The 57,671-nt window shown below is 52.1% G+C and carries 51 protein-coding genes and 3 pseudogenes (1 of these 54 running past the window's edge); 26 read left to right on the top strand and 28 right to left on the bottom strand.

Features of this window, described 5'->3' with window-relative positions; genetic code table 11:
- From FFS64_RS25990 to FFS64_RS25970, 5 genes and pseudogenes are all read right to left on the bottom strand, one after another.
- Positions 1 to 1,102, bottom strand: partial view of a hypothetical protein gene (locus FFS64_RS25990; RefSeq protein ID WP_057978013.1) — the 5' portion only. The gene continues 170 nt to the left of window position 1, outside the view; the window shows 1,102 of its 1,272 coding nt (coding positions 1-1,102); its start codon is at positions 1,100 to 1,102; the stop codon falls past the left edge of the window.
- Between the two features lie 192 nt (positions 1,103 to 1,294).
- A pseudogene (locus tag FFS64_RS25985) lies at positions 1,295 to 1,537 on the bottom strand (antirestriction protein ArdR); the annotation flags it as partial.
- 81 nt (positions 1,538 to 1,618) lie between these two features.
- Positions 1,619 to 1,915 carry a hypothetical protein gene (locus FFS64_RS25980; RefSeq protein ID WP_057978010.1) on the bottom strand — a complete coding sequence of 99 codons (297 nt, stop codon included), beginning with the start codon at positions 1,913 to 1,915 and terminating at the stop codon, positions 1,619 to 1,621.
- Positions 1,916 to 2,163: 248 nt separating this feature from the next.
- A complete protein-coding gene (gene ligD, locus FFS64_RS25975; protein WP_057978009.1) occupies positions 2,164 to 3,132 on the bottom strand; it encodes a non-homologous end-joining DNA ligase in 969 nt (322 codons plus the stop codon).
- Positions 3,133 to 3,231: 99 nt separating this feature from the next.
- Positions 3,232 to 3,525 carry a hypothetical protein gene (locus tag FFS64_RS25970; RefSeq protein WP_057978006.1) on the bottom strand — a complete coding sequence of 98 codons (294 nt, stop codon included), beginning with the start codon at positions 3,523 to 3,525 and terminating at the stop codon, positions 3,232 to 3,234.
- A gap of 170 nt (positions 3,526 to 3,695) precedes the next feature.
- Between FFS64_RS25970 and FFS64_RS31835 the strand changes: the two are divergent.
- Positions 3,696 to 4,319, top strand: a pseudogene (locus tag FFS64_RS31835) (restriction endonuclease); the annotation flags it as partial.
- A 133-nt stretch (positions 4,320 to 4,452) separates the two neighbouring features.
- Here FFS64_RS31835 and FFS64_RS25960 read toward each other — a convergent pair.
- From FFS64_RS25960 to FFS64_RS25915, 9 genes are all read right to left on the bottom strand, one after another.
- Positions 4,453 to 6,069: a DNA cytosine methyltransferase gene (locus FFS64_RS25960; protein ID WP_137807681.1), complete on the bottom strand. Its 1,617-nt coding sequence runs from the start codon at positions 6,067 to 6,069 to the stop codon at positions 4,453 to 4,455.
- A gap of 202 nt (positions 6,070 to 6,271) precedes the next feature.
- Positions 6,272 to 7,228: a signal peptide peptidase SppA gene (gene sppA / locus FFS64_RS25955; RefSeq protein ID WP_057977919.1), complete on the bottom strand. Its 957-nt coding sequence runs from the start codon at positions 7,226 to 7,228 to the stop codon at positions 6,272 to 6,274.
- A 169-nt stretch (positions 7,229 to 7,397) separates the two neighbouring features.
- On the bottom strand, positions 7,398 to 7,676 hold the full coding sequence (locus FFS64_RS25950; protein ID WP_057977917.1) for a hypothetical protein: 279 nt from the start codon (positions 7,674 to 7,676) through the stop codon (positions 7,398 to 7,400).
- A gap of 81 nt (positions 7,677 to 7,757) precedes the next feature.
- Complete coding sequence (locus tag FFS64_RS25945; protein WP_057977915.1) at positions 7,758 to 8,027, bottom strand: hypothetical protein; 270 nt, start codon at positions 8,025 to 8,027, stop codon at positions 7,758 to 7,760.
- A gap of 80 nt (positions 8,028 to 8,107) precedes the next feature.
- Complete coding sequence (locus tag FFS64_RS25940) at positions 8,108 to 11,476, bottom strand: hypothetical protein (RefSeq protein WP_057977913.1); 3,369 nt, start codon at positions 11,474 to 11,476, stop codon at positions 8,108 to 8,110.
- Between the two features lie 150 nt (positions 11,477 to 11,626).
- Positions 11,627 to 12,604: a tandem-95 repeat protein gene (locus tag FFS64_RS32315; protein ID WP_372242189.1), complete on the bottom strand. Its 978-nt coding sequence runs from the start codon at positions 12,602 to 12,604 to the stop codon at positions 11,627 to 11,629.
- Positions 12,605 to 13,008: 404 nt separating this feature from the next.
- On the bottom strand, positions 13,009 to 14,016 hold the full coding sequence (gene yejK / locus FFS64_RS25930; RefSeq protein WP_057977911.1) for a nucleoid-associated protein YejK: 1,008 nt from the start codon (positions 14,014 to 14,016) through the stop codon (positions 13,009 to 13,011).
- Between the two features lie 90 nt (positions 14,017 to 14,106).
- Positions 14,107 to 14,436 (bottom strand): hypothetical protein, encoded by a 330-nt coding sequence (locus tag FFS64_RS25925; protein WP_125919893.1) that lies wholly within the window; start codon positions 14,434 to 14,436, stop codon positions 14,107 to 14,109.
- 951 nt (positions 14,437 to 15,387) lie between these two features.
- The gene (locus tag FFS64_RS25915) at positions 15,388 to 15,639 is read right to left on the bottom strand and encodes a hypothetical protein (RefSeq protein ID WP_057977905.1); all 252 of its coding nucleotides are present in this window, start codon (positions 15,637 to 15,639) and stop codon (positions 15,388 to 15,390) included.
- A gap of 338 nt (positions 15,640 to 15,977) precedes the next feature.
- On the opposite strand from FFS64_RS25915, the gene FFS64_RS25910 reads away from it, so the two are divergent.
- The 8 genes from FFS64_RS25910 to FFS64_RS25870 all read left to right on the top strand — a co-directional run bounded on the left by FFS64_RS25910 (position 15,978) and on the right by FFS64_RS25870 (position 21,671).
- Entirely contained in the window at positions 15,978 to 16,592 is a 615-nt protein-coding gene (locus tag FFS64_RS25910) for a hypothetical protein (RefSeq protein ID WP_125919891.1), read from the top strand.
- A 144-nt stretch (positions 16,593 to 16,736) separates the two neighbouring features.
- Positions 16,737 to 17,144: a hypothetical protein gene (locus FFS64_RS25905; RefSeq protein ID WP_057977901.1), complete on the top strand. Its 408-nt coding sequence runs from the start codon at positions 16,737 to 16,739 to the stop codon at positions 17,142 to 17,144.
- Positions 17,145 to 17,363: 219 nt separating this feature from the next.
- Positions 17,364 to 18,845, top strand: coding sequence for an ATP-binding protein (locus FFS64_RS25900; protein WP_137807680.1), 1,482 nt, complete (start codon positions 17,364 to 17,366; stop codon positions 18,843 to 18,845).
- Between the two features lie 15 nt (positions 18,846 to 18,860).
- Positions 18,861 to 19,253: a hypothetical protein gene (locus FFS64_RS25895; protein ID WP_171017137.1), complete on the top strand. Its 393-nt coding sequence runs from the start codon at positions 18,861 to 18,863 to the stop codon at positions 19,251 to 19,253.
- Positions 19,250 to 19,438 carry a hypothetical protein gene (locus FFS64_RS25890; protein ID WP_057978950.1) on the top strand — a complete coding sequence of 63 codons (189 nt, stop codon included), beginning with the start codon at positions 19,250 to 19,252 and terminating at the stop codon, positions 19,436 to 19,438. The genes FFS64_RS25895 and FFS64_RS25890 overlap by 4 nt, the downstream gene beginning before the upstream one ends.
- Before the next feature lie 462 nt (positions 19,439 to 19,900).
- The gene (locus tag FFS64_RS25880; RefSeq protein ID WP_057978946.1) at positions 19,901 to 20,710 is read left to right on the top strand and encodes a hypothetical protein; all 810 of its coding nucleotides are present in this window, start codon (positions 19,901 to 19,903) and stop codon (positions 20,708 to 20,710) included.
- Between the two features lie 121 nt (positions 20,711 to 20,831).
- Complete coding sequence (locus FFS64_RS25875; RefSeq protein WP_057978944.1) at positions 20,832 to 21,263, top strand: hypothetical protein; 432 nt, start codon at positions 20,832 to 20,834, stop codon at positions 21,261 to 21,263.
- 51 nt (positions 21,264 to 21,314) lie between these two features.
- The gene (locus tag FFS64_RS25870) at positions 21,315 to 21,671 is read left to right on the top strand and encodes a hypothetical protein (protein ID WP_125919935.1); all 357 of its coding nucleotides are present in this window, start codon (positions 21,315 to 21,317) and stop codon (positions 21,669 to 21,671) included.
- 32 nt (positions 21,672 to 21,703) lie between these two features.
- On the opposite strand, the gene FFS64_RS25865 is transcribed toward FFS64_RS25870, so the two are convergent.
- Positions 21,704 to 22,513, bottom strand: a complete 810-nt coding sequence (locus tag FFS64_RS25865; protein ID WP_057978952.1) for a hypothetical protein — start codon at positions 22,511 to 22,513, stop codon at positions 21,704 to 21,706.
- Positions 22,514 to 22,661: 148 nt separating this feature from the next.
- Between FFS64_RS25865 and FFS64_RS25860 the strand changes: the two genes are divergently transcribed.
- From FFS64_RS25860 to FFS64_RS25840, 5 genes are all read left to right on the top strand, one after another.
- The gene (locus FFS64_RS25860) at positions 22,662 to 23,363 is read left to right on the top strand and encodes a hypothetical protein (RefSeq protein WP_125919934.1); all 702 of its coding nucleotides are present in this window, start codon (positions 22,662 to 22,664) and stop codon (positions 23,361 to 23,363) included.
- 160 nt (positions 23,364 to 23,523) lie between these two features.
- On the top strand, positions 23,524 to 24,588 hold the full coding sequence (locus tag FFS64_RS25855) for a helix-turn-helix domain-containing protein (protein ID WP_057978938.1): 1,065 nt from the start codon (positions 23,524 to 23,526) through the stop codon (positions 24,586 to 24,588).
- A 76-nt stretch (positions 24,589 to 24,664) separates the two neighbouring features.
- Positions 24,665 to 25,141, top strand: coding sequence for a hypothetical protein (locus FFS64_RS25850; RefSeq protein ID WP_057978788.1), 477 nt, complete (start codon positions 24,665 to 24,667; stop codon positions 25,139 to 25,141).
- Positions 25,142 to 25,260: 119 nt separating this feature from the next.
- Positions 25,261 to 26,745: a DUF5710 domain-containing protein gene (locus FFS64_RS25845; RefSeq protein ID WP_057978786.1), complete on the top strand. Its 1,485-nt coding sequence runs from the start codon at positions 25,261 to 25,263 to the stop codon at positions 26,743 to 26,745.
- A 416-nt stretch (positions 26,746 to 27,161) separates the two neighbouring features.
- The gene (locus FFS64_RS25840) at positions 27,162 to 27,557 is read left to right on the top strand and encodes a hypothetical protein (protein WP_057978782.1); all 396 of its coding nucleotides are present in this window, start codon (positions 27,162 to 27,164) and stop codon (positions 27,555 to 27,557) included.
- A 428-nt stretch (positions 27,558 to 27,985) separates the two neighbouring features.
- Here the strand turns inward: FFS64_RS25840 and FFS64_RS25835 are convergent, their stop codons facing one another.
- Positions 27,986 to 28,504, bottom strand: a complete 519-nt coding sequence (locus FFS64_RS25835; protein WP_057978779.1) for a hypothetical protein — start codon at positions 28,502 to 28,504, stop codon at positions 27,986 to 27,988.
- Between the two features lie 196 nt (positions 28,505 to 28,700).
- Between FFS64_RS25835 and FFS64_RS25830 the strand changes: the two genes are divergently transcribed.
- Positions 28,701 to 29,528 (top strand): hypothetical protein, encoded by an 828-nt coding sequence (locus tag FFS64_RS25830; protein WP_125919927.1) that lies wholly within the window; start codon positions 28,701 to 28,703, stop codon positions 29,526 to 29,528.
- A 69-nt stretch (positions 29,529 to 29,597) separates the two neighbouring features.
- Here FFS64_RS25830 and FFS64_RS25825 read toward each other — a convergent pair whose 3' ends face one another.
- Positions 29,598 to 31,082, bottom strand: a complete 1,485-nt coding sequence (locus tag FFS64_RS25825) for a hypothetical protein (protein WP_125919926.1) — start codon at positions 31,080 to 31,082, stop codon at positions 29,598 to 29,600.
- Between the two features lie 648 nt (positions 31,083 to 31,730).
- Positions 31,731 to 32,090, bottom strand: a complete 360-nt coding sequence (locus FFS64_RS25820) for a histone-like nucleoid-structuring protein, MvaT/MvaU family (RefSeq protein ID WP_057978773.1) — start codon at positions 32,088 to 32,090, stop codon at positions 31,731 to 31,733.
- Between the two features lie 222 nt (positions 32,091 to 32,312).
- On the opposite strand from FFS64_RS25820, the gene FFS64_RS25815 reads away from it, so the two are divergent.
- The 5 genes from FFS64_RS25815 (at position 32,313) to FFS64_RS25795 (ending at position 36,211) form a co-directional block, all read left to right on the top strand.
- Complete coding sequence (locus FFS64_RS25815; RefSeq protein ID WP_057978771.1) at positions 32,313 to 32,852, top strand: hypothetical protein; 540 nt, start codon at positions 32,313 to 32,315, stop codon at positions 32,850 to 32,852.
- Positions 32,842 to 33,351 carry a hypothetical protein gene (locus FFS64_RS25810; RefSeq protein WP_057978769.1) on the top strand — a complete coding sequence of 170 codons (510 nt, stop codon included), beginning with the start codon at positions 32,842 to 32,844 and terminating at the stop codon, positions 33,349 to 33,351. The genes FFS64_RS25815 and FFS64_RS25810 overlap by 11 nt, the downstream gene beginning before the upstream one ends.
- Before the next feature lie 750 nt (positions 33,352 to 34,101).
- Positions 34,102 to 34,515 carry a TraR/DksA C4-type zinc finger protein gene (locus FFS64_RS25805; RefSeq protein WP_010466510.1) on the top strand — a complete coding sequence of 138 codons (414 nt, stop codon included), beginning with the start codon at positions 34,102 to 34,104 and terminating at the stop codon, positions 34,513 to 34,515.
- A 78-nt stretch (positions 34,516 to 34,593) separates the two neighbouring features.
- A complete protein-coding gene (locus tag FFS64_RS25800; RefSeq protein WP_137807679.1) occupies positions 34,594 to 35,187 on the top strand; it encodes a hypothetical protein in 594 nt (197 codons plus the stop codon).
- 88 nt (positions 35,188 to 35,275) lie between these two features.
- Positions 35,276 to 36,211 (top strand): DsbA family protein, encoded by a 936-nt coding sequence (locus tag FFS64_RS25795; protein ID WP_057978759.1) that lies wholly within the window; start codon positions 35,276 to 35,278, stop codon positions 36,209 to 36,211.
- A 625-nt stretch (positions 36,212 to 36,836) separates the two neighbouring features.
- Here FFS64_RS25795 and FFS64_RS25790 read toward each other — a convergent pair.
- Complete coding sequence (locus FFS64_RS25790) at positions 36,837 to 38,306, bottom strand: 3'-5' exonuclease (RefSeq protein ID WP_057978755.1); 1,470 nt, start codon at positions 38,304 to 38,306, stop codon at positions 36,837 to 36,839.
- A 1,172-nt stretch (positions 38,307 to 39,478) separates the two neighbouring features.
- Here FFS64_RS25790 and FFS64_RS25785 point away from each other — a divergent pair.
- Both FFS64_RS25785 and FFS64_RS25780 read left to right on the top strand, forming a co-directional pair.
- Positions 39,479 to 40,021, top strand: a complete 543-nt coding sequence (locus FFS64_RS25785; RefSeq protein ID WP_137807678.1) for a hypothetical protein — start codon at positions 39,479 to 39,481, stop codon at positions 40,019 to 40,021.
- A gap of 1,099 nt (positions 40,022 to 41,120) precedes the next feature.
- A complete protein-coding gene (locus tag FFS64_RS25780) occupies positions 41,121 to 46,127 on the top strand; it encodes a hypothetical protein (RefSeq protein WP_137807677.1) in 5,007 nt (1,668 codons plus the stop codon).
- Here FFS64_RS25780 and FFS64_RS25775 read toward each other — a convergent pair.
- The 6 genes from FFS64_RS25775 to FFS64_RS25745 all read right to left on the bottom strand — a co-directional run bounded on the left by FFS64_RS25775 (position 46,113) and on the right by FFS64_RS25745 (position 50,831).
- On the bottom strand, positions 46,113 to 46,808 hold the full coding sequence (locus FFS64_RS25775) for a GNAT family N-acetyltransferase (protein ID WP_057978582.1): 696 nt from the start codon (positions 46,806 to 46,808) through the stop codon (positions 46,113 to 46,115). The two genes, FFS64_RS25780 and FFS64_RS25775, sit on opposite strands and share 15 nt — an antisense overlap.
- A gap of 98 nt (positions 46,809 to 46,906) precedes the next feature.
- Complete coding sequence (locus tag FFS64_RS25770; RefSeq protein WP_057978584.1) at positions 46,907 to 47,230, bottom strand: hypothetical protein; 324 nt, start codon at positions 47,228 to 47,230, stop codon at positions 46,907 to 46,909.
- Between the two features lie 150 nt (positions 47,231 to 47,380).
- On the bottom strand, positions 47,381 to 47,572 hold the full coding sequence (gene csrA / locus FFS64_RS25765) for a carbon storage regulator CsrA (RefSeq protein ID WP_010466533.1): 192 nt from the start codon (positions 47,570 to 47,572) through the stop codon (positions 47,381 to 47,383).
- Positions 47,573 to 47,856: 284 nt separating this feature from the next.
- Positions 47,857 to 48,321, bottom strand: coding sequence for a hypothetical protein (locus tag FFS64_RS25755; RefSeq protein WP_010466537.1), 465 nt, complete (start codon positions 48,319 to 48,321; stop codon positions 47,857 to 47,859).
- A 95-nt stretch (positions 48,322 to 48,416) separates the two neighbouring features.
- Positions 48,417 to 50,531, bottom strand: a complete 2,115-nt coding sequence (topA, locus tag FFS64_RS25750; protein ID WP_057978585.1) for a type I DNA topoisomerase — start codon at positions 50,529 to 50,531, stop codon at positions 48,417 to 48,419.
- A gap of 78 nt (positions 50,532 to 50,609) precedes the next feature.
- Positions 50,610 to 50,831 (bottom strand): hypothetical protein, encoded by a 222-nt coding sequence (locus tag FFS64_RS25745; protein ID WP_125919913.1) that lies wholly within the window; start codon positions 50,829 to 50,831, stop codon positions 50,610 to 50,612.
- 141 nt (positions 50,832 to 50,972) lie between these two features.
- Here FFS64_RS25745 and FFS64_RS25740 point away from each other — a divergent pair, with 141 nt between their 5' ends.
- The 3 genes from FFS64_RS25740 to dnaB (FFS64_RS25730) all read left to right on the top strand — a co-directional run bounded on the left by FFS64_RS25740 (position 50,973) and on the right by dnaB (FFS64_RS25730) (position 54,587).
- Positions 50,973 to 51,461: a hypothetical protein gene (locus tag FFS64_RS25740; protein WP_137807676.1), complete on the top strand. Its 489-nt coding sequence runs from the start codon at positions 50,973 to 50,975 to the stop codon at positions 51,459 to 51,461.
- A gap of 140 nt (positions 51,462 to 51,601) precedes the next feature.
- The gene (dnaB, locus tag FFS64_RS25735; RefSeq protein ID WP_010466541.1) at positions 51,602 to 53,125 is read left to right on the top strand and encodes a replicative DNA helicase; all 1,524 of its coding nucleotides are present in this window, start codon (positions 51,602 to 51,604) and stop codon (positions 53,123 to 53,125) included.
- A gap of 64 nt (positions 53,126 to 53,189) precedes the next feature.
- Positions 53,190 to 54,587 (top strand): replicative DNA helicase, encoded by a 1,398-nt coding sequence (dnaB, locus tag FFS64_RS25730; RefSeq protein WP_010466543.1) that lies wholly within the window; start codon positions 53,190 to 53,192, stop codon positions 54,585 to 54,587.
- A 71-nt stretch (positions 54,588 to 54,658) separates the two neighbouring features.
- Here the strand turns inward: dnaB (FFS64_RS25730) and FFS64_RS25725 are convergent, their stop codons facing one another.
- Positions 54,659 to 55,792, bottom strand: coding sequence for a hypothetical protein (locus FFS64_RS25725; protein ID WP_057978587.1), 1,134 nt, complete (start codon positions 55,790 to 55,792; stop codon positions 54,659 to 54,661).
- A gap of 284 nt (positions 55,793 to 56,076) precedes the next feature.
- Here FFS64_RS25725 and FFS64_RS31350 point away from each other — a divergent pair, with 284 nt between their 5' ends.
- Positions 56,077 to 56,436, top strand: coding sequence for a hypothetical protein (locus FFS64_RS31350; protein ID WP_171017136.1), 360 nt, complete (start codon positions 56,077 to 56,079; stop codon positions 56,434 to 56,436).
- A 153-nt stretch (positions 56,437 to 56,589) separates the two neighbouring features.
- Here the strand turns inward: FFS64_RS31350 and istB are convergent, their stop codons facing one another.
- Entirely contained in the window at positions 56,590 to 57,393 is an 804-nt protein-coding gene (istB, locus tag FFS64_RS25715) for an IS21-like element helper ATPase IstB (RefSeq protein WP_086944292.1), read from the bottom strand.
- Positions 57,386 to 57,671, bottom strand: a pseudogene (locus FFS64_RS25710) (IS21 family transposase); the annotation flags it as partial. The gene istB and the pseudogene FFS64_RS25710, both read right to left, overlap by 8 nt.

The following is a 57,671-nucleotide window of genomic DNA, read 5'->3' as shown; positions in this document are numbered from 1 at the left end:
CTTGGTTATACCGAGTGGCATCACGACCGAACCCCAGAGCCGCGTCCAGGGTGTCTCCGTGCAACAAGGCATCAGCAACCCATTCCCCGACGTCTTTCGCTGACTCGTGATCGTTCTCGCGATCCACTACCTTACCAAGCAGATAAAACAGAAAGTCATTGTCACGGTTTGCCGACCACCCATTGATGAACCGACACTCCATCTGGAATACATCGAATAATGAGTAGAGAGAGCCGTCCGACAGCATGGACAGCTCGGGGTAGTACGATCGCAGCTCTGCGAAGTCTTCCAGGCCGTACTCCGGAACCTCATCAGATGGGTCGTTCAGCGTTCCGATGCGCAGATCTGCCGTTTGAGTCCACATATCGTCAACTCGGTTTTGAGCGTGTGTAGCTGCACGGGCGATATCGTCACGCCAGTCCGTTTCCAATTCCTTCACACGATTGAACATCACCTCCGAGACCGGCTCAAATCCGGGCTCGTAGGTGATGCTACCCAACTCGGTGTAGAACCAGCTCGCCGGCTCCAAACCTTCACGGGTTACTGGTCGCGCCGGCAGCAGCGTCAGATCGAGGGGCTCACACAGCGTCATTGGCTGTCCACGATAGGTGAAATCACCGCTGCCAGGCTGAATGCCACCTACCAGAATATTGGCGAACGCAGCTTGCACGTCTTTTTCGTTCTGGTAAGACCCCGGCAGGTGGGCATTGAAAGGCCGATGACGGACCAGGAGACTATTCGCTGGCGCCCCCATCGGGGCAATGTCTCTACCAGCGACGGTTTTCATTTCGTAAGGAACTGGTACTACGCCCCAGGCCTCGACAGCCTCTTTGGCCGAAACGGTAGCCTCGTCGACCAAATTGCAGGCCAACTCGGCCACGGGCGTATCTGACTGATCGCTCTGGCGCTCTTTCACCAGCTGTACCAGTTTGTCGAATACGAAAACCAACCCATCTCTGACCAGGTATTTAGCGTTGGGTACGCCATCAATCACGCGCAGGGCTTCCTTCAGGTGATCGTTTTGGCCCCCAAAGTAGCTGCCCATCTCGTCGACGAACAATACCCGCGGTTGTTCAATTTTCGTGTTTTTGCCATCAGACATGATTTTTCCTTGTTACTTCAGGGCTTCGCCGGTGAGGTTGAAGTACTGGCTCGATAGCACCGCCATTTGTGTCCGCAACTCGGCAACTTCATCGTCGCTCAGATCGTTTCTGTATTCCGCCGCGACAGCCTGGTCACGGAGCGTTTCGAATTGTCCAGCGATGCGGTCGGCTTCGGTTTGTTGCTGATCGTTGTCCGGATCAGTTACGACCCAGCATTTAGCGCCGTTGTAGTCGTCGCCGCCTTCCGCAACAAAGACGTGGCCAGCGTCGTCAATGGCATACGCGCCAGGTCGTTCGTGACTCGCGTCACGCAATGAATTCTTCCAGCCGTAAACTGAACCTTGCCATACCAGTACTACGCCGCCATGGTGTTCTAGGTTGCCTGCTCGCCACCGGGTGGCTGTAGCGCGAAGCGCTTCGATAAGTTCGCTCATTGATCGTTTCCTGCTCGGTCCAGGGGAGCCCAAAGCACCCATCTTTAACGGGCTTAGCCCGCATTTGGTCCATTTCCTTGATTAATTGCGCGACTTGTCCTGGTCGGTGCGGCGACTCCAATTGGGGACAATGCCAGCGAGACGCCGAACAACGGTAAACGACGAATCAGAGTAACGCCGGCCGAGCTCAACAATTATGGCGGCCACGCCAACTTGAAGGATGCACAAGCCGGCCAGAAAGCTAATTGCACTTGCCGCGATGGTTTCAGCAAGAGAATCACCCTCATAGCCCAGCAGCCAATACAACACTAAGCCGGAGCCCAATGCCCCGCAGAATCCATACGACCAGAGAAACTCCTTGTGAGTCGGGCGCTTCATTGGAGATATGCTCCTTCTAACCTCTATGCCTGATCCTAGAGCTGACTCGGGTCTGTGAGGTCACCTCAAGCCGCTCGGTAGATGTAATCATCTCATGACGAGAAATGTTGCAAACCCGCAGTCTGTCCCCCCAAAAGGAGCAATTGGCAGTTCAAGAACAGTCCAGTTCTACAGCGTGCACAGGCATCTCGACTAGTAAAGGCGACTTCGTACACAGTGACCTCCTGATACGCACCGACTCACTGTATTCACGGCGAGTCGTGAGCATCCGTTTCAAGATTGATTTCAGACGCCGGTTTGTCCTCGCGCAACCCTAAAAAAACAGCGTGTCGAACCTTTCCCGCAGGGGTGATTTCGGTGTACTTCACCTCACAAACGAGCTGGGGTTGTACCCAAGCGACGGTAATTCCCTTGGCCAGTTTTGGCGGTACGGGTAGTGATGCGTCAGCTTGTTCAAGCGGCGTCAACGCTGTGCGCAGGTGTTTGAGCGTGCGGCTGTCAAAACCGGAGCGCACGCGACCGGCATAGACCAATTGCCCCCTGTCATTGTGCAGGCCGATCAGCAATGAGCCGATGCCACCCGCCGCACGGGTATAGCCAAGGATGATGAATTCCTGGCGTGGCGAACATTTTACTTTGACCCAATTTCCGTCGCGTTCGGAAGTGTAGGGACTACCCGCTCTTTTGCAGACGATACCCTCCATCTGCAAAGCACAAATGTTGTGCATCAGGTCGCGGGGGTCGACGTCCAAGGTGTGGGACAACCGCACACGTTCCAGGTCAACCCGGTTGAGTAATTTGCTCAGGCGCGACCGACGTTGCTCGATGGGCAATGAACGCAAGTCGCGGCCATTTTCAAACATCAGGTCAAAGGCAAACAGGCACAGCGAATCGGTTTTGCCGCTGCTGAACGCTGATTGCAAAGACGCAAACAGCGGTCGACCGTCTTCATCCTGAACGATGACTTCGCCATCGATCCACGCCGAGCGGACGGGCAACGCCAGCAGCTCCCTGGCAAGCAACGGCATACGTTCGGTCCAGTCAAAGCCATTTTTAGTGAACAGGGTGACGTGACCCTCATTGATACGCACCATCAGCCGGTAGCCATAAAATTTTATTTCATACAACCAGTCATCCCCAGATGGGGGACGGCTGGACATGGTTAGCAATTGCGGCTTGATACGCTCAGGGCAAGGCAAGACTTTGGATGAAGCCATCGCACTGACTCATTCGCGGGGGGGTATTAGTCTGTGGATTCCTAAGGTCGCCAAAAGGTCACGGAAATTTCAGCGGACGCTGAAAGGAGATCCCCTTTGCTACGGATGCGGCTTGGCCAGCTCCATGTCATCCCGTAGCGCTGTGTAGAGACATTCCAAGATCACCAACAGCTCCGGCTCCCTGCCGACCAACTCGCTGTTGAGTACCCGCACCCGAGCGGCCTCGTCTCCGGTCGGGCCGCGGTTTTCGGACAAGGTTTTCAAACAAATGTCGGATCGCTCACTGCGGAGTCGACCCACTTCCGCCCGAAGACTTTCCACCATGGCGATGTAGTGCAGCGTCGATACCCCAAGCGTGACCTGAAGGGATGGGTAGGTGTATGCGTCACTCATGATCCACTCCCGCGAATACGGTGTGGATCAAGTTTAGTACTGCCGAAGAGCACACGCAGAATTACAAGGCCGAAGGTCACGGAAATGCCAGTCGCAGCTAGACGATAAGTTTTATATGGGTACCTGGGCAGGGACCAATCGGCATTTCGGGCTCTCAGCGTTCCCCCAAAATGGAATTTTCAATCGCGGAGCACTATATGGCACGTCGGCGCAGGACCTCGACACTCGATGATCTTCTGAAGATAGCGATGAAGATCCCTCTTTGGGCGAATTTATTGATCGCTGGCGGCTCATTCGCAACGCTGCGTTACTACGGCGGATCTGAATTGCCGACCATGGGAGTCGTGCCAGTAGGCCATCTCGCTGAAGCAGTCGGCTTTTACATTCTTCGGCTAGCCGCATTTATAGGACAGTTTGTTATTCCGCCAATTTTTCTATTGGGCGGGATTTTGGGATGGATTCAAAGAACGATCCGCGCGCGAAAATTTAGAAGCATCTCCCGGTCCTCCCAACCTGGCGTTCTAATCCGCGATCTGACTTGGGATCAATTCGAGCGGATGGTAGGTGAAGCTCTCCGCAGGCAGGGATATTCGGTCAACGAAACGGCGAAGGGAGCTGATGGTGGTATCGATATTGAGTTGCGCCGCGGAGGCGAGTTGTTCCTGGTCCAATGCAAGCAATGGCGCGCAGAAAAGGTGAGCGTCCAGGTCGTGCGCGAACTCTATGGCGTTATGTCCGCTCGAGGGGCGGCAGGGGGGTACGTTGTTACCTCCGGTGTATTCACCAAGGATGCTTGGAAATTCGCAAAGGGAACAAGCGTTCGCCTAATCGACGGAAACCGCCTTATTGAGTGGTTCGGGCAAGTGCCTGCAGGTGAGCAGAACCCGCCAACCATTAGCGGTACGTCGGCTGCTGTATTAGGTGATGTCACTGCTGTACAAGGGGGAAATCAAGAGCTGGATGGGGATCAATCCATGCTAATGGAAAAGACCAAACAACTATGCCCACGCTGTGGCGGTGGAATAGCTCGCGAGCATCGAGCATGCGTAGGCATACATCAACGATTAGGTACCGGACGCCGTCAACGAATACCGTAACCAGATCGAGCCTCTCCTCAACGGTAAGAACTGTTGATTCAGGTCCGCGTGTACCATGCTCAAGCATGAAGTCAGCGACGCGCAGCGCAGCGTTGATCTGGTCATTGTTGAACTGCTGGTTTTGGAAGTCATGGCTGTCCAGCTTTGCCGTTACCAACTGCTGTTGGCTGCCGGAGCCGGTGATGGTGCTGAATGGCGCGAAAACGGGGTGAGCAGGGGTGGTGTTTTTGCCGCCATTTGCCTGCACCAGGATAGGGGCCACGACAGAGAAGTGCCCCCCTTTGACTTGGGCACAGATCGTCCGAAGGGGTTCTTCTGCCGACATGTTTCTTTGCTGAGATGCGTTGGCATGCTCTGTGAGAAATGGGGCAATGATCGGAGTACCAACCATCAATTCCCCGCGGTTTGCGCCAGTGACAGTCCGCATAGGTTCGTCAACATCGTGAAGGCGCACGCTCCCCTGATGGGTAGCAGGGAGAATGAAAGGCCGTCCATTTACAACGAAGCGTTCGATGCCGGTGGCGATCCGGACATTGGTGGACTTCACCAGAGGGCGCTTACGTCCCCAGATGCTTTGGCCTAGATTGCTCCAATCGATGCATTCTGCGGCGGTGCGATAGGGCAACTGTCCTTTTTTCGGATGCTTTGCGTGAGATGCCTCGGGCCATTCAATAGGATGACCATCACATCGTGCGATTAGGAACATGCGCTCGCGAATGGTAGGGGCCCCATCATCACAGGCACGAGAAACCCGCCAATCAACGTTGTAACCCAGCGCTTTCAGGCTTCGAATAAAGTGATTCCAGGTGCGATTAACCGGGGACCCGTGACGGCGATATTTGCGGCTTTGCTTACGCCGATGTAGGGCGTTACCAGTGGGTTTACCACTATCGGGAATCAGGTACTGCTCTTTCCGAGGAACCACTTCTCCCGGTGCTGCAATTGAACCATCAAGTTTAACAACACGGCCTGTTTGAGCGCAGCGCTTGGCAACCAGATTGGTCCAACCCAAAATCTGTTTCACGTTTTCTGCGCTGATGACCAACGGCCTCACTTTGCCTGCCCACTTCACGACTACCCATGGCAAATCGCGTATCTCCTTGGATCTAGGTTGGCCACCTGCAGCTTGAGAGAAATGAGTACAGTCAGGCGAAGCGTGGAGCCAGCCAGTAGTCCTTCCTCCGCAGGCCATTACTGGGTCAACACCCCATACATCGGTTTGGTAGTGAGTGGCGTATGGATGGTTGGCAGTGTGGAGCGAGATGGCCGCCTCGTCATGGTTGACGCAGATATCTACCCGGCGCCCCAAACCCATTTCCAGACCGGTAGAACCGCCGCCTCCACCGCAGAAGAGATCTACGATCAGCCAGTAATCTGACTCATTAAGGCCAAGCTGGTACTGGGTCTTGTAATCAATGGTGGGAAAGGTTTTGTTGAAAGCGCTCATGGTCTCTACCGGTGATCTGATGAGGGAAGGCGAATGGACATACCGCCGATCATCCGGAGATTCTCAAAAGCGCAACCCGTCGCTTGTTCATCGGCGAGAGCTTGGGAGGGAAAAGCAGAACTTTTTCAGCAAGGTGACTATGGGGTAGGGGCGTAAACGAAAAAGCCGGCGTAAGCGCCGGCTCTTGTTCGACCAGGAGTTTTTACCGAAGGTTGGGACCGCTGAATCCCATGGTCATCGAAACGTGCTCAGCTACTGAAGCGCCGATTTTTTTTGCGAAACGATCGAACGGATTTTCTTTGGCAGTGAAATCGACAACATGGCTTGCTCCAACCACTTCACGAGCAACGTAATCCACGTCAGCTAAGCGATCGACGAGACCAAGCTGCAGAGCTTGTTCGCCCGACCAGATGAGGCCAGAGAAGAGCTCAGGGTGCTCGCTGCTCTTGAGCTTTGGTCCGCGGCCGTCCACTACCGCCTTGATGAATTGTGCATGCGTGGTCTTCAGCACGTTCGACCAGAATGCGGCCTCTTCTTGATTTTGAGGTTGGAACGGATCGAGGAAGGCCTTATGTTCGCCAGACGTGTAAGCACGGCGCTCCACCCCCAGTGTACGCATTAGATCAACGTAGCCGAACGAAGCCGCAGTCACACCAATCGAGCCGACCAAACTGGATTTGTTGGCGTAGATCTCATCTGCAGCGCTTGCGATGTAGTAGGCGCCAGAGGCCCCCAGATCACTGATGACAGCGTAGATCTTCGTGTCCTTGTGTAGCTCGCGTTGACGCTTAATTTCGTCGTAAACCTCCCCTGCCTGCACTGGACTGCCACCTGGCGAGTTGATTCGCAGGACAACCGCCTTCGTGCGTTTATCCTCAAGCGCTTGGCGTAGGCCTTTCTTGATCACCTCAGCACTTGCTTGCCCTCCTTCAGAAATTTCACCGTAAACGTTAACTGCGGCAGTGATTTCTTTGTCTTTTGAATCATCGCCGCCGAATTGTCCGGTGGCGGAGGAGAACACTGCGATATCCAGGGCAACAGCGATGACGGCAAATAGTCCGTATTTGATGTAGCGCATACGGCGGGTTGCTCTTCGCTCTTTGATCAGGTCGGCAACCAATTCGCCAAGCACCTGGTGTTCCGTTTCTTTGGTAGACATCGCAGACCTCAATGTTTAGTAGATGGTCCAATGATGCTTTCCAAAAAGAATCCTAGGCGCCACATTGGGCCCGCTGGAGGGCATAGATTTCCCTGTCGTACAGCACGAAGTTGAGGTGCGCGACCAACAGGAGGGGGAGTGGTCAACGTATAGGCAATGAGGTAGCAGACTATTCGAACATGCTGATAGTGGGCAGAGTGTGAGCGCGGAACGGTGAGATGAGCGCGGGATGCGTGGTGCTTTCAGATGCATTCCCCTCCCAGAAGACAATGGGCCAAACGATGGGAGCTTTCTTTTTATCCTCGAAGACTGCGAATCCAGTTATCACCCCGAGTTGGGTCTTTGCTTGTCCACAACGGTCTTGAAGAAAGTGCGCACTGCGCCGAACCAAGGTCCCGGTTCGGGCAGTGCGGAAATCGAGTATTTTCAGTTCGTTCAGGTTTTCCATTGGAAGCTCTTGCCTTTGGTAATCACTGATCACGATACCGGTGATACCAAAAGCGCAAGGGGCTGTCGGCCCCACGCACTGTTACCATTCGAGCTCAGATGCAGGTGCGTGCTGCGGGGCATCCAGGCGGCGGTAAACCCTTTCGATGTGGCCTTCGAACGAAAAGGTCAGCTTTGCGGGCACGACCTGAAGTTCACGATATGCCCTGGCCATACCTTTTGCCTGCTGCAGCTTGGCATGCCTCTCATCTTGAATTTCTGAATTGGCGATCTCCTGGACAATTTTGCCTAGTAATGTCACCGAGAGCTCCCTCAGCGTTTGTTCATTTGTATCGGCGTTCGCAACGTTCATGCAGCAGTCTCCTATTTCACCGTGGTTTGACTGACCGGATCGTACTTCTAGAGTGTTTCGACGACACCCCAAAAGTAGGTCTAGTTTTTCCCATCTACTGTGAACCACCGTTCGACCCCATCTGGTGACGGTAGAACGTCTTTGACTTCAGCCTCAGGAATGGCCTTCCGGCCAAGAGTGCGAGCTCTAGCGCGAATGTGTTCGTGGGCTTCCGCTGGTGAGGCGAACTGCATGCGCTTATACGAAAATTGTGATGCCTTAATAGGGCTGGCATCACGCATTTGCAGTGAAATTTTGACTGGGGCAACGTCGAACCAATGGCCGTTCTTTACTGGTTTGCCGTTATCCTCTGCCGTGACCTCGACAAGGTTCACCGGATCAAAATTTTCTGGAAGTGACAATCCAAGACAATCATCAAGAGACTCACGAGCACCTGGAAATACTGCGTTGCCCGCAATCCAGTATTTTGACTCTTTGCCATCGCCTTCGGCCCAGGAACTGAAGTGATAGGTGAGCAAATTGTTAACGGATATAGAAGGTGAAAAGTCTCCTTTGTACAGACGGCCAGTCAAGATTGATTCGTTTCGCTTTGGCGTTACATCCCGGTAGCCGAGGTACCACGATGGATCCTCGTTTATGGCATCGCGATAGCATGACAGTGCCTGATGAGCGTGTTTGTACGTGCTGAGGAATTTGGCTTTCATTCTGTCTTTCACGTGCTCGTTGGGGGCGAGGCGGTGAAGGAGGGCATAAGCAGCCGACGTGGTCACACAGAAAAAACTCACATTTTGGTCACGCTGATACTTCAGGCCAAAGGGGACCGAAATGCTTGGATCTACGACCTGGCTAGTTGAGAGTTTCTCCCTCACATCAATCCATTGCTCGAAGAGGTCCCAGTGCTGATCAGCACTGATTGCTTGTTTACCCTGCAGCATCGCCAGAACGCTTGAGTAATCCTCGCAGACTGTCATCAGTCGTTGTTTCGCCTCAAATGATTCGAATACAGATTTTGCCAGCCAATTTTTAACGCTGTCGGACTGGTAGAGCTCAGTCTCCGAGGCGTCCTGGGAGCGTAAGGCTTCCCAGCTGCGATCCCTCTCAACGAGTTTTTCGTGATCCTGCTCCAACACGATACGATGGACCCACGCGTGCCGCTCCAAGCGATTGTCCTGTTCTTGCGGTTTCGGACTCAGGTAAACATGGCATTTGCTGGTGCCTGTGACTGTAATTCGTAGAACCTCATATTCGAGTGCCTCATAGTGGCTTCGAACAGAGCTGGCCAATTCTTGGCCGGCGCCGGCGAGAAGGTACATCTGATCGAGAAGGGTTTTCCAAACAGGGCCCAGTTTGGCTCCCTCGAAAGTCGGCAGTTCCTTTCCTCGATTAACGGATCTCCATGCCACCACAGCTTGGTCAACGATGACTGAGGCTTCTGTCGCGGTCGCCAATCCTCCTTCCAGCAACGCCATGCGCATTTTTTCGCGGGTAGCTGCCTCCCGTGCTCTCTCGGCTTCTAGGTGCTTCAGTGCATGCTTGAAGAATCGGACATATTCGACATGATCTTCGCGGCTATCTCGATCATGAATGTACCAATGAAGCTCCTCGGGAGTAACGGCGTCCAGTACGAGGAAGGGCAGTTCTGCATGACTCCAATATCCAGGTCGGAATGCACTGAGCGTGACCTTGGTGCTGAATTCACGCTCCTTTCTTCGACCATAACCCTGCACGTTTACAAACACGTGCAGAGAGTCTCCCCCGCGGGCGGCAAAGCGTAGGCCTATCCGCTCGGTAGGCTGAAACCTGAATGAGAAACCACTATGGCGGTGATCCTCTTTCCTACATGCGCCCGGTGCAGTATGGGGATTCATCACTGTATGCCAGTTGCATAACACGCGGGAGCCGGATTTAAGATATGCGTTTTTCTCGCTGATCCACGTATGCAAGGGCTTACGTTTCTGCGTTGGAAGCATGCCCGCGCCATCGTCGTCGTGGATGAACTTGAGCCACCGGTCTTGAAAGGGTTGCGTCATGAACTCGAGAGACTGCTCTCCGTCATAGAACTTACCAAACAGACCTAGACGATGATCCAGGCCACAGATCATTAGCAGGAAACGTTTGTAGTGCAGGGCGAAGTTTTCATGAGCCTTGAGGTGCGATGTGTATGCCACGTCCTGGAATTTGATATCGGACCCGTCAACACCCTTGAAAATGTTGTTCTGGTCGTCCTTGGATGGGAAGAGCCGGCTGGCGCCCAGATGGGACTCAATGGGTGACCAGATCCTATGGAGGTTCTCGCCATCACGCACCAGGAGGAACACTTTTCGGTTTTCCAGGTTGCGACTGAGGTTCGTCGCCGCGTTTCCATAATCGATGGCTCGCCGACTGGTGGCCATCACCAGAATGCAGCGTTCGGTAGGAAAAACCTGCTTCACCAACGCTTCGTGTTCGGTTAGCGCCTTAAAGAAGAGATCTTCGTTGCTGAAATCAAACCATTCGTCCAGATCGACATAGATGGCCAGCTCCTCGTCTATCATCAACTTTCGTTGAACGATGCTCAGGGGAATGTGACTGTCAGCGGACCTACCAGTACAAATGGTCTGCACAGAAACGCCTTTTCCTGTGTAGAGGTCCAATGACTCGATCCCTTCTATCAGGCTGGCCACGTAGGCGCGCACATCTTCTGTTTGGGCAAGCGCTGCGGCGGCTGTTTCTTGAAAGTAGGGTGTCATCGCCTTAACGGTGGCAGCAATCTCGGTGGTCTTGGCCTGAATCCAATCTGATTTTATGGTCGCTACCTTGTGCTCACGAGCGGCCACCGATTTCAAGGCTTGGATTTTTTCTGGGGTAATTCCACTGCCGATCGCGGCAGCGACGCTACCGGTAGCTACACCGGCCAGCGACCGCTCCTCGCTGGCCGAAATCACCATGGTTTGTTCGCTGGCGGTCTCGCTTGAGGTTTCTTTGGCGCGATCTGCTGCCATGCGCTCATCGACGATAGCATTGAGTATCTGTGGATCCGCCTGAGCTTCCATTAGGTCGTTCTGAAGCTCTGTTACTCGGCCCTGAATTCGCTTGATCTCATCAGCTCTGACTTGCTGGTGGTCGGGCTCGAATTCGAATTTTGCGAGGAATTCTGCGAGCAGGAACGGATGCTCTTTGCAGGTGATGTAGCGACTGGTGATGTTTCCTTCAGCGTTGGGGATTTCGACTCGAACCTGGGTGTCGTATTTGGATGGGTGGGCTCGAATGATGATCGTGTGGGGAGAGTTATCGACCCAACGAATCGATTGAAGAAGGTGAACATCCCGCTCCTTGATTGCCATTTCAGGGATGGCGTCTTTCGCTCGCCAGAATTGGCCGGCTTGTAGCGACTGGAATCGTTCGATGCGTTCAATGGTAGGTTCAACCGCGGCCACTGCTGTGGTCGGGGAGGAGGAGTTATCAGACATGTCTCTTTCCCAGTGCTGTTTGGGAAGATCGTTTCATGAATTGTCGAAGTGCAAGGGCTGGAACGGTACCTGCCCACAGGAGGTAACGCCATGTGGGCAGGAGGTTTTCTTGAAAGGTTCTTCTATCAGCGAAGCAATTAGCGCTCGTCTTTAATGCGAAACTGTCGTGCGAACGGTAATTGGAGTCGACTCCTTGGTTCTAATAGTCAGCGTCGTGCTGGTCAGCGTGGGCACATCGTTTACTGGATTAACGGTGATTGTGACGGTCACCGGTGCTGACCATGCACCAGCGCTATCCTGCGCCCGATAAGTCAGTGTGGTGGTCCCGTTCCAGTTTAGGTTCGGGCTAAAGGAGAGGGTCGATCCTGTGATAATTGCAGTGCCATTTGGTGAGGGAGTAACGACTTGAAAAACCGTAGGTACTGGTGAGTCAATATCTGTTGCGGTAAGCGTTACGGTGCCTGTCGTGTCCTCGTCTGTGACCAGGGTTTTCGCATAGGCCACTGGAGCATCGTTGACTGGACGAACGACTATCGTCGCTGTACCTGCACCGGACCAGGCGCCGGCGCCGTCCATGACACGATATGTAAGCGAGGTCGTACCGTTCCAATTTGGGTTAGGGACGAATATCAGCGTGTTCCCACTTACGCTAGCGGTGCCGTTGGCGGGAGCCGAGAGGATCTGAAAAGTATATGGTCCTGGGCCATCGTCCGAAATAGCAAAGGCCGCGGAACCTGTGACATCCTCGTCAGTTGTGAGAGTAAAATTGCCAGCAGTTGGTGTGATGTTGTAGCAGCTGTTGTGCACAGTGAAGCCAGAGTAATTACGGGCGCTGCCGTCAGACCACAGTTCATAAGTTCGGGTTTGATTGATGCTACCGCTTGGAGTGCTTGCGGGGCAGGTTAGCCACTGGGTTTCGGTCTGTGTCGACACGTAATACGCTGCAGCCACACATGAGCTGGATTCGACGGACCAATATTGACCCCAGTAAGGATCGTAGGGCGATCTAAGACCATACTTACTGTTGCATGCCTCACCTGGATAAGGCCCGCCTTGCTTACATATCCAGTTGACAGACCCGACCTGACCGGCTGGGCATGCCGTCGTTTGGCGATAGGTGTACGTCATGTTACCCCCACTATCCGCTAAAGCGACGGGCGAAGATAAGCTAAGGATCGTGATCCATCCCAGAGCAATCATTTGAACTGCCTTCAACAATGATCGATAGGATCGGAATCCAAATAACGTCCTTACAAGTTCATGATATCTATCCATTTATTGCCCCGGTGCAATACAGAGTAATTTGATTTGACCCGAAATTACCAAGTGCCGCATGGCTTGTGCGGGCAATTCGCCCCTAGAAATGGGCTCTGATTTCTGTCAGCTATCGCGCAAGGAGGGCGTCAGCAAGCCAAAGGATTGAGAGCAATCGCAACTGTGAGGGCACGAAAATCTTGAGAGCTTGATATGGCCGTGTGATAAGCGGGCATTTCGAAATGCGGCCGTAGAGACCGCATATGGGGGGGCTCGGATTACATCGACTGGCGTTTTATTTGATCCTTGAGTTGAGTTGGCAGGCCAGTAATCGTCAGTTGACCGCTGGTCTCGTCATAAACCACTTTGTTGCCCAGCAAATGCGCTTCAAAGCTGATGGACAGACCCTCGGCGCGGCCCGTGAAACGACGGAATTGATTGAGCGTTTTTTTGTCGGCAGGAATTTCTGGCGACAGGCCGTAGTCTTTATTTCGTATGTGATCGTAAAAAGCCTTTGGATGTTCTGAGTCAATCAACTCGGACAATTCTTCCAGGCCAATGGGTTCCCCCAGTTTTGACTGGCTCGCAGCGTAGTCGACTAGGGTGTTTGTCATAAATCTGGTCGTTTCCTCCGGTAGGTCCTCGCTCTCCACGAAGTCGCTGAAAGCTTTGAGTAGGGTCCGGGTTTCGCCTGGCCCGTCGACACCCTCCTGGCAACCAATAAAATCGCGGAAGTAGTCAGACAGTTTCTTGCCGTTCTTCCCTTTGATGAACGAAATGTATTGTTTTGAGTTTTTGTTGTTTTGCCATTCCGAAAGATTGATCCGCGCTGCCAGGTGTAGCTGGCTAAGATCAAGATGCCGAGACGGGATGACTTCAAGGCTTTCACTGACCGCCACGCCTTCGCTATGGTGAACAAGCGCGATCGTCAGATACTCAGTCAACCCTTGTTGATAGTGTGCGAATACGACATGCCCACCGGAAGTGAGGTTGCTTTCCTCCATGAGCTGCTGCAGATGCTCAACAGCAATCAGGCTGAGCTCTGTGAAGGTCTTGCCCTCGCCGAGGTAATCTTTGAGCCAACCACTAAGAGGGTGGGCTCCAGACTCTGGATGGAAAAATCCCCAAGCCTTCCCCTGTTTGGTGTTGTAGCTTTCGTTCAGGCCCGACATCAACTGGTCAAGAGCACTTGATTCGGTCAACTCAGTGCTTGATGAGTGCAGGATTGCCGGGGAACCGTCTGGTTTCTTTTCGATCAGGTGAACTATCGCGTGTCGTACGGGCATAAAGTTAATGCTCATTAAAAAAATGGGGTGGGTACTGAGCCGTTCAGAAAGTGCCTTTCATCTGGCTCAACATTCGAGAATTTGTCTCCCCTAGCCATGGAGGATGGATTCGACATTGTCCGCCTGGTCATCACCGGAGGAATGTCGATTGGATACCCTGCAGAGGTTTGAATCCTCAGACTTAACTAAACGTGATGCCGCAAGTCGTTGCGAAATGGGAGTGGTGAGCGGATCAATGGATTGAGCTCGCCCATTACTGATGATTAGCAAGGCCGTCCATTTGATACCTCGGTTTGTGGCGTCAGGTTCGGGGTTGCGGCGTATCTCAATACGCGCACTTTGGTATGCCTGATGCCACTGCTCTTTGTTGATGTCGGCCGCTTCTTTGGCCGGAAGTGTGGAGGAGGTTTGCAAGCTCATGTTCTCGAACCTTTTCGTTATGGATGCAAACGAATCCTGCACGAAGACGTGAATATGCAAGTCTCCCCAACTCGCCCGAAAATTGGGCCGGATTGCGAACATCCAAATGGTGCTAGGCCACATGATTCTCTTACCAACCTAGGGGGAGAGCCCAAATGCCTACAGTTCGATTCATGGGGCGAAGAGATGTAGAAACGCATTGTCCGATGGCGCCGACGCATCTGGTTTCGATTTCAGACGGTGAGGACGATCAGGCCCAAATCGTCCAATCGCGGTGGGCTAGCGTAGCTTTCGAGTATTTCGTTGATGGAGAGTACGACGAGACGCGGATCCTCATGTTTGGCGCAAAGTTTCCTGTTTCATTTCAGGACTACCTTTTGCCGCCTCAGGCTGACTCAGTAAGGTCATTGGTGGATCGATTAGCTTCGACCGGGCTCGATATCGTCGTGAACTGTCAGGCAGGTCGCTCTCGCAGCGCTGCAGTGGCCAGGTACATTTCCGAGCGGCATGGATACGACCTCAAGCAAGAAACACCCGATGCTAATCAGACAGTGCTCAGGTTGCTTCGGCGGGATTCGTCGCTTTGTTCTACATTCCGTGATGTTACCTCTCCTAGTTCAAGTGACCAGAAGGCTGACGGCGCCGTTCGCGCGCTTCTCAAGCTATTGGGGCTTTGGACGCCGTCAAGGCAGTAGCAATAGGGATGGCGCCGGCTTTTGAAATAAATGCGAGAGTATGGAAATAGCCGCAAAAAAAGCCCGCATGAGCGGGCTTATGGGGGCGACTGCTCTGCAAGCGGGTCACGACTGGAGACGGCGCCGCACGTAGTACGAAATTACATTTCCATGCGTTGTTTTCTTGCTCGATCAAATGTCGAAAGTGGCTTGCTTCTACGTAGCTCGGCTCCAGCTGTTGGGGGCAGGGGCTTTAGGGGAATCTGGTGAACGATCACTAAGCGTCATCGCCTTCCACAAACTGACTCACAAAGGCGCCAACCTTGGCAGTCAATTCACGGTGTTCACTTTCCACTTCGGCGAGTCGTGTTTGGTAGTAGGAAATGCACTCTACGAAGGCATCCTGTGTTGTCTTGGCGCGCATACTTAGATTCATGCCGCGAGTCTTGTCATATAGCCAGAATCCGTCGCTGCACTCCGAGAGCGTTAGAGTCTCTGTGAGTTTGGTGCTGTTAATGTGTTTGCCCATCTTGGGTTTCCTCGGTATTCGTTATGAGGCCAGCGTCTCACTGGTCGCCTTAAACGCAAGGCCATAATCAACCCCAATTGCTCGTGCCATTTCCCACGCTCGAGCAATGAGCAATTCCTAATCCCGTCCCGCAACAGAGCGAAACCAACGGCAATGCAAGCTCGAATGCCCAACTGATGTTGTTCTTATGGCTTGTTCTGATCCAGATGCTGGTAGCCAGCTTGGCCAAGCACGCGAGCGCCCGTACTGTGAGTTAGCAGGATTGAAAAGATTCTTTCAGGGCTTGCACTTTCAAGATCGTGAGGATGATGGGGTCATTAATTGTCGAGGACGATTCAATGGCAAAGAACCATCACCATTCCCCTGCTCAGAGAATCTGTGGGCATGTGGGTATGCACGTTTTTCACTATTCGGGTCGCAAAGGGCAGGCCGAGGAAAATCGATACGCAGCTAACTCGCTCTGCCCAGAGTGCGCTGGTGTGATTCGAGTGTGGTTTGAACAATCTGAGCCCGGTTTTTATAAGGTCGATCTCCCCAAGCTGGTTTCCCACTCTCCAAGTCTCATATCGTGGGGCAACAGGGTTCGTATCGCTCAATTGCGTAAGTTGGGCCCAGTGATGAAGCGAATGGCCTCAGAATCCGAAAGCGACCCGCTGGCGGCACTCACTCTTCAGGTGCTGACGATGATGTTTAAAATCGACTCCGCTAACTTTTGGGTCGACGTTGATAAACATACCTATGGCACCTACTCACTTGGTTGGGATCTCGAAGCACTCATTCGGGGGCGCGAAACAGCAACCAATCCGCTGGGCAAGGCATCAGTGTTTGGGTATTGGTTGGCTCGAAATGAGCGTGTTGCGAATGACGCGATCGAAGCTGCGGCGTTGCTCAAACCCATCCTGAAGGATTACAAGCGAGGTGCAGTCGTAGCTGAGGAAGCCGCATCCACTTAGAAAACTACTTGTCACTGTAGCCGTCCTTGGGGCGGCTTTTTTGTGGCGTATTACCAGAGATTGGCCCCGTTTTGGGGAGCAGATCCGGATCTGAAGTGCGCTTGGTCTGGGGAGAATTGCATCATCCCCACCAGGAGAAAATCAATGAATCAAATGCGCAATGTATCCCTTCATACGCTGCTAACGCTAAGCGGCCTGAGCTTGCTCATCCTGCCTCAGTTCTCTCATGCGGCCGGCAGCTTGAACAGCGCAGCTGACAACCTAGATAGTATGATGGATCAGATGTTCAAGATAATGCCTTACACCTTCGGGCTAGTGATCCTCATGGTAATTCTTCAGATTGTGAGAGCGATGAATCCTGGAAGCTCGTCCGGGCAGATCAACGATGCAGCACCGAGAGCTCCAGTCATAGCGCCGCCTGTACTGCAGGCTCCAATAGCAGGTGCGGAAGATCACCGCTCTGTCCTTGCCTCCACGACCGTGGAGCAGCCGACATCGGTGCCTGGTTCCGAAAGCGGCGAAGCTGGCAGCCGAAAACTACACCTTGATTGACAGGTCATTTTCCTGATCAACCTTGCATTTTCGCAAATCCCCGGAAGATAGATTGTGGAAGCTCCTCCTGGCCGGCATCTGATACCGGCCACGCTTTCACTCGAATGCAGCGATTGTTGAGCCTATTTGCCCCAGTTCGTGGCGCCAATAGGGCAAGGCCGGCGCGCTCCTTCGTGAAACACTAATTCCATGAATTTGTCGAAATCGTAAGGGATTGCCATGTCCAAGAATGAAGCCTTGAACGACCGTATAAATACGCCACTGAAGCTGGCATTTCCGGTCGTTGCAATCGAAACCTTTGAGTTGGCCAGGGCCGCTCAAGTCATCTCTGCAGCAGCAACTGAGCTGAAAAAGCATTTCTTAGCAATGCCTTTCAAACAGGTGCCAGACCCAGGTTATATCGCCAAGGTCGCAGGAGAAGCACCCAAAGATAGCCGTGGCGCCGTTATTTTTGACCAGTATTTTTTTGACCGACAGCGTCTAAATGCCGAAACCCTTCCCAGCTTGAAAGCGTCCCTGGCCGCTCTTGAGCAACACGGCATTACCTACGTTATTGCCGGTCGCGACTCCTTGGCCGAGGAGTTCGTTTATCACATCGATCTGCCAGCCATGGATCAGGCCGAAATAATTGAAGTTCTGATGAGCGCCGAACGAGACGTCGAGCGATCGATTGGCAAATCTTCCCAAGTGCCGACCATTTTTGATGAGCGCGAGCGGGTTGTGATTGCTAACCACGCCATGGGCTTGAGCCACACACAAATGCGAAATGTGTTCATTCTTTCGGCTTATCGCAAACACAAGGCGCTTGACTACCTGTCAGAGATTCGGCGTGAGAAGGGCCATATTCTGCGTGATGTGGGTCTAGATGTTTTGGAGCCGATCAACATTGAAACTGTTGGTGGGCTTGAGCCACTGAAGTCATTCCTCAATATCCGAAAGGCAGGTTGGGATAAGGACTTGCCTTTAAAAGGGGTGCTGCTGGCGGGTGTTCCAGGTGGTGGTAAAACGCTAATGGCTAAGGCCGCTGCGGGTGTGTTCGGAACAACACTTGTTCGTCTCGACATGAGCCGTTTCTACTCGAAGTACCTGGGTGAGACTGAGGGCAAATTCATTCGTGCGCTTCAGACAATCGACCAGATTGCGCCCGTTACCGTTCTCATGGACGAAATCGACAAAGCCTTTTCACAAGGTGAAGGAGACCACGAGGTATCGCGTCGTTTGCTCGGTGCTTTCCTGTATTGGCTTCAGGAGCGAAAGGGCAAAGTCTTTATTGTCGCGTCGGCCAACAGAATCAGCGCCTTACCCCCTGAGCTTATGCGCGCTGGGCGCTGGGATCGCTGTTTTTTTATAGATCTGCCCAGCAAGGATGAACGCGTAGCAATCTTCCAGATTCACTTGAAGAAAGCAGGTGTCGATGTTCACCACTTCAAGATGGACGATCTGTTGATTGCGAGTACTGGCTATACCGGTGCTGAAATCGAGCAGGCCGTGGTCGATGCTCAATATCTCGCGTTGTCGATGGATACTCAGTTAAACCAAGAGAATCTCCTTGATGCTTTGGGAGATATCAGTCCTGCCAGCGAGACAAGAAAGGCTGATATCGACTCAATTCGTAAATTGGGCGATCAGGGCTTCTACAGAGCCAATACCCAAGATCGAAGCGAGCCGCTACACAACGTTCGCCAACTGACCGTCGATTGATATTAGGAGATTGCAGTGAGTCATATTGTCAGAGCAAAAGTCGCAGTGTCCTACACGGACATCGACGTTCTTATGAAGGCCTTATCAGGCCTGGGTAACCTCTACCAAAACGAGCAGCTATACCGAATTGGCGTAGGGCTCACTTCCGAGCGGTACCAGTTGGTATTAGTTGATCCATCAAACTCCAAGCATCGCCTTGGGTTCAACCTTGAAAACGGCGTTTTCAATCAGTTTGTCGAGAACTACGGTTCGTCCGGTGACTGGACTAAATCCGTGAGTACGCAAATTGTGGACCGCTACTTGGCCTATCACTACGCCAAGCAATTGGAAGCGGAAAATTACAACGTGTCGATCGTGGCTCAGACCGATGGATCTCTTGAGGTTGTGGCCGAGGAGGTGGTGTGGTGAAGCGTGTAGTCGTGAGCATCAAAGGCGGAAATGTGAGTGCTGATTTTCAGGGCTTTCAAGGTCGCGCGTGTGAAGATCTTGAAAAGCGTATTCGGCCGGATGGCAGTGAGGTGAATGAGGTACAAACAAAGCCGGAGTACGACTTTGCCACGTCCGAGTCACAAACCCAGGCAGTGACTTACTGACGTCCACTTGGCGGCGGTCAGGCAGTTCGAGGTAACTCCGCTGCCTGGCTGCGGCGCCCTTCAGATCGGTTACTAAGATTCTTTCAACAGAGATCACCTCTTGAATAAATCTCTCCCCCATAAGCGCAGGATTGTAATCCGTGATGGCGTGGTCGTCGGATTCGCTGACGAGGTAAGCCTAGTCGGACTGCAGGTCGACTCATTCCTTAAGGAGCGTGTGTCACATGTTGTTCCGAGAGCGTTGCTCCTGCAGAAGGTATTCACGGTGCTGAGAAGATTTTTCTCTGACACCTCTATGGTTGCCGTCTGGACCAGGCGATGGAAGTGTCAATGGAATGTGCGCATTGACAGCGTGACATTTGGCCCTTTCGATTGCCGGGAGCAGGCAATAAAGTTCGAAAAAGAGAAAATTTACAGCATGGGACGTTTCACTCAATCGCACCAAAAGGGCGGGGTGGCACCGTGAAGTTCTCTAGCCGATTTTCTCTTGTAATCCTCCTATTCCTTGGCTTGGGAGGGCAGGCGTACGCCCTATCTTCCAGCGACCAAAACGAAGGCGCACTTATTACTGAGGGCGCTGAAAGCAGTGGATTCAATGGGTCACTTGGGATTAAAGAATCAATTTTGCTTAGCCGCGATCAGTGGCGAAAGGTCATTGTGGATGGTAAGACCCAAATAGAAATTTGCCCTGGTCGGTACCGCGGTGCCAGTTGGTGTCGGGTGCCTGATACCGAGGGTCTCAACTCGTTTATGGGTGGAATGGTTACCGGTGAGGCCTATCCAGCTGAAAAAGCTATTCATTTGCTTGCAGGAAAGGATGCACGAATCCTGGAAATGCGTGAGAAGGGTGGAACCTTAGAGATTCTCTATGGCGCACGCTTTAATGGGGATACGGTTCGACGATCCGGTATCGAAAGCATTGCGGTAGCGCGACCCACTGAAGAAGACAAAGCCGGCGTAGCAAGTGCCTCGATCATCTTAAATACCGGGGTAGGGTTTTTGATATTGGTTTGTCTTGGGGTTGTTCTCGTTGGTGTCTTCGAGGAGCGCGCATCGCGTAGACGGCGTATCGATGGGCCAACAATGCAGGAGTCTCTCGTGGCGAGGTTGCGTGAAGAGCAGCGCTTGCTAAATCCCCCTGACAGGGAGATTCGCCAACCTGCACCTCTGCAGACTCTTTCTGAGTCGTCTAAGTCGAGAACTGAAAGTCCCCCGATTGATACCGGAGCCCACACCGTCGCCAGCAAAGGGCGAAGGCTGTTCATTGATTGAAACGCTTACTCCATAATCAGTTCGCTTCATGCCTGTCCGGGCTCACTTCTGGGCCCGATTAAACTCCCTTCTTACTTGCGCAAGCCGATCATTGAGCCTCTCAACGGTACTCGAGGAAGCTATGCGGCTCATCACACTTACCACTGGGGCATCGCTGAATGCCGGATTGTTATTTGTCTCCTTACCAGGTGGTCATCGGCCTCTTCTCATCGATGCGGTCGCGATTGTTCTGGCTGTTATTTCCAGCATCGCGATTTATCGATGGTCTCCGCGCTTAATCAAACTGGTCCTTTTGATTTGCTATCTGTCCTGGCTCGCTGTCGCAACGACGCTGGGCTTTAGCTCAACACTGAGCATCGGGTCGCTGCAGACGTCGCTTGGATCATTCGTGAGCGTTTCAATCGTCTTTGAGTTGCTGGCGGCCGGGTTAGCTATGTGCGCGGCTGCAGGCTACTTGGCAATCGTCGAGATGCGTAGACAGGACGCCCGTGAACGCAATGAATCCGCCAGCTCAAAAAGTCCCACCCTCAAGGAGTGTGCAGGAACGTTGTGATTTGGTCCTTACATTCACGTTTCAGCGGCTATAGCAGGGAGCTCAGGAGTCATGAGGAATTTTTTAACGGTATTGGTGGGTGTTTGTGTCTCATTGAGCCAGTGCACAATTCAAGGCGTCACAAGTTTTTTTGGAGCGAATCCAGCGCTTGAACGATTGAAGGATGCTGATGACGGGGGTGAGCATCTATCATTATTGATTGAGCCGTCTAAGCCGATCAGGGCATTTACCGATGCGGAGCAGCGTCTTGCAGGCCTGGACGGGGCCTATAAGGCAACCGGCATGACACACAGGCTTCATGCAGGCGAATCTGTTATTTGGATGCGATATCCAACTCCAGCTGGAATTGCACGAGCATTGGAATATAAAGGACTGGCAGGGGAGCCAGTCCAACTCGTTGAAATATAGACAGATGCTGGGTGTGGGTCCCATGATGGGAATTAGCAGACTGCCTGATTAAGGGGTAAGGTATGCCTTGTTTGCGGGTACCCCTCAGTCGTTAGGAGAGCTTGAACTGCACGCATTCTTCGGCTTTCAAAGTCGCCAGTGAATGCAGGTAAATGTGCTCGGATCCTGCAGATTTTTGCAGTTCTAGCCCTAAGCCAGTTTGCATCAGAGGTTAGGTTGGCTCCCGGATTCGAAGCGAGAATGGCGGATACTTTTAGTCGTAGCTCATCTGTCATTCGCACTCGACCGAGGATGTGAAAATCACTATTTCGTATTGTCGAGCAATCTGCATGACTCATGGCCGCGGCGTTGGACGGAATGCCGCAGGCGAGTTTTCGCGTACCCAGAATCGCGCAAGCTTCTTCAAAAAGATCACCGCCGCTCATCTCACCAACCTGAAGCGGAATAATGACTCGAACGCCCATATCAACCCATTTCCGTATTGAGTCTGCGTAAAGCACCCAGAGCCTTCTCGTTTCCACCTGGTCACCAATTACGTCCGGCGCTACGACGCTTAGATTGGCCGGCTGAATGGTGTTTGTCGCAATCGTCTCGTAGGCGCTAATGACTTTGCCCCAGTCCATCTCCTGCTTCTTCTGGAAGGCGGTGAAGGCGCCGCTGTCGACAAAGGCCATTCCCCCCTGGTCTAGATGCTTTGGAATGGCGAGGTGTAGTTGCGCCAGCGTCAAAAGGGTCGCTACCACGCCTACTGGCATACCTAGTTGAGCTATTGCTCGAAAGTCAGAAAAACTCGTCATTCCTGAGTGAAAGGCGGTGGTCCACGGGTGGTCTGGTACGTTCATAGTCTGACTCGAGTTTTGATTTGCAACGATTTTCATCGAAATAGCAAAACTGCAAGTCTGACCAGATCTGCTCCATTCTCAGTGCCAGATCACCAGCATTGTGAGCCCCGGAGTTGAGATGCTAGCGGGAAACCATGGAGCGAAAACTGTGCACATAGAATCACTGTTCAACGATCTTAGCGTTCTAGGTCTCAAAGCCATTTATCCAAGTGGTAATGCCAATCCCAGCCATCAGTCGAATCATGAGGTGCTTGGAGGCTTTGTGGCGCCTGGCCGATCTGGTGGGTACCTTGTTCGGTACTGCAGCGTCGACCAAGAGGAACTGGTTGAAGTACTTCGGCGACACGACGTAAAAGACCCAGAAGGAATCAGCGCTGACATCATAATGAATTCGATTTCAGTGGATGATGAGCGCGCATTTCTGCAGGAGGAGGCTTTGCAGATCCTTCATGAGGGCCTTGCGTTTATTCGGTCGCAGCCGGTTCGCCGTCAGCGCCAAATAAGCCATATCGCAGATGCCTTGTATCTAATTCCGCTGTCCGTAACGGGCATGGATGACAGAAGCCTGGAGAACCTAAGAGAGCAGGTTGGAGCAGCTCGCTCGCAACTGGTCGGCGCCGGTGCCCGATTCAGGAATTTGAGAACCTCAAGTGGTCGGTACACACCTAGCATGGGCATTATCGCGATCCTGATTTGTGTGTCTGGGGTCGACGCTGGCCAGGCATTTTTTAATCAACGATTGATGTACGCCGGTGTAGCAGGATTCATTTCTCTTTGCCTTGTCGGTGTTTGGGTGATGAGTTTTTGGCGCGCAAAGCGAGAACGAGTCGAGGGTAAATCAGCGTCCTAGACTTGCTTTCAACGACTCTAAACGTCCTGTATCTTTTCCGGGCTAGGAATTCCCCGTTAAAAGCAGGAGGCTTAAAGAGACGGTAACTTGTCTGTTGGTGGCTGCCTTGCATGTTCGAGAAACCATGAGAGCGTCAATCCAAACCCCAAAGGTGTTTGGTATGACGACCGAAAAATATCCTGAAATTCCCCTCGCATTCAGGTGGCATGCAATTAAGGTGGCGCTGAAAAAACAGGGGCATTCGCTGACCTCTCTTTCCAAGAAAAGTGGCGTTACGGGGATAGCCTCAGCCGGCAAAAAACATTACCCCGCTGCTCAAGCGGAAATTGGCAAAGCCCTTGGCGTCTCAGAGAAGATTCTTTTCCCTGAGCGATACGACGTGTCTTGGTCTCAAGAAATGCAGGCACAAGTTGAAGAGCTCATGCCTGGCTTGTTTGCGCTTCCTGAGACAGAGGAGCCAAAGCCACTCTTCATCACCATGGTGGAAGAAAAATCTTTGATGGCGGTCGATATTACGTCGATCCCTGCAGAGGAGCCTTCCAGGCTCACATGGGTAAAATCCGAACTTCGAAACCGCGGGTTTGTCTTGGGTACTCTCGCTTCACATATCGGCGTTCCTCGATCAGCTTTGGATAACTTGGGAAGTGCTCGGTCACCTTCGCTTCAAGCGTTGGTGGCGACATGCCTAGGTATTACCCCCCAAGCAATCTGGCCGGAAAGATATGATGACCAAGGTGTGGCTATACCTTCGCGTCGCAAAGTCGAGCGTCGGTGGACTGATCGAAAAATGGAGTACCAACTCGATCTTTCTGAAGGACTCTGGTTGCCCATGCGAGATCTGACAGGGCTGCCAGGCATGGGCAACGACGTCACCTTCATCATCATGCACGGTGAGAATCAAGGTTGGAAAATTCGTGAGCGGTTCGGTGTTTATGAGGTCGCATTCGATTCATTACCGACAGAAACCCGGTCCTTTCTCCTGCTCCCTACAGCCAATCGAAGCGTTACCGCTGCTCAGGATTCCTTTCATGGGGTTCGGATCGTTTCGCATAGCGTGACCCAAACTAAAGGTGTTGTTGATGTCGCTCATGTGGATGGCGAGATTGCTCTCAAGGTAACTGATGGCAACTCATGCGTTGAGGTAATGCTTGATCGTCGTGACGTTGCGACACTCGCGCCAGCTCTGCTGGACGCAGCAAAAGCAGCTGCTGACTCAGGTGGTTAGTTGGCGGTGAAATTGGCGGCAAAACGTTGCATTTAAGACATGGGATGTAGTGTTGATAGGTGCAAAGGAGAGACGAATGCCACTACTGAACGTTAGCCCGTACCTTGAACTAATCGCGACCTCTATCTCGATGGAGATTATCTCTGTCTCGCAACACGAGGTTGAGGAATGTCTCATCGCGGCCTTGAGTCGCGCAGGGAACCATGCCCTATGGAATACCGCCGGCGAAAGCTTGCTGGTGCATCCGTTCGCAGTAATGTCACTTATGGACGACTGGCAGGAAGTCTTAGCAATCAAACTCTGTCTTGATGTCGAATGGAGCGATCAGGTGTTGCTTGATCCACAGTTTGAGCTGACCACTGCCGCGTTTCGCGATTTGATTCAAGCCTCCGCGACAGCGGTGCTGAGAACACCATCCCCAACCATGGAACGGTCTTCAAACGATCTGCGTGAATCAATTTCGTTGTCGTCCTCGAGCGGCGAACCCTTGAAGCAGGCGCTGATCCGGATTGCGAGGCAGAAACAAGGGCTGAGGTTGGTTTCCGCGGCGTAGGATTGTATTTGGGCCCGTTCCAAGGGGCAGACACACCCCAAACGATGGCGAGAGCTGAATAGAGTTGCCTCATACAGGCCTGCTTGACCAGGTCGCGGGATTTATAAGGCACTCATCAGATGCAGATACGGTTCGGCCTCAATGCCCTTGAGCTAAAAAAGCATAATCAAGTCCAGGTCATTTGGGACTCGGAGAAACTGGTTAACGGCCATACGCTCCTGGTAGGAATGAGTGGTGCAGGTAAGACTTTTCTACTCCGGAAAATGATCTCGCACATGCTCCAAACGTCTGGCTCATCAGTCCCGCGCATTCACGTGTTTGATATTCACGGGGACCTTGAAATACCAGGCGCCTCAGAGGTTCGCTTTAGTGAGCGTTCGAACTGGGGGTTAAATCCATTACGAGTAAATCCCGATCCTCACTTCGGTGGTATTCGCAAGCGCGTGCAAGCTTTCATTTCGACAATAGAGCGAAGCATGAGGGCTATGGGAACGAAGCAGGAGGCTTGTCTACGTAACCTTCTGCTCGACGTATATGCCCAGTATGGATTCAAACAGGATGATCCTTCGACCTGGGTGGTCGAGGAGGAGACTGCGGTCATCATGACCGACGGCCACGAAGATAGGTTGTTCATTGATGTCCCGAAAGGGGAGAAGGATGAGGCAAAGGCCCTCGGGGCTCGCTGGAGCGGTGGACCGCTGTATTCGTGGTACGTTGCGCAAGATCAGTACCAAGGCGCTATCACGAGATGGCCACCTAAGCTCATGGCGCGGACACATCCCTGCATCAAGGATGTGCTGCGGATGGCTCAGAACATTCATCAGCAGTCGTTTTTAGGAACAAGTGCTGAAGCAGTTAGCTACCTGGAGGTTGCGAACCGATCTGCAGCGGCCTATCGGAAAAAGGCCATTCAGGCGCTACGCAAAGGTGAAGCCAATTTCGAAGATGAAGCAGCGAAGGTCGACCTGGATAAGGCCAAGGCGAAGGCTATCGATTCATTCACGACGTATGTTGAGGCTATTACTACCGGCAGAGAGTTGACATCGCTGATGAAGTACGACAGTACAGACGTACTGAAGTCAGTGGTCGATCGGCTTCAGAATCTGGATGCCATCGGTATTTTCAAATCCGTACAACCTCCATTCCACGAATCAAATCCTGTCTGGCGCTACCACCTTCAGGCGCTCTCGATGACGGAAAGAAAATTATTTGTTCTGTTTCGTTTGGAGGAGATCTTCCTGGCGGCCGTTGAGCGCGGGCCACAGGATCGGATTCGAGACGTGATCATCCTGGACGAGGCGCATGTGTTCGCGGATGAAAGTGAAGACAACATCATCAACACGATCGCAAAAGAGGCGCGTAAGTTCGGTCTCATGCTCGTCGCAGCCTCGCAGAGCCCGACTCACTTCCCACAGGATTTCGTTGCATCGGTTGCGACAAAAGTTGTGTTGGGCATCGACGAAATTTTTTGGAAGCCCAGCGCGACAAAGTTGCGCCTTAGGGAAGACGCGTTGGCGTGGGTCACACCTACCAAAACGATGCTTGTTCAACTGAAAATGAAAGGGGAGACCCAGAATGACTGGCACTGGTGCAGCATTGCGTAGCGCAGTTCAAAAGTTTCTTTTGCTTGCTGTGTGTGGGTTGCCACTGGCGAGCTATGCGAGCGAAGTAGATATCAAATCGCAACAGATGCTGGAGCGGCTAGAGAGTATTTCTATGCCAATCGGCCGTGGGGCTATCTTGCAGGATCGCCTTGGGTGCCTCTGGAGCGTCATGGAAGGGGAAAAGGCACCTCGCCTGGTACGACTGTCAGATGATGAGGGAAAGCCTCTGTGTAGCGTTGTGGCGGACGCCACGGCGGATAAGACTATTCCCCCTGAGGAGAAGTAGTGATTTAATCGTGTTTCTGTCCTGGCGTATGTTCGCTGGGCTTTGAAGCTGCTCCTTGCAGCACCTTTTCTAACCCTTGGGGGATCTCTTCCCCTTTGGGGATGGGTCCTCCTTTTTTTGGAGTGAACCCATGAGAAAACTACCCGACCAAACCGAACAATCCTCGCAATTCGTTCGTGAGCATCAAGATGAAGTCGACCACCTGATGACCGCCTGTGTTGAGGCCGGTCGCCAGTTTGTCGGTCGGCACGGCACGATGTTGCAAGCAGGAACAAACGCTGTTCTAACTCGCTTCCTGGATTCAAAAAATCCGGTGGCCTTCATGCTTAAGTTGCGAGAGTTTGCGTCTGTTTTTGCAGGTACTGCGGTTTCATTAAGCTACTGGGGATTGGTTGACGCGATTGGTGCGTTGGCTGATGCCGTCGGTACTCAATGGATGTTTATGTCCGAGGAAACTCGGCTTACCAGGCTGCAACACTCAAAGGAGCACCTGGGTGAATCTCAATTATTGGTGATTGCCTCCTAAAGGAGCCGACCCGCGCGCAAAAAAAAGCCCGTCCCTTTTTCAGGGGCGGGCTTTTTTTTATAGCGTGTTATGTCTGGGTGATGCTTCATTGCAGTACGCGCCGGCGTTCGCGTCGTGAATCAGAGTTCTGTCAGGCGGATGAATCTCTGCGAGCGACATCTGAGAAACTGATTCCAGATTTGCGTCGCATCCATTCTTTTGCCCTGATAGTCCGATCAGTTCCGTAGGAATTGCGGCGGCCAGGAGACCGTTGCTGACCGCTGCACTGAAGCCGATGAGTAAAAGCGATCCAATCCCCAAGCCGGTAGCTATTGTTTGCCTTGTCAGCACGATAGTGACCTCAAGCGATTTGACATGCTTGAGGCTACGCCGACCAACCTACCTGGGTTCCTTGATTGGTACCAAGGAAGGGTAATCGAGTTTCTACTTCAGTCGACCAAATTACGGATTGCCTCTTCGTCAGGATGGCGCTGGGCAGCTGTTTTAAGTGTGGCTATTTCGTCATCTGTTAGGCTGCGGTAACCATCAGGTTGGGTGGTGTCGATAATAAAATTGACCTGCCCCTTCAATGCGTCCTTTAGGCCATAGTATTGGTTGTACTGGATCAGCTTGTTGGATTCATCCTCGCGTTCGTCTGCAACAACCATTAGCTGACCTATGGCTATCAGGTTTGCAGCAATCGACGCACCCTCGAGGGTGATTGATTCTTCAGTCATGCCGAAGGATGCGCTGACCTGATCGAGCGTTGGGAGAACCAGCGCCATAGAGCCGTTTGGATACTTACGAAGCTCGTAAGCGCCGTCTGTGTACTGATCCTGTAGGAGGTGTCGCATAGCGGTCAGAACAGTCTGCTCGAATGTGTGGCAGTAGGTACCATAGATGTCAAAAAGAGCCTGTGGTGTGAGCTCCAGTACGGTGTAGGGTTGAGGCGTAATGTTGGATTGCATGATTGAATTCCTAACGATCAGAATTCTCAAAATGCCTCAATATCCAATAATGCAAGGTCCGCAATAACTTGCGAAATCACCTTGCAGATTAAAGAGTCCGTTGTAGCCTCCGATAGTTATGCCATGCCTAGGATCAAGACCTGGGGGTCTGAGTAACGCACCGGCAGTCGCTGGGCTTCGTGAAGGAAACCGATTTTTGGCAACCATTGATCAATCTCAATTGGCTGGACCAGCGCTAAATTTTGGCAGATGGCCAGGCTGGATCGCTGAAGCAATTCCAGCTGCGGTTAGGGTGCTTCCCTATTTCTTTGCACTGACGTTTTTTGCAGCTGTAGTGGCGATCACTTTGCTTCTGGTGGTCGGCAAGGCAGCATTCCATCTGTTTAGTTTGGCTAGTCCGCTTGTATTTGTCCTAGTAGCGTTATGTGCTTGGAAGTGCGGAATGCTACCTGGCGGTGCCGTTGTCCGAAGCAGCATTGGCCCAGGATCTCCATGGCGAAGATTTTTCAGAATCGCAACGCCCTTGGCCCTCGTTATCGGGGGTGTTTTAAACCTCATCGCGCTCGTGGCGATGATTGGTGCTGATGCGATGGCTTGGAAGACCGGTGTCTTGCCCAGAACCGCTTTCCCTATGGAGCTGCTCGATCCTGAGAAGCGTACGCTGCTCGTCATTTTGTACACCACAGCGGTTGAGCAGCAGTTAGGGCTGATGCCCCTCTTCGTGGTCATGGGGGGACGCTTGGAGCCCTTCCTAATTGCTGCGGTGATTTCGCGCCGGTTAACGTGGAATGAGGCCTCCAAAATTCAGTCATCGCTGACTAAAAGCGAAAAGTTTTGCCTGGGCCCGATGCGTTTGCTAGTTCTTGGGGGCGTCTGCCTGCAGGCTTCAGCACGTATGCTTGATGCCACGTCGAGTTGGTTGGGGGTCGCCTTGTTACTGATGAGCATCTGTGGCTGGCTGTTCTATTGCAGTTTGATTACTGTGGCGTCGAAAGATTTAGTTCGAGTAAATAATCAAGAATAATTTATGCGACGGCGGACTCAGGTCCGCCAGTAATTCAATGTGCGGCATAAAACCGTGTATATAGTCCCTTTAGTAGAGATCAAATCTTGTTTGTTTTGGTATTCTTCTGAATCCCAAGGAAAAACCATTAATATAAGTTCTGAAAACCAAGCATAACTCCCATGTGTCTGTTTCGACGCACGTGGTCGATCGAAATTTTGATGGTAGTGCGTCGCCTTCCGAAGCATCATTGAGCTCTTCAAAAGCAGCATCGATCATGTCGTCGGTTAAGTTTTCGTCGTAGAATGCATCAGATACGTCTATAAAGCGGCCAAATTTATCAAGTATGTTCAGTGGGTAGATAGTTCTTAGAGCGTTTCTATGCATCTTCTTTAAAATGTCAAGATTTGGGATTTGATCAATTTCAAAGTAAGAGCTTTGAAATGTTTCACGACTGAAATTTAAGCTGTGAAGCCCGAAGAATCCAACTGGTTTCCACCCCATAACCAGTTTCTCAAGAAGGGCTTCAGCCTGTCTTGCATCGCGTATTGACGAGTCGGAATAAGTCGTTAGGTTCGCATACTCTTTGTTTCGTCTAAATGATGAGGCGTTTTCGCCTTTTACGCCAAACACTAAATTCCAATTAAAGGCAACCGGAGAGGCCCCTCTCATCCATGCAAACACATGGTAGCGAGGCGAGCCTTCAAGGTCGCCGGCTTGAATTACGTTTATTAGCATTCTTCCTGAGACTGGTACTCGCTCAGCGGCAATAGTTCCGGTAACAGGATTTTTCGCTGAAATGACGGCATGAAGATCTTCAATTGTTATAGATATGTTTTTATCAGTAATGAGTTCTTCTTCTCGTGACCAGCTTTTGATTAGCTCTGCTATGGTTGAATCTGATGCTTTTTTGGTCGTCTCAACGTTGACGGTTGACGGCGTTTTAGCGTCCTCGCTGGCAAAGATGCTTAGTGATGTCTGCTTAAATCTTGGTGGCGGTGACGGGGCCTGGGTATACGAGGTGAGAGAGTCTAGTGATAGTTGTCTTCCTGCTTCGGCCATAACTTCGCGCTCGATGTCTTTAATCGAGTTAGTTAGCTCTGAGGAATATTTCCAAACAATTTTTTCGTATGTGCGTGGAGGTACCAGCTTTAAGACACTACGTATGTCAGCGGAAGTCATGCTAAATGTATGGGCGAAGGTGCGTACTTCTTTGCATAGCATCAAATACTCTGCAGAGTAGGCCTTTTCATGTTGATCTATTAACGTCCCATGGGTGTGGCATACCCAAATCCCGTTTTTGATGTCGCTTAGTTCGTCTGGTGTTTTGCTCGAAGGTCTAGGGCATCCAGTTTGAGTGGCACCATATATGTGAGCTGCGACTCCGATTCCCCCAGACCTAAGCTGGTCAGTAGGCGTGCCATCTTTTTTTTTCTTGGTAACGGCCATTGTTGTGGGTTCTAGGCATAGTTCGTAGCTACAGGTATGCCCAGCACCAGCTGCTAAAGCTATTCTTGTTTCAGGAGAAAATTCTGCCCTGCATGTAGATGAGCCAGTCTTTTGATTTTCTGCCACGATGATTTTTCACGTCGGTTGTGTGGTTGAAGGATGTGTCAAATGCGATTCGCATGGCAACCTTTTACAGGGCGTGTGGACGGAAGGGATTTCCCAAAAAAAAACCCGACCTCAAGAGGTCGGGTTTTTTCTCCGTCACCGAAGTGAGGATTTGTCTTAGCCTGATATGCCAGTTTCCTGGAAAAACCCTGCAGTGCAGGGTGGAGGCGAATCGGTCCTTTGGTGGGCTTTCGCTTTCCATGTAACCGACTCTCATACCATCATGCGACTGCAGTTGTTTTTTGGATAGGATCATCCGAGGCACCGACTGCTGACCTCGCCGTCCAGAAGAAGAATCTTCTGAACAGGATTCACACAAAAGTGTGAACCCCAGCTTTATGGACAGTGGCAGCCTTCTGGACGTCTAAAATCAAGTGGCGTCTGATCTCGCAGGTGAACTGGAGATTGGACAAAATTCTGGAAGGGTGAAGCATTAAGAATTGCTGCAAGCAGCTAGGCTTACGCCGTACTGGTGAACAGGCACCAGAAGAAGAGGCTGAATAATGCCATCCCAAATGCGGATTAGCAACATGTGACCCTTTCTACCCGTGAAGTCTGACACTAGGGCAAAATTAAGGCCCGAAGTGGGCCTCAATGCAGGTCCGTGCTTTAGGCTTGAAGCCATTTGTCGACTTCGCCGGCGCCGTGCTTTTCCTTCCAGCTTTTGAGAATTTTGTGGTTGCCGCCTTTGGTCTGAACAGTTTCGCCTGTGTGTGGGTTTTTGTAGACCTTCACGACACGCTGCCGCCGCTGAGCGACAGGCTTGGCGCCAGGGCGCTTTAAAGCCTGTGGGTCAAGCAGCAGAATTATGTCACGTAGACTTTTATTGTACTGTCCCATCAGATCCCTAAGTTTTCTTTCGAATTCGAGCTCCGCTTTCAGTCGTTCATCGCTGGAAAGTTCGTCCAGGCGGCGTTGCAACTCCTTAATGTTTTCTTCTGTGCTGCGGTATTCATTGATTAGGGACATGAGAGGTCTCCAGTGGTTGATATGGGTTGTGCGCCGGCGACGGACAATCAGCCATGAGAGCGCTGTGCGGTTGACCAGAAAAGGGGGCAAACACTCCCCGGAGCACGTTCATCAAATGTCAGACTAGCTCCTCCAGTTCTAATGATCGTGACCCGGAATGTCATGTTTTCTTGCATCTTCAAATTCTCCTGTTCAATGGACGTACGTACAAGGAGATCCACCATGAATCAGAGTCACATTGCGCTTCGCGAAATGATGAGAACGGTGCCTACCCTGAACTTGGTTGTTGGAGAACTGAGTGGTGGAGCACCAGCGTTATTTGCAGGTACTGAGCCTATAATGCGATGCCGCAACACGGTGCTCGGTGCTGCTTATGCAGAGCTCATCGTTGCCGCTTTGCAGAGCCTGGAGGCCCTAACCAGCCCCGACATCGATCCAAGTCTAGCCGGCGAATCAAATGAGGGTAATGGTGCTGGCGACCTTGACCAGGTAACCCATTTGATTCGAAGCGTCCTTACTTTGCAGCCTGAACTCGCACCGAAAAGTGACCTATACACCAAGCTTGTAAGGGCTGCGGTTGAACCTTTTTTGAGGTCGACTTCCATAGCTCCTATGTTGCCCCAGCACTCTTCTAATTCGGGGGCCACACAGATTCCAGAGTTTTTAACATGGCTCAGTCAAAACCGCGGGGAAACTGAGCCTCTTTCCCTTGTGGAGCTAACTGGTCTTGCCACCTCTTGGATGAGAATGAATGTTCAGTAGTAATCACGGTTATGAGGCTAGTTGGCCAGAGTTCGCTGATTCGGCAATGGATTTGCTCAATCCAATTCGGTTGTTTTTTAAGGCTGCTCATCAGCATCATCAGGCTCATAGCACGAAATCCTTTAGCGTCGGTGAGGGGAGTAATACGCGGTATCTGTCATGCGAGGTTCGACGATCCGATCTGACCATTCAGACTGACAGCGCGGATACGAATCGGGTTGATCTTCGATTCTTTATTGGCAACGGGGTGTATGGCACCACCCAAACGGCCGCTGCGGTGGCAGGTCTAAAAGCTGAGCTCCAGGACATGGTCGAGGGTTCAATCTCCCACCGCCGGATCCGCAATGCTGACGGAGCTTTCAAAGCCGTTTTCTGCGATGGTTCGGTGACGTTGAAGGCGGAGGGGAATACCCAAGGGTGGATCATTCAGGTGTGCCTGATGATTCGTGCGAGCGCTATGACTAGAGGTTTAGCGTTGAGCCATTCGGCTCAGAACTGAGTTTTTGATTTGTTTGGCGAGCATGTGCTCGTTATTCAATGGCCATCAGGCCGAACCAGCTGCGGTGCAGCATCTCGAAACCCTTGCGGGCTCATACCCCGCTTTGGGGAGGAGCTCGTTAACTTTTGGAGCTCCTCATGAAAATAACGTTGTTATTGCTTTTGTCTCTTGCACTTGGCGGCTGCGCCGGCAATTCACGAGTGGAAGATCCGGACGCAAAGCTTTATACCGCTCCAGCGCGAATCGTTCCGGTATGTCAGCAGTTCAGCAGTGGGTACCAGTGCATGTGGATTGAGCTTGGTCATCCAGCTGGAAAACGCAGTGGGGGTTCTTCGCGTGGAGTCGTAAGAGAGCAAACAATCTAAACGTGTTCTGATGCGCGAGAAAAAACCCCGAGTGATCGGGGTTTTTTTATGCCGGTAGGTTTTTCCTGAGGTTGTTCAGGCCAGAACCAATCTGGAAGCAGACCCACGCGAACCAGGCCAGCAAGACTAGGTAACCAACTCCAAATTTGATTGTTATACCCCCCAGCAAAAGCCAGACAATGCTCCACCAACAAACCTGCACCTGGCGGCGGAAATGAGTTCGCCAAACCTCATCCTGGCAGCGAAGGTTCATGTGGGCGATGACAGCACCTACGACGGCAGTAATCAGTGAGTGAGAGGGAGGCCGAAAGGCAAGGTGAGAAGGGTACTTGCAGTTCTGGCTCTGCATGGATGATGGAGATTCAAATAACTGCTGGAGGCAAATGTGACTAAGAGTGAATTGCTGGCGATGCCGGCGTCGAGTTACATGAACAAAGACCAACGTATTTTCTTTGCGTCACTTGTTGGGCAATTGGTAGAGGCGATTCGAGCCCGAATTGAGGCGAAGAAGCCAGAGCTCGAGCGTGTCGAGTCGTTTTCCGATCCTACCGACACTGCAACGCTTGAAGAGCTTCGGCAACGTGTAGCTGTAGAGATTCAGCGCGACACCCAGCGTATTAAAGCCCTTCAGGAAGCTGCACGGCGAATTTCCCAGGACGACTTGTTCGGGTTCTGTGAGATTTCAGGAGCTGAGATTGGTTTAGCCCGAATGCTACTCCTACCGGAAGCTCGTTTATCGGTAGAGGAACAAGAGCGCCAGGAGCGTCTTGCTCGCCATCAGTCACAACGAATTGCCTAAACCACCAATCGCGCATGGCCGGACTGCACCTATGGCTGGGGCTGATTAACGAAGCCATAGGTCGTCCAGGTGCTAGGTTTGACCCACCCAAAGGAAAATGAGATGCAGCCCTTGAAAACCTATAAATCACTTCGCAGCTTGTTTTTCTTGAAACGGAAGGAAGCTCGATCCGTACTTTCGCGTTTTGGTCGCGAGGAAAGCCGTCTTCGTGAATGTGAACGCAACCTCGGGATCCTGGATGCTAAAGGCGGCGGAAGAGGGCTGAGCCGAAATGACATTTTCCTTTACCGCTCCTATCAGGACCAAGCCACCTACTACCGAGTGAGGATGGGGGCTCTGGCATCGACCCTCAGTAGCTATGGAACCGCCTTTTATGAGTTGCTGGAGCAACTGGATCACTACACAACGTTTGAGGATCGTCTGACGCTGCTTAGCGCTCGCTATCAGGAACTCCCCGGTAACAAGTGGAACGATGCGTCTCTGCATGAATTAGTGGCCCGCTACAAGGCTGAGGGCGCATCTCTTGACGGTGGAAGAGGACCAGTCCTCGCATGTTTATTGGCAATGAATGGCCAGCTAATTACAGAGCCAAGCCACGCTCGACAGGCTATTCAATTCCATGCGCCAATCCTCCACATAGCTCCTGCTTTGCGGCTTATCTCCAGCCGGTGATTGCGCCCATTATGAGGGGCTGATTGGCCCCTTCCTGCTAGACAATCCTCTTAATGTTTCCTGCAGTGCTACCACTTCAGGAATCGCCATGACTCTTCGCCTCAAAACGTTTATTCCAACTGTTCTAACCGCTGTTGCTCTCAGCCAGGCTGTCAGCTACGCAGCACTCAACGTCTGGGGGGAACAATACCTGACCAGCAAAATGGAAACCGCGGCCTCCATGCGTGAAAAGGCGGAGATCGAGGAGTATTCGAAAGCGCAATTCGCGAAGTTCTCAGCTGCCGCGGACGAGGTGCCGAATGACGCGCGCGTATACGGTGAGTTGAAAGCACGATTCACCCTGGCCGAGTTTTCCGACATGGAGTGTCCTTTCTGCAAGAAACTTCACCCCAACCTCAAGGAGATCGTTGATCGCTCCAATGGCGCCGTCAATTGGCAGTGGCGTCATCTACCGTTGAGCTTTCACAACCCAGCTGCCACTGACGATGCCAAAGCAGCTGAATGTTTCGCCGAACAGAAAGGTAACCGTGGCTTCTGGGTTTTCCTCGACCAGATCTTCGATAAATCTGCAGGCAATGGTGGTGGTGTGAAGGACATGCCTGACATCGTCAAATGGCTTGGCGGCGACAAAGTCAAATTTGCCCAGTGCATGAGCAGCGACAATTACAAAGACCGCATCGCCGAGCACATGCGTATGGGAGAGAAAATTGGCGCGACAGGCACGCCGGCCACCGTCATCATCGACAATCTCACCGGCGAGAAAGAGTTCGTTTCAGGGGCGCAGCCAATCAGTGCATTCATTTCGATCATGAAGAAAATGATGGTCGGGGAGAAAGCGGAAGCTCAGGCCCAGGCTCAGAAAGAACAAGGTCAGCCGGTTGATGGCGGTGATGTCGTCTCGCAGAAAATTCTTGGATATGGCTCCCGCGCTGATGCTGCTCCCTCGGTAGATGCCAAACTTCCCACCGTCCCCACTGCACCAGGTTCACAGCCGTCGAACGGCGCCAGTCCTGTCTCCAAGTAAGCCTTTGGTACAGCCCCTGTGGAGGGGGCTGTGCCTTAATCCGTAACAGGAGACCTGGTTTGTCGTCCTCTTCGATTTTATCTTCTCCAAGCGTTGTAGGTGGCGTATTTTTCCCTATCGCTCTTGGAGCCGCGTCTTTTCAGATCCTGGTGCGATACGCCTCAGTGCGCATGTCCGGTGATGCAGCGAATGTTACAGAATGGATTGGTTATGGGCTTTTGGGGTGCTGTGCGCTATTCGCTATCCATGGACTGTACGAAATAATAGCTGCAGTTTCACGTCAATCGCCGGTCAGGATCCTCCCACAGAACCTGATGATGAGTATCGACCCGCGAGAGGATCTGAGTGTCATCCCGCCACTCGATGGGGAGTTGACTGATGAGGCAAAAGCCGGCGTTATTGAGTTGATTGCTCAATCGACTAGCTGGGAGGATTTACAGGAGCTTCTCGCTATCCATGGTTATCGCTTGGTCGCGCACGGCCGTGGATTGTGCCTAGCGAAGCTTGATGCACAAATTGAGGTCCTCTGCACCGTTAAGAGTCTTGGTAGGGGATGTGACTTGCACAGTCTGCGATCTCGACTGGGATCTGTCCCCGCCAATCTAAAGTCCCACGATAGCTGATTTCAGTTCCCGGCCATTTGAATATTGATTTTCCGTCGCCTCTCATAATCCCGCATCATGCCTATGATGATGGAGTTGACGGCTAAACAGATCTTCGCCCGAGTAGCAGCAACATAAAGCAAGTTGATTTCATCGTCGCGTGAGCTTTCGGACATCTCCGGGTCAAGGGGGTCGGGGAAGTCCTCCTCCAGGCTGACATAGTCGAACTCCAAACCTTTGGACCTGTGGGCCGTAGAAAGTATTACATCAGCAGATCGTTCGTCTTTTACTGTGAGCTTCCGAATTTGCGCTAAAGCTTCGTCCAGGCGATCATAAGAAGTGACAATCTTTATTGCTCGCGCCATATCACGGTCCTTACTGGCCTCCGCAACTGACACGTAGTCGTCCCAGTTCTTAAACTCTTTCAATAATCTCTTGGACTTGATTTTGCTCGTATTACCTTCGCTTAACCAGTAAAGATCCTCGATGTCTGAGATTTTGTAAGAGTCTATTTTCCCAACCCAAAAAATCTTTTTGTTTTTTGATGTTAATTCAAGCGCTGACATTATGACGCCCATCACTGTTCGGTGCAGGAGAGCTGGACGCACAGCATCGCTATCTAGGACTGCTTTGACCTTGGTCGGATATCCTGCACCAACCACCTTATTGGTCTCGCCCTTGTAGCTCAGAAGGATGTTAGCGATCGTTGCAACGGCTGGGCCAAAGCGAAATGATTTCGTCAGATATAAATCGACTGCTGTGTCTAGGTCAGGATCCGAGAGGGCATTGTCGCTACCTCTGAACGAATACAGTTGTTGGTGCGTGTCACCAACAAGAATTACCTGGCATGACTGAGATTTTGCCAACCCAAGAGTAATACCATTGAGATCTTGGGCTTCGTCAGCAAGAACACCATCGTACTTGAGGCTCAAGTCAGGTTTGCTGAGGAAATAGAGCTTTAAATATCCGTCGTGGAGCATCGGTATTTCTAAATCATCAGGATCTAACATTCGATTCCATAGCTCTTGCGAGCATTGAAATACAGCGTCGACAAAAGATGGACTCATTTGAGAGACGGGGCGGCCGTTCAGTTGTGGCAAGTGGTCTTCGTGAATAACCTCGATAGTACTGTTGAGGAAGTTGGTGACTGTTCCAATTGCAGCGCGGACTAGGTTCCAGTCATCAAGATTCAGGACACGTTTTACGTCGGATGGCCTTAAATTCTCACCAAGTTTGTGTTTGTATTTCGCCGCCACCGCCTTGTATGCCACTTGGTGCGTTGAAAAACAGTCTACATTCCTCGGGAATTTCCCCGTTGCCTCATCAGCAATGCTTCGATTGTAAGATAGGTACAGAAAACGACGCCTTGAGTGCCTTTTGGTGTACTCAACCAAAGAGGTGGTTTTCGAAGCGCCGGCGAACGCACGGACGCGCAAACGGATTTCCTTGCAGGCGAAAATTGCCTCTTGCTCGTCTGTCCAACTGAATGCCATGGCTACGTGATTCCCTCGGGTAATTGACCCCAATTTACCAAGCGGCAAAACGCTGCATGCGGTAGACCGACCCTCTTAGCGGGACTGAAAGAGCAATCGCCCTCCAAAACTCAGCCTAGGATCTTGAAAAATTGACATCATGGGTGACTTGGATTGGCTGAACAGCAAAGTTTGATCTGGCTTGGGGTGCAGTTCCTACTGCTTCACCTAATTCCTGCAGGGGTGATTTGCCTTCAGCGAGTTTCCACCAAGGTGCTGGTAAAGAGGTCATTTCATCTGCATGCACTGACAGGGGTGATCGGTACCCCTTTGCATGAGCTATCCCATTTCATTGCCTGTGTTGTCTTCGGGATGAGAGTACTGAAGGTGAAACTGTATTCGCCTAACCCTCATACGGGGCTCCTGGGGTACGTCCAGTTCGCCTACAATCCAAACTCATTGGTTCACATGTTTGGGTTGCTCGTACAGGGCATTGCTCCCGTAGTGATGGGGTATTCAATAATTTCCTTTCTGTTACCTACGACATCCTCTGAAATTGATGTGCCTTTTACGAACGCATCGACCCCATATGAATTGGGTATCAATGCGGCCTGGAGTGCCACACTAGGCGCGCTCGTAAGTGGGGAGTGGGTTGGATGCGGAACGGGGCTCTTGGCGCTTGCAATCGGCTTGCACGCGGTACCGTCGGTTTCCGACCTTAAATTGGCTTTTAGGGGTGGAGTCTGCGTCCTGTCGGTGCTCACAACATTTGGGCTGATTTCACAGATTGAGGTACCAGCGTCGGTGCCTGCGGCGCCGATATTCAGTGTGGTCCAAGCAAAAATATTTGCCTGGGTGTGCACAGGGCTTGATATGGCAACTGAAGCTGTGACGATGATTTGTTGCATTGCATCGCTAAGTACTCTGCTGCTGCAGATTCTGCCCAGTGCCTTGGTCGGAATGCCGGGCCTTATAAGAAGATTGAGCGAACCGGCCGGCGCCAATAACCGTGGTTCAGTATCCATCTCAACCACATTCGAACCAGGGAAGTCTCCTCAGCCACCTGTGACAATTGATTGCGAAACGGGCCGGGTTGATCGAGGTTAGTTTGTCCAATTTTTGGGGGCGGATCCGCCACAGAATCTTTTCCTCATCCCTTAGATTTATGCAGTCTGAGAAAAGTTGGGATGCCGATGAGGTCTGTAATTATCTTGCTGGCGCTGTTCGCCAATTTTGCCGCTGCTGAATCAACCTCATCTTCTGCGATGGAGTTGGAGGCGCACATCGCTTCTTCACTTTCACAAGGAGATGAAGACGGTGCAGGGGTGTCATTGGCAGAGCTTAAAGCGCTAGCTTGCTCGGGTGATCCGATAGCGGCTAGCAGGGTGGGACGGATGTATCTCTTTGGCAACGGAATGCTGGCAAGGGATTTGGATCGTGCTCGTTCCTTTCTATCCGCGGCTGCAATGCGTGGCGTCCCCAAATCAGCTGCCGACCTTGTGGTCACCATCATTTCCAGCTCAAGGGCACTTGATGATTTAAGAGAAGCTGCCAAATGGATCAAAGTTGCTCAGTTTATCGACGGTCCTGAGGCTACTGAAACAACGACAGAGCTTCTTCGGCTCGCTGCCGGAAGCATGGACCTAACAGTGGGCTACCAGGCCGGTGCTCGTTGGATTCAAAACTACCGGAACAAAGGAGGCGTAAATGAAGATAGCCCTTGTACGTCTAGCTAACCATCTACTCCCCGGCGGGCTGCTGCTTGTCGGATCTGGTGTCACCTTTAGCTTGCTGCGGAGCTTAAGCACTGGCACCAACCTACTGGAGATGGTCGTAGGGTTCTCATTCCTCGCTGGACTTCTGGCCCTAGTGTTTGGGTTCGCGATCTGGGCTGCTTCATACTCTGATACGGCTCTTAAGAGGGACATGTTCAGGCGTCGACTTGCTGAGTTGTGGGGAAGGCAAGTCATCCCTTTCGACAACAGGTCGAACTCAATTTTTCGTGCACTCAGACATCGGCAATTCCCTGACCAGATGAACGGAACGTGCTGGTCATTTTGTATTGATACGACCGCATTTCCTGGATACGAATCTCAGGGTTATATCCTGGTGAACGGTACCGTTTTACATATGGCGATGGTTTGCGGAGTCCGAGGCAGATGGCACGTTGACTGCTACGTTCAGGCAGCGTGTGAAAGGGAAGGGGCCGTGTTCACTGTCCAATCCGTCTGCGGACCACTCAAAAGTTGGGTTGCTCAAGGTTCTCAAATCGGTATCGATTTGGAAGAGGGGAACGAAGGCCTGGCAGTTGATTCCATTGGACTCGTCCGCATTTTCCAGACTGGGGTACCGAAAGTGCTGGCCCGCTTCGCACCAAGCACCTAATAAAACTGGGCGGTTCCTAGGAGGGCTAACGAGACGGGGGAAGGGGCTGTTAAACGTCGCGGGTATACACTTTCACCCGAGGCGAGATAATCTCCATTTTTACCCTGTCGCGTGCCATATGGAGCTGTCACCAGGCGCTAGGCGACTGAACCGCGACAGGCGAACATACCAATGTCTGAAAGCCCCCCCTCCGGCCCTTCGTCAAAACAGTCAAAGCAACCCGCCAAGACAGCTAGTTCACCAAAAGGTGGAAACTCACGTAAGCCACGTCGGGCTGCAGATAAGGATACGGTCGTAAGCCCAGCTGCAGCGGGACCCTCAGGAGCTGTCCTCGAGGCCCATGTAGGTGCGCAGTATCTTCTCCCGCTGCTTTCAGGCGGTGAGGCCCGCGGGTTACCAGGCGTCGTAGTTACCCGTGTTGCCTTCCAGCGTGCCGCTCTAGGCCATCCGATGGATGACGTCATCATCACGGGGCTCGACCGCCAAGGCAACGTAGCGACCCTCGAGCTGCAGGCTAAACGCACGCTCGTTTTCACTGCAGGCGACAAGACCTTTGCAGACGTTGTGGCTCTGGCCTGTCGGTCTGCGATCAAGCCCTCGTTCAAATCCACGCGCTATGAGCTTGCCGTGGCGGTTGCGCGTACCTCAACCAAAATTGAGCAACATATCCAAGAGGTCCTTAAGTGGGCTCGAAACTATCAGAACTCAAACGATTTCTTCATCCGACTAAATCAGTCTGGTGCAGCACATCAGGCGATGAGGGATTTCGTGAGTGCGTTTCGTGGCCACATGCAGACTGCTGGCGCATCGCACGAAGATGAGGATGTTTTGTTTCTTCTTTCACGCTTTCAGGTGTTGGCCTTTGACCTAGAGCAGGCCGGTTCAATCTGTGAGTTACTAGCTCGTGATCGATGTGCGTTGCAACTTTCACCTCAAGATATTCATCGAGCTGGCGACCTTTGGGACTCCCTGAAGCAAATTGCATTGGAGGTTGACGCCGCTGGCGGGGATTTGGACTCACAGTCCCTTCGAACGCGCCTTGGAAGCGCCCTAGGGTACCGTCTTGCTGGATCACGTCAGTTGTATGTCGCCCGTGAGCGTCTATCCGAGATCGTTGAGAATGCATTAGATACCATTAGAACTGATGTTCATGGTGTGGCGATTGACCGTACTGGATCGGTCATGGAAGCGCTGTCAGCGCTTGAACGCGGTAGGTACCTAGAAATACGGGGCGCCGGTGGTGTTGGCAAATCAGGCGTACTCAAAGATCTCGCAATGCGTATCGGCGTTGAGTCCCGTGTTGTTGTTGTCGCACCGAACCGTGTACCTGGCGGTGGTTGGCCAGCCATGGCAACTACACTTGGGTGTGAGGTATCTGCACGTGAATTCCTGATCGATTTGGCTGGGGACGGCGGCGGGATGCTGTTTATCGACGGTATCGATCGTTTTGAGGATTCAGGACAAAAAGCGACTGTCGTGGATTTGATACGTGCAGCAGCACAGGTTTCGGGCGTTAAAGTTGTGGTCACCGCGCGGTCAGATTTTGATTCAGATGCGCGCGAGTGGCTGCCAGCGAAGGCGGTTGAAGAGCTTGGTGAAACTGGTCCATTGACCGTAAACGAGCTGAGCAACGATGAGGTCGAAATCCTAAGGATGGCTGATCCTGCGCTTGCCTCACTGCTTCGCCATGGCCACCCAGCTGAGAAATTAGTACGAAATCCCTATCGTTTGGATCGGCTGGCGCGAGCGGGTACAGCGGAATCCACAACGGCTTTCAGCGAAGCGAGGATGGCGTGGCAATGGTGGATCACCGGAGACTCTGCGGACTCCGCAAATCGCACAGATCGGTGTCGTCTGTTGTATTCCATGGCAGAGCATTCATTGGCAACTTCCGGCCCGATGGATTCCAGAGCCTCATCCTCTAAAGCAATAGAAACCCTTGTCGGGAGTGGCTCCCTTCGCATTGTCAGCGCGGTTCGCGTAGAGCCAACGCACGACGTTCTTCGTGATTGGGCTCTCGGATGCCTGTTACATGATGAGCCAGATCGACTCTCTGACCTGTCTCTGAATCTCCCCGTTCCTGTGCGCCTTGTTCGGGGGGTGGAGTTCGCTGCACGGCTACATGCTGAACTCGAATCCGACGATACCGCCTGGCGTGTTTTGCTTGAGCGAGTTAGCGCACCAGGCTGTCATGGTTCGTGGAAGCGTGCGGTCTTGTTATCGCTTGTTCGTTCAGAAATGTCTGATGAGATTTTGAACCGATGTGCACGTACGCTGGCTGCAGGAAATGCTGGAGCGCTTTCAGATTTGGTACGGGCGACTATCACGATCGACTCCCAATCTGCAGCGCCTCTTTTTGCTAAGGCCGGTGCTGACGTCAGCAAATTAACAGATGATTTTGTTCTTCCACGGGGGCCGGCCTGGCTGAATCTTATCGTTTGGTCGCTCGCACTTGTGGATCGATTGCCTACAGCTGCCGTTCCCCAATTTATTGACCTCTATAGTCGTTGGTGTAGTGCGTTTGCAGGATATGACGACTTGTCGCCGTTGCTCGTACACCGGCTTTACGAGTGGTTGGTCTTGGTCGAAGCAAAGCATCATTCGAGGGGGAGCCATTCAAGTGATGCCTCTCCGAAAGGAACCATCTCACTATCAATGACAACTGCTCAGGAGAACGATCTTCGGAGTAGCTTTCTCATGTGGTGCAAGCTTTGTCCTCAAGATGCGGAATCCTACTTTCGTGAGTTGAGCGATCACCCATATCGGCACGTTGTTTTCCGCCGCTTGATCCCGTTCATTGGAACTGCCGCCATAGCTGCACCTGAGGCTTTGGCTGATTTGTTCCTGAAGTTATTGACCGAAAAGGACAAGGACGATGATGACCTTCATCCGTTAAGCGAGAGAGCTTTTTCTGGATGGGATAACGAGTATTTTCCAGCGTCTCCTGCACGGGCACCGTTTTTAAGCTTGCTGCTAGCAAATAGGGAACACGGCTTAAGACTGATTCGCGGTGTGGTTTCTCACGCGATCTATCGGAAAACATACGGTCGTGATCCAGGAGAAAACCATATTGAGGTCCCCCTGCTTAAGGGGGTGCGACTATTTCCTTGGTGTCAGTCATATCTGTGGTCGCGTTCTGATGGATCCTACGTTGCCGCATCCGCCCTTATGGCGTTGGAAGCGTGGTCACACATTCGGGTTGAACGTGATGAATCGATGGACCTGGTAATCGAAGATATCTTGGGGCCTGATGGTTCACCTGCCGCGGTCACACTGGTGGCGGTCGATGTCATGCTTTCACATTGGCCAAAAAGCAGAGCAAGTCTATGGCCATTTGCTGCATCAGCTTCATTACTGGCAATGGATCGTGAGCGCTTTGCACATGACATTCTAGCCGGGGATAAGCCGGTAGATTCTTGGGTTCATCCGGAGCCTGTGGGCGAAGCTAGACTTGAAGATTTAGTCCGCCGACCTTCTCGCCGTACGACAGTCGACTCAGTGCTTGAAGACTATGGCGTTCACGGGCCAGCTGAGATTCGCGAAGCTATGCATCATTCTTTGCAAGCAGAGGTAGCTCGATTTGGACTCCCGAACTCTGACAACGCCAACGTGACGGACGCTCGATTTGCTGCGATGTGTGCACTAAATCGACTTGATATGGCGAATTACCAGGCGGGCAAGGCGGATGGATCTGGCCAAACGCTGTACGAATACATTCCGCCAGAACTCGAGGCCAGGCTTACCGCGGAGATCCAAACAAAGGCACAAATCAGTTATGACGAAGCGACGATTCGTTTCGAAATGATGAGGGCCATGCTCGGAACCCATAGCTCGCAAGTGCTTCTCGAGCGATGTGTTAGATGGGCGAGATATGAGTTTCAGCCGGCGAACGAAAGTTTAGACAGCGATGACCAAGAGTGGGATGAGAGAACTCGAGTCATCGTTGCGGCCTTGGTCATGAGGGATGGTGATCAAAAATTGAGGGACGCTCACCGAGATTGGGCGGTGAGAATTTTGATAGACGTTGCAAAGGTTGAGCCCGCAGAAACTGCGCACGTGCCTCAGTTGCAATTCAACACTTCTGCCATCGCGGCTGTTGGTTTACTCGGGGTTTGCCGTGAAAACCTAGGCAGTGAATGTTTGCAGTGGCTGCTTCAGTTGGCAGCTAAACGACAGACGGGAATGGCTTCAGTGATGCTTGCCGAGTCGGTAGCGGCACGGAGCGTGGATCCCCAACTCACGCGGTCGTTCATTCGATTAGGCCTTGCGTCTTCTGTATATGCCGTGCGTCACCATGACGACGATTTCGACCGCATCGAGGACTATCGTGAGCGCGAGCGGGAAAGGACAGCTGCTCGTAAAAGGGCTGAACGTGAAAGGTTGAAAAGTGCTGTATCGGCCGAGCATCGATGGCTAAGGGGAGAAGGCACTGAGCCAAGCTGGTCTGTTTTGCCTGATCCTAATCCTCCCAAGGAGAAGCACTCAATCTGCGTGGAGAAGGTGCCTCGTAAACGCGTTCGTTCAATTCAACCATCTCCTGAATTCGCGTTGGAGGCCGCGGAGGCGGCTCAATGGATCAATTTAGCAAATGAACTTTGGCATGAAGATTGTCCAGACATGCTCGCAGAGTTGGTACGCCATTGTTGGCCATGGACCGCTAGCGCTAACGGCGTGGGCATCGACGCGGACGAAGAACCGGGTGAGCTCGTGTATGAGTGGAATGATGCCTTTTTCTCAGCTGCGCTTGCCGTTGGGGTTTCAGATGGGGGCGCTGGAATGGAAGAGTTCGTTTATGGATACCTTGCATCTCTTCCCGAGGAGCGCTTCTTTGATGCAGCTGAAGCACAACTACATACTTTGGATCGCTTATGGCTGGATAAGGGCTTAGTAGGGAACCATACCGCAGTCTCAATTCGTGAATCTCTTTGTCGACGATTGATTGATACCGTGTCTTGGCATCACGTTGCTTCATCTCGATCAATGGGTATAGCCATGCACATTGCCGGGGTGGTTGCCTCGATGTTTATGGGGCAACAGAGACTTGGTAAAGGGCCAATTTGTTATGTTCCGGCTGCGAAGGTGGAGCAAGCGAATTTGCTTCTACCTTTGCTCACTCATCTAGTTGAGCAAGCGCCTGGTTCTACGTACGTCACTCAGGCTTTTTTAGGATTTTTAGAAGTGTCGCCTCAGGTGAGTCAAATGGCCTACCTGACAACTGCAGTTCGAGCATGGTGGCGTGAGCAGGGTGTAAATTCCGAGTTTTGGATCGGGCATGCGATTGGGCGCCGGATATGTCACTGGATTGATAAGGCCTTCCTTTTGCCTCCAGCTTCGCCTGATGCGCTAGAGAGTGCGGATCTGACAGCCGTTGTAGATATTCTCGTGCAGTGTGGTACGCCCTTAGCCAGGGCGCTTGAGGAGCGTCTAGCAGCTGCTCGAACCTTAGGCGGTCGGTGAGTTCAGCAGACGGTCTTTTACGAAAGTCTCAGCTTTTCTGAAAAGTGAATCAACGCGTTCACTTGCCTCATTGTTAGCCTTAGCAATCGCCGCATGGCCATGTTTAGCTAGTGCATCTTCGTGCGCTTGGATAACTACAGGATGTCCCTGGAGTCGGGAAAGGTCTATGACCGTCATTGTCTGGTCGCCTGGGTTCGGGTCGGTGGTCATCTGTACCTGGGTGCTACGCCCGACCTCGACTCTGAATCCAAGTCTTTCATACAGGGGCACACTTTCCACGAAGCAAGACAGAGAAGCTAACGGATATCGAGAAAGCATTTTTCGCATGAGAGCCGTGAAAATGCCACGGCCGCGGGATGCTTCACGGACAGCCCCGTAATTAACCCCACAGGAATCCACTGAGTCTGTGATTGGCATGTACAGAAGGAAACCAATAGCAGTATCTGGATGTTCATCATAGAAGGCGACAAGCAGCTCTCCGTTTCCACCGCCTGGATGGCCAATCGCACTAAGATACGCGTGAAATTCAAATCCCAGATAGATCTGGGAGATCACATAGAGCGGATGGTCAGGTGGGCAGGCATCTGTTCCCAATTCTGTTGTATACAGAACCGCCATGCGGATGATTTGCTGCGCCAAGGGCTCGGGTACTACGTCTTTGTAGAGTTCAATTTTGATCATTGGTTATGTGTGCCATAGGCAAATAAACTTCATAGACGGTGGTGAGGCCGAACGCGCCTAGGACGTCCCTCGGACGACGCAAGCGAATGGATAGTTGACTAGATGGGTTTTGTCGACACCACTTCAAAGTACTTATATTTCTTCTTTTTGGCCTCGTTCTTTGCCTCTTGCTCAGCAACGAAGGTACTGATGGTGTTCGCGTCATGGACGAACACGTCAATCTGGCCTTCATACTCTCTCGATACGTGCAGTGTGACCCTTAATTTGGGGGAGAGCGGCTTTGCGGTAGGTTTGGCTTTCTGAGCTGGCTTTGCCGGAGGAATGACAACCGGCGCCGGTTTTTCGCTCTGTGACGGTTGACTGTTCTGGCTACTGCCAAAGAGCGCTTGGCGCATCTCCTCTTCAGTCAGGTCTTTACTCATAGTAGATTTCTCGCAACAGAAAAAAGGGCGTGACGCTTGCGTGTCTCAGCGATTTTACCGCCCTTACACGGATATTGCTGCGACGAGTATTTTTGCGGTCAGCAAAAATAGAAAAGCCGGCGCATGGCCGGCTTGAGTGTTCAGTACATGTTACGCAGAAATTTTGTCCTGGTAACCCGTCCCGGACTGAATTCGTTGATAGATCTCCTCACGGTGGACTGGGGTGTCACGTTTTGCGTTGATGCCGATTCGTACCTGGTTACCGCTAACAGCCAATACGGTGACCTTGATGTCATCGCCGATGCAGATGGTTTCGCCAACGCGGCGGGAGAGTATGAGCATTGTTTCCGATCCTTTCGGTATGAGCGACGCCCCTTGTGAATTGAGGGCGTCTGTTGAGTGTTGAACTACTAATAACCTACGTTCTTACGTATGCAACTAGCTCTTCGACGTCGGCGGGAGTAGTTCAAAAGCTGACAGTAAGTCGCCGAACTCACGTCGACCCTCGCCAAGCATCTGGTAGTCATCGGGTGTGGGCTGATGCCCGTACAGAATCTTCGTCTGGGTTCGCTCAAGTGCAGCGGTTAAATCAACAAGTCTCTGCAGCTGTTCTCGTACTTCACCAGTTAGGCCGTGGCTACGAAGCATGTCTGGCTCCTTGAGCGATGTTGTTTAGCCATGAAGACCAGCATCCTGGCTTCCATCTCGACACAAGACTTGTCCTCACACGCTGGCGCAATGATGTTGAAGCTACCAAGCTCATGGAGTTGGAATTCCTTTTCTTGCTTGGCCAGCTGGAAAAGGCACTCGAGGGCCTCTTTCTCCCTTGAGTCTCTGCAACCGACGATGCCGCCGACCAGAAACTCATTTATGAGGTCACAGGCCTTTTCGGCTGAAAGGCCTACAGCATCCATTTCGATGGAGCTGAGGCCGACTGCCTCCTCGTGCTCTTCATGAAGTTCAATTTGGCCAGGAACCCGCCTGATTACGATATTGAGCGTGTTATGTCCCGTGGCGATACCAATCTCAATTGGAAGTCTGTGATTGGCAGATGAATAGCTGGCAACCGCAATCGCGGCGTCGATGCACATAACTTTTTTCCGATGATCCATTCGTGGTGCGGATTATCAAATCTTCGGCTGCCGCTGTTTCATGTATTCGCCCCTTGAAATGGGGCGAATCACGATTATTTCCCAGAACCGACAGCGGGCTTGCCGCCGTCATCGTTCGTGGAGAATTTGCACTTCGGATACCCGAGACAGCTCCAGAATGGTCCGTTGTTACTGTTTCTTAAGGCTAAATGGTTCTTTTTGCACTTTGGGCATTTCTCATCCGACTTGACCAGCTCAGCTTTGCTGGATGCTTCCGAGCCTGTGCTTTTGAGTCTAATAGAGGCCAAGTCTGGTGCAGGTGCTTTTCCTCGAGACTTTGTTTCACCACATGTAGCTGTACAGGTGGGATAGTTTGAGCAACCCCAAAACCCATTTGTGGAGGAGCCGCGCCGTCTCATTTCGCCTACTTTGCAGATAGGGCAGGTCTGTTGAGGACCGAACATCAAAAGCCGCTTTTCTTGGGCGAGGGCTGTAATCGTGGGATCGGCCTTGATTCGGGCGACCTCCTTAAGGAGCAAATCGTGCTGATAGGCAACTACCCCGATGTAGGAGGCTTGGCCTTGCGCAATTTGGTCGAGGGCACCCTCCATCATGCGAGTGAAATCAAGGGACACAAAGCTGAAGCGCCCTCGTGTAAGGCCGATGATTCCCATGCCAAGCTCGGTGGCGAATAGCTTTCTACCTTCCTTGCTTATGTAGGACCGTTTAAACAACGTGGCCATGGTGGAGGCATAAGTCGACGGTCTGCCTATCCCGTGTGATTCCAGTGCTTTTACCAGTGAGGCGTCAGTAAACCTCGGCGGCGGCTTGGTAGCAGACTGCGTAACACTGAGCTCCTTGCATTGAAGTCGCGCGTTTTCAGCGATCTCTGGGAGAGCATTCGCCTCTTCATTATCATCCTCACCAACCTCGACGGCGGCATCTTCGGGGGTTAGTGCTAACCAACCAGGCGACGTAAGTGTTCTGCCGGTGGCTAAAAATTGGAGGTGTTGGTCTGCGACTTTCACTGCGGAGAGTAAAAGAATCTTTTTGGCGTTGTATCTGGCTGGGAGCATTTGGCTGGCCATCGTTCTCTGCCAAATAAGCTTGTATAGCTTTCCCTCTGGGCTGTCGGCTGGAAATTCACCTGCTTCCAGATTTGCCACATCTGAAGGTCGAATTGCTTCGTGAGCCTCTTGAGCATCAGCTTTTGATGACCATTTATTCGGCTTGTCTGGTACTGGATATTTGTTTGAGGTCAGCCACTCCCTGATTACCGTCGTGGCCTCCTCGGAAAGGTTGACGCTGTCAGTCCTGTGGTAGGTGATCAGACCGGCTTCAAAAAGCGACTGTGCACGCTTCATGGTGTCGTCGACTTCCATTCCTAAGGAGTTACTTGCCGCTTGTTGAAGGGTCGAGGTTGTATATGGAGGAGGGGCATTTCGAAGTGCCTCTTTCGACTCAACCTTATAAACCATGAAGACGGGTAGCTTTTTGATTGCATCCTCGAGTCCGCGTACAACATCAAGCTGAGTGAAAACCTCAGTAACCGCTACTTGCGATGCCTGTTGAAACGGCTTATGTAACCATTGGGCTTTCCAGCCTTCCTCTTTCCCTGGCCAAGGGAATCCTACAGACAACTTGTAATAGTCAACTGACTTGAATGCCCGGATAGCCTCCTCCCGCTCAACCACTAAAAGGAGGGCAGAGCTTTGCACTCGGCCAGCGGAAAGGTGGGTAGGAGCTGAAGTCAGTTCTGTAAGAAGGGGAGAGACCGTGTAACCGACAATTCGATCGCTAACGCGTCTTGCCTCTTGGGCTGCGACCTTTGCCATGTCAATTTGGCCTGCGTTTTCGATCGCGGCCAGTAGTGCTTTTTTTGTGATCTCGTTAAAAACCATTCTTTTGTGATGCTTTGGCTTGAGCACCTCAAGAAGGTGCCAGGCGATCGCTTCACCTTCGCGATCAAGGTCGGTAGCGAGATAAACGGATCGGGCCTCCTGCGCTAGTTTTTTTAACCAGCCAACGGTTTTCTTCTTTTCGTCGTACACCTCATATTGGGGGCGAAAGTGAGGTGCTTCGACACCCATCTCCCGTGTCGGAAGATCACGAATATGTCCAGCTGAAGCCGCTACCTTGAAGTTCTCACCGAGGTATTTTCCAATTGTTTTCGCCTTTTTTGGCGACTCTACAACGACCAGATCAAACACTATGGCGGGTCTCCTATTGATTGAGACCACAATGCCAAGACGTTAGGTGAACGGGGCGGCTATTCGATCCCAACCCCGTTACCGATGTAGACGTTCAACCTCTGCTGCTGAACCCGCATTCAGTACTGCACGGAGATGGAAACGATCATGTTCCTGGTTGCCTTTGTGTGCTGCCTCAGCACTATCTCTGTTTCCGTCATCCTGAATATTTAACGCCACCATCAGCTCACAGTGTCCAAGCTTGGAAAGCTCTGTTGCCGAAACGGAATGCGGATGGAGCCGTCCTTTTCGTTCTGCCATCACTCACCTCATTCATTGAATCGTTTTCAAAACTACCTTCGCACAGGTCTGCAAAAATGCAATTTTCCATGTTCGTAGCTTTGGGCTTGCAAATCACCAAAGGCTGATAGTTTGGATATAAGAAGTGGGTAAGGTGACAGGATGAGCAACGGGATAGGTACTTGGAGAGAGGCGTTACCAGAGCAACTGCGTGGTGCGCAGGTAGTGCTGTCTGAACGCAATTTATCGACTGAAATCCCCGTCCCTTTGCATGGCCGTGGGGATCAAGTGTTCCTTGCCCGTGGTTGGCTGATTGCCGTCGATACAAAGCGGCGAAAAATTGCACGGGTGTACATGAAGGACGTGATTCAGTTGAGTGTCTATGCATTCATTCTGGCACGTCAGTCCACTGCACTGTTTGGTGTGAACTACCCTGTTTCCGCTACTGGATTTGTTCGCTGTGTGACTCCCCGAGGTACTGAGTACAAGCCAGTACAGCTACTGAACAGCAGTCAAATCATCAGCCTTTGGAATCGTTATTGGTTTCTGCGTTCAGAAGGGCTGAGGGCGCGTCCAACGCACCCAAATGCCGCGTCATGCATCGGCTGCGCTAAACGACTTAACTGCCCAGTGGGTAGGAAGATCCGGTAGCTCTATGGCTTCTAGGGTGCGAGTTTGCCCCCGACTGTTGGTCTGGGTTCTGGCGGGTTGTTGATCTTCTGCCGTGCTAATCTTCCGGGCCGTGCCCTGATCAACCATCCAACAAGACTCAACTTACCAAGGCCAACCGCTTGAACGACCTCCTATTCACCCCATCCGAAGCTGTCGGGTTATCCAATCAGGAGCCACCGCATTCTGTTGAGGCAGAACAGGCAGTTTTGGGCGGGCTGCTGCGTGACAATCAATCTTGGGTGAGGGTTTCAGGTTATCTGGCCGGAGATGATTTCTTTCGTGGTGATCATAGGCTGATATTCAAGGCTCTCGAGTTCCTGGCTGAGTCAGGTGCAGCGATGGACGTGGTAACACTACACGACGTTCTTGAAACGAACGGTCACCTGGAGGACGCCGGCGGTCCCAGCTACCTGAGCGATTTGTATGAAAATACTACGTCTGTTGCCAATATCGTCTCTTACGCGCGTGTAATCAGCGAACGCGCAAAACTTCGAAGCATCATTAAGGCATGTGATGACATCGAAGAGAGCGCACTCAGACCACAAGGTAAGTCTTCTGACGATCTAGTACATCAGGCGGAGCAAGCGATTTTGGCTGTGTCAGGTACGCGGCCGAAGGAGGGGGGACCGGTTCGACTGGAGCAGCTCCTCAGTAAAGCTGTAAATACAATTAACACGTTGAATCAATCTGGTGGGGAGGCTGTTGGTCTTTCCACCGGATTTGAGGATCTGGATAAGCGCCTCAATTATCTTCGGCCTGCTGATCTTGTAATCGTTGCCGGAAGACCGTCGATGGGCAAAACATCCTTTGCGATGAACATCGTGGAAAGCGCAATACAACGATCAGCGAAGGTTGTCGTGGTGTATTCGCTTGAGATGCCAGGAGACACGCTGGTTAGCCGCATGATCTCCTCCATCGGCGGCATAGAGCAGTCACGAGTCAGGTCTGGCCAGTTGCTAGATGAGGATTGGCCCAAGCTGGTCAGTGCGGCGGAAATTATTAATCAGCATGACCGTATATTTATCGACGATACGGCCAACCTTAGCCCCTCTGAGATGAGATCAAGAACGAGGCGAATCCGCCGCGTGCACGGTGAAATCGGGCTGATAATGGTTGATTACTTGCAACTCATGCGGGTGCCAGGAGCAGGTGGGTTCAATAGAACTAACGAAATCTCCGAGATCTCGCGTTCGCTGAAGGCGTTGGCTAAAGAATTCGACTGCCCAGTTGTGGCGCTATCCCAACTCAACCGTTCGTTGGAGCAGCGCCCCAACAAGCGGCCGATTAATTCTGACTTGCGTGAGTCTGGCGCGATTGAGCAGGACGCCGATGTAATCCTGTTCGTTTACAGGGATGAAGTCTACAACCCTGACTCCAGATTCAAAGGGACAGCGGAGATCATTATTGGGAAGCAGCGTGAAGGCCCCATTGGCTTCGTCAGATTGGGCTTTGATGGTCGATATACCCGATTTGAGCACCTCAAGCCTGGCTCGCACGATTTTACTGATGCAGAGATGGGCGTGCCGCAGGTTATTAGAAACCCAAGGCTTGGACGTGTAAACGCACATGTCGTTGCGACTGCTGTGAAGACAGAGAAAGAACGTCGGAGTAAGACATCAAGAGCTAGACGGCGTACTCCATAGCTCAGAACGTGAATCTCACTTACCGTCAACGAAAGCCTCCAACTCGTTAAAGTAGAAGACGCTCATGAATGAAATTACTGACTCTTCCCAGTTCGACCTTCAGACCTCATCGTTAAAGGTTCCGCCTCACTCTATTGAGGCAGAACAGTCTGTACTCGGTGGTCTGATGCTGGACAACAACGCATGGGAGCGCGTACTCGATCAAGTCTCCGATGGTGATTTCTATCGTCATGATCACCGCCTAATCTTCCGAGCGATCGCCAAGCTTGCCGATCAGAACTTGCCGATCGACGTCGTAACCCTGTCTGAACAATTGGACAAGGAAGGTCAAATTTCGCAAGTAGGAGGCTTGGCATACCTTGCTGAACTCGCTAAGAACACCCCGTCCGTTGCCAACATCAAGGCCTATGCGCAGATTGTTCGCCAGCGTGCGACTTTGCGCCAGCTGATCGGTATCAGCACCGAAATTGCAGACAGCGCTTTCAACCCCGAAGGTCGTACCGCCGAAGAAATCCTTGATGAGGCGGAACGACAGATTTTCCAGATTGCAGAGGCTCGTCCAAAAACCGGTGGTCCGGTAAATGTTAATGAGCTACTGACCAAAGCCATTGATCGTATCGACACCCTATTCAACACCGAGAGTGCTATCACAGGACTGTCGACGGGCTACACCGATCTCGACGAAAAGACCAGCGGCCTTCAGCCGTCTGACCTGATCATTGTTGCTGGTCGTCCGTCCATGGGTAAAACCACCTTTGCGATGAACCTGGTGGAAAACGCAGTGCTGCGTAGTGAGAAAGCTGTGCTGGTTTACTCGCTGGAGATGCCAGGCGAGTCACTGATCATGCGTATGCTGTCATCCCTCGGTCGCATCGACCAGACCAAGGTCCGCTCTGGCCAACTGGAGGACGACGACTGGCCGCGGCTTACGTCGGCGGTCAATCTCCTAAACAATCGCAAGCTGTTCATTGACGATACCGCGGGCATCAGCCCGTCGGAAATGCGCGCCCGCACCCGGCGTCTGGTCCGTGAACACGGAGAAGTCGGCCTGATCATGATCGACTACCTGCAGTTGATGCAGATTCCAGGTTCTAGCGGCGACAGTCGGACCAACGAAATTTCCGAGATCTCCCGATCCCTTAAAGCCCTGGCCAAGGAATTCAATTGCCCGGTAGTGGCGTTGTCCCAGCTCAACCGTTCATTGGAGCAACGACCGAACAAGCGGCCGGTGAACTCCGACTTACGAGAGTCTGGAGCAATCGAGCAGGACGCTGACGTGATCATGTTCGTGTACCGCGACGAGGTGTATCACCCGGAAACAGAGCACAAAGGGATTGCCGAAATCATCATAGGCAAACAGCGGAACGGTCCGATCGGCTTTATCCGCCTAGCCTTCATCGGTAAATACACCCGGTTCGAGAACCTGGCTCCAGGCAGTTATAACTTCGACGACGATGAGTGATACAAGGTGGCTGTCCCATGCTACCAATGAAAAACGCCCTCAAAAGGGCGTTTTTTTTTTGAATTAGCGAATCAACTCGCAAGGCTCAAGTTTTCTTGTTTCTCCTGATCGCCTGCAGAGCTTTTAGGCTCCTCTTTTCGATGCCGCGCAGCTTCATCTGAAACTAGGAGGAACTGTTCGTACAGTTCGACTGGAATGGCCACTGCAACGGTGCCGCCCTTTGGGTCAATCACAGCCGTCTTGCGCATGATTTGCGAAATCCCCGTCATAGAGGATGTCATGTTGGTAACCAGTTTTTTGCCTATTCGCCTGGTAGGTACGGCGATGTTTTTACTCGTCAGTTTGATCTGTTTTCTCGGTATCGCTGGCGCCACCTGAGCTGCATTCTGCCCATCTTGCAGTGACTCAGATTCCTCCTTGCCGGCCTTGGTTGGAGCTGCATGCCGAAAATCGCCAGCATCGGTATTGGAACTTTGATCAATGGCCAGCTGTAGTGGGACCGCACCCTCAATCTCTTCCTGGCGCTTACGATAGGAGCTCATGATGATCTCAACGCTCTCATCACCGTATTTGCGGTAGAGGTCCAACGCGAGGTGTGGCTTTATTACGTCTTGTTCGAGAAGGGTTTGAATCTGCGCCGGCAGTGAAAGAAGGCGAAGGGTCTCCCGCACATGGGTAGAGGTCCTACCTATGTGCTCGGCTATCTGATGGTCATCCCAGTTCCAACTGCGCAACCGCTGGTAGATTCTGGCCCGTTGCATAATTGTCAGTTTGAGTTGCTCATTCGAGGTCAGAATTCGAACGCTAGCGAGTTGGTTGTTTCCTTTGAGCTCGATCACGGGTATGCGTTTGATCATAGCCCCCCGGCTGATTGCCAAGCGGGCTCCTCGCAGGCGGCAATGCCCATCTCGAACGAAGCATCGGCCATCAACGACCTGTACTTCGATTGGTTTCATCTGGGCGCTTTGGGCCCATGCTTTGGCAAGCATCTCAATATGCGCGATGGTGTGCGGAAGGTTGTAGTCGCGCTCATTGAAGCCTTCCTCCTCCTCGATCAGAAGAGGCGACAGCCACGTCATCTGCGTTTCGCCGACAAGTGATTGATCCCTTTCCGCTACTGCTTCCGCGAAGCTTTGTAGATCATTCGACTTCTGAGTTCCATGGTCTGTCGTAATGCTATCGGTGAGTTTTTCGTGATCAGTCATAAGTCAGCTTCTTTGAAAGTTGTGATTGCTCGGTGAGTGCAGGAACCGTGGAGCCGGCTTGGACCAGATCAGTATCGTCATCGTCCGATAACGCTCATTTTCTGAATGTCTGGCTAGGGGCGTGAAACCAGTGCTTCGATAACCAACGGAGCTTTTGTCGCAACCTTATCGAGAAATCTCATAGTACAGATCGTGTATCGAACCCGTGATTGGTACCAAATAGGCCGCTGTTTGGGGTTGATTGTGTTTACCGTCTATGCATTCCAAATGGCCGAGGAGTAGCTATGAACGGTGTGCAGACAAGACGACGATTTATGACCATCTTTGTTCGGAAAAATGAACCTGCTCGCAGTATCAAGAGCATCGTGAAGTCCATCGATGGTCTTGCTGCGATCCTGAGCGATATCTCAAGACTGCTTGAGTCAAAGATTCAACCCGCAAATGGTGAGCTACTCGAGCACGACGAAAAACGGAGTGGGAGAGGTAGCGTAGGGGCCGATGTGGTTTCTGATCATGAAGATGCATTTAGCCTCCACCGTGGTCACGCCGTTCTTTTCGCAATCTGTATTGGCTTTGTCATTGGGCCAATCCTGGGGTATTTGTCATACGGCTCCAGCGCGTGTGAGGCTGTTGGCGCTGATTGAAAACTGACCCACCCTGCCGATTGAAAATTGACCCAGGGCGGATTGCTGATTTTTGTCCCAGCAATTGTGGATAAGCTTAGCAGTAGTGTCTTGATTGAAGACGCATCGGGCCCCACCGCATGCAGGCATGCGGAAGGGTGTTTACGGTGCAGATCAAAACGGCTCATCGTCCTCGATACCATCTTCGTCCTTGCGCTTTCGTTCACGCGATTTGATCTTTGTCTGGGCGGCCAAGGTGCTGTGTTGCAGGCGGTAGGACTCGTTGCCCGTTTCGACGATGTGGCAGTGGTGTGTCAGCCGATCCAGCAACGCTGTGGTCATCTTGGCGTCGCCAAACACACTCGACCACTCCGAGAAGCTGAGGTTGGTGGTGATGACCACGCTGGTGTGCTCGTACAGTTTTGAAAGCAGGTGAAATAACAGCGCGCCACCACTCTGACTGAAGGGCAAATACCCAAGTTCATCGAGTATCACCAGGTCTGTCCGAAGCAGTCCCTGGGCGATTCGGCCTGCCTTGCCATCGTACTTTTCACGCTCCAGCAGGTTGACCAGATCGACCGTGGAGAAGAACCGTACTCGTTTGTTATGAGTGGTGATTCCGGACACGGCCAAGGCACTGGCCAGGTGTGTTTTTCCGGTTCCAGGCCCACCGATCAACACGACATTTTGCGCAGTCTCCGTAAACTCAAGGCTGGATAATTCCTTGACCAGACGGGCATCAGCGCTGGAAGCGCTGAAGTCAAAGCCAGCTAAATCACGGTGCATGGGGAGCTTTGCCATGTTCATCTGATGATTCACAGAGCGCACGGCGCGATCTGCCTGCTCCTGTTGGAGCAGATGCTCAAGCAGCCATTTCGAGGATGCCGTCGAAGCTTCTCCCTGGGCCGCCAGTTCTTCCCAAGCCTGCGCCATGCCATGCAGACGCAGTTCTTTAAGTTCTGCCATCAAGTCACGCATTGCGGCTCTCCTCATCTGTTGTACGGAGTTGGTCATATCGGGCCGTGTTGGCAACGGGAGCCACCTTGAGTTGCAGGCTGGTTTCTACGGAAGGCGGTGGTGCTGTAGCGGTGAGTCGGGCGAGAACATTCAGGATGTGATCGGCGCTCAGACTTCCCGACTCAAGCACCAGTTCTACCGCTACCAGCACCGGGTCGAGACCGGCGATGGGCACGGCAGCGAGCACCTGCGTCATGATTCGATCACCGTTGCTGTGACGTCTCAGGCTCCGTTTGAGA

This window comes from Pseudomonas sp. G(2018) (genome assembly GCF_005502415.1).
Taxonomy (GTDB): Bacteria; Pseudomonadota; Gammaproteobacteria; order Pseudomonadales; family Pseudomonadaceae; genus Aquipseudomonas.
This window is presented reverse-complemented; position numbering and strand designations above follow the sequence as displayed.

Excerpts from the sequence above, each read along its gene's own strand:
- FFS64_RS25970 (WP_057978006.1), bottom strand. The coding sequence starts at position 3,525 with ATGAGTGACGCATACACCTACCCATCCCTTCAGGTCACGCTTGGGGTA.
- FFS64_RS25915 (WP_057977905.1), bottom strand. The coding sequence starts at position 15,639 with ATGGGCAAACACATTAACAGCACCAAACTCACAGAGACTCTAACGCTC.
- FFS64_RS25775 (WP_057978582.1), bottom strand. The coding sequence starts at position 46,808 with ATGATCAAAATTGAACTCTACAAAGACGTAGTACCCGAGCCCTTGGCG.
- FFS64_RS25780 (WP_137807677.1), top strand. The coding sequence starts at position 41,121 with ATGGATGACGTCATCATCACGGGGCTCGACCGCCAAGGCAACGTAGCG.
- FFS64_RS25845 (WP_057978786.1), top strand. The coding sequence starts at position 25,261 with ATGCAGATACGGTTCGGCCTCAATGCCCTTGAGCTAAAAAAGCATAAT.
- FFS64_RS31350 (WP_171017136.1), top strand. The coding sequence starts at position 56,077 with ATGAACGGTGTGCAGACAAGACGACGATTTATGACCATCTTTGTTCGG.
- dnaB (WP_010466543.1), top strand. The coding sequence starts at position 53,190 with ATGAATGAAATTACTGACTCTTCCCAGTTCGACCTTCAGACCTCATCG.
- FFS64_RS25870 (WP_125919935.1), top strand. The coding sequence starts at position 21,315 with ATGAGGAATTTTTTAACGGTATTGGTGGGTGTTTGTGTCTCATTGAGC.
- FFS64_RS25820 (WP_057978773.1), bottom strand. The coding sequence starts at position 32,090 with ATGTCCCTAATCAATGAATACCGCAGCACAGAAGAAAACATTAAGGAG.
- FFS64_RS25790 (WP_057978755.1), bottom strand. The coding sequence starts at position 38,306 with ATGGCATTCAGTTGGACAGACGAGCAAGAGGCAATTTTCGCCTGCAAG.
- FFS64_RS25850 (WP_057978788.1), top strand. The coding sequence starts at position 24,665 with ATGCCACTACTGAACGTTAGCCCGTACCTTGAACTAATCGCGACCTCT.
- FFS64_RS25795 (WP_057978759.1), top strand. The coding sequence starts at position 35,276 with ATGACTCTTCGCCTCAAAACGTTTATTCCAACTGTTCTAACCGCTGTT.
- FFS64_RS25840 (WP_057978782.1), top strand. The coding sequence starts at position 27,162 with ATGAGAAAACTACCCGACCAAACCGAACAATCCTCGCAATTCGTTCGT.
- yejK (WP_057977911.1), bottom strand. The coding sequence starts at position 14,016 with ATGCCCGTACGACACGCGATAGTTCACCTGATCGAAAAGAAACCAGAC.
- FFS64_RS25875 (WP_057978944.1), top strand. The coding sequence starts at position 20,832 with ATGCGGCTCATCACACTTACCACTGGGGCATCGCTGAATGCCGGATTG.
- FFS64_RS25835 (WP_057978779.1), bottom strand. The coding sequence starts at position 28,504 with ATGCAATCCAACATTACGCCTCAACCCTACACCGTACTGGAGCTCACA.
- FFS64_RS25980 (WP_057978010.1), bottom strand. The coding sequence starts at position 1,915 with ATGAAGCGCCCGACTCACAAGGAGTTTCTCTGGTCGTATGGATTCTGC.
- FFS64_RS25945 (WP_057977915.1), bottom strand. The coding sequence starts at position 8,027 with ATGAACGTTGCGAACGCCGATACAAATGAACAAACGCTGAGGGAGCTC.
- csrA (WP_010466533.1), bottom strand. The coding sequence starts at position 47,572 with ATGCTCATACTCTCCCGCCGCGTTGGCGAAACCATCTGCATCGGCGAT.
- FFS64_RS25950 (WP_057977917.1), bottom strand. The coding sequence starts at position 7,676 with ATGGAAAACCTGAACGAACTGAAAATACTCGATTTCCGCACTGCCCGA.
- ligD (WP_057978009.1), bottom strand. The coding sequence starts at position 3,132 with ATGGCTTCATCCAAAGTCTTGCCTTGCCCTGAGCGTATCAAGCCGCAA.
- FFS64_RS25725 (WP_057978587.1), bottom strand. The coding sequence starts at position 55,792 with ATGACTGATCACGAAAAACTCACCGATAGCATTACGACAGACCATGGA.
- FFS64_RS25755 (WP_010466537.1), bottom strand. The coding sequence starts at position 48,321 with ATGTGCATCGACGCCGCGATTGCGGTTGCCAGCTATTCATCTGCCAAT.
- FFS64_RS25910 (WP_125919891.1), top strand. The coding sequence starts at position 15,978 with ATGGCAAAGAACCATCACCATTCCCCTGCTCAGAGAATCTGTGGGCAT.
- FFS64_RS25900 (WP_137807680.1), top strand. The coding sequence starts at position 17,364 with ATGTCCAAGAATGAAGCCTTGAACGACCGTATAAATACGCCACTGAAG.
- FFS64_RS25740 (WP_137807676.1), top strand. The coding sequence starts at position 50,973 with ATGAGCAACGGGATAGGTACTTGGAGAGAGGCGTTACCAGAGCAACTG.
- FFS64_RS25865 (WP_057978952.1), bottom strand. The coding sequence starts at position 22,513 with ATGAACGTACCAGACCACCCGTGGACCACCGCCTTTCACTCAGGAATG.
- FFS64_RS25855 (WP_057978938.1), top strand. The coding sequence starts at position 23,524 with ATGACGACCGAAAAATATCCTGAAATTCCCCTCGCATTCAGGTGGCAT.
- FFS64_RS25940 (WP_057977913.1), bottom strand. The coding sequence starts at position 11,476 with ATGTCTGATAACTCCTCCTCCCCGACCACAGCAGTGGCCGCGGTTGAA.
- FFS64_RS25770 (WP_057978584.1), bottom strand. The coding sequence starts at position 47,230 with ATGAGTAAAGACCTGACTGAAGAGGAGATGCGCCAAGCGCTCTTTGGC.
- FFS64_RS25905 (WP_057977901.1), top strand. The coding sequence starts at position 16,737 with ATGAATCAAATGCGCAATGTATCCCTTCATACGCTGCTAACGCTAAGC.
- FFS64_RS32315 (WP_372242189.1), bottom strand. The coding sequence starts at position 12,604 with ATGACGTACACCTATCGCCAAACGACGGCATGCCCAGCCGGTCAGGTC.
- FFS64_RS25810 (WP_057978769.1), top strand. The coding sequence starts at position 32,842 with ATGTTCAGTAGTAATCACGGTTATGAGGCTAGTTGGCCAGAGTTCGCT.
- FFS64_RS25785 (WP_137807678.1), top strand. The coding sequence starts at position 39,479 with ATGAGGTCTGTAATTATCTTGCTGGCGCTGTTCGCCAATTTTGCCGCT.
- FFS64_RS25815 (WP_057978771.1), top strand. The coding sequence starts at position 32,313 with ATGAATCAGAGTCACATTGCGCTTCGCGAAATGATGAGAACGGTGCCT.
- istB (WP_086944292.1), bottom strand. The coding sequence starts at position 57,393 with ATGCGTGACTTGATGGCAGAACTTAAAGAACTGCGTCTGCATGGCATG.
- FFS64_RS25925 (WP_125919893.1), bottom strand. The coding sequence starts at position 14,436 with ATGAGCTTGCAAACCTCCTCCACACTTCCGGCCAAAGAAGCGGCCGAC.
- FFS64_RS25745 (WP_125919913.1), bottom strand. The coding sequence starts at position 50,831 with ATGGCAGAACGAAAAGGACGGCTCCATCCGCATTCCGTTTCGGCAACA.
- sppA (WP_057977919.1), bottom strand. The coding sequence starts at position 7,228 with ATGTCTACCAAAGAAACGGAACACCAGGTGCTTGGCGAATTGGTTGCC.
- FFS64_RS25960 (WP_137807681.1), bottom strand. The coding sequence starts at position 6,069 with ATGAGCGCTTTCAACAAAACCTTTCCCACCATTGATTACAAGACCCAG.